A 57,671-nucleotide genomic window follows, 5' to 3' on the forward strand; every position below is an offset into this window, starting at 1 on the left:
TTTTTTGTATTGTGTGTCCAGCGAAGCTGGACCACACTTGCCGGTGAAAGTCCGGTCACGGTAATCGCCAGTGAGCCGTGTAGCTAAACTCGGTGCGTTGTAGTAATACAGGGTGCTAAGCGAGTGGATAAAGTAACCTCGACAAGAGGAGCGAGCAATCATGCAGACCGTAACATTAAGTGAATTCTGCCGTATCGTTAAAAAGGTCTCTGATAGGAGAGCAAAGAGAAGTTGAGCCCTGGGTATATGGGCGAAAACCATGGAACGTGTGAAGAAACTGGAAAGCAGCACGGAAGAATCTCTCGGTATAGAGGAAGCGGTATGTATGAAAAGTGTGGTTCGGAACTGGAGAGACCCTACCCATCACCAAAAGGTAAAAAGAAAGCGTATAAGCTTGGCGAAATCGTATTTCTGATGGGAGGGAGTCGGAGAGGAACATAGTACCGATAATGGCTGTGCAAGAAAACGCAGTTTATGGGAAGGTTCCTTACTTCATTCAAGTTTGTAGAGAGGGTAAGAGTGAGAGAATGTCATGCAGACTAATAACTCCAAAGAAAAAGTTCGACAACTTCAAAACAAACCATTTTAAATGCCTTTATATGAACACTTAAAGTGCAGAAAAACAAGCAATTTCATAAATGTTATTATTTTGAGCGCAAATGTAAAGCAATGTTGATAGAAAAAATTGTTTATTTTATTTAAAATTGCTCTTAAAGGAGGACACAAAATGGAAATTGGAAATAAAATCAACCAATTAAGGAAACTTTCGGGAATGACACAAGAACAATTAGCAGAAAAACTTAACGTATCCAGACAGACTATTTCCAAATGGGAGTCAGATAGCACTTCCCCTGATTTAGAAAGTATCGTTAAAATAAGCAGAATTTTTCATGTGTCATTAGATGATTTGCTAAAGGAAGGAGAAGCAGGTGTGGCAAACAAAACTGATGAGCAAATAACTTTAGAAGATTTGATGAAAATAAATCTTCATAACAGAAAAATGACGCTGTTGCTAATTAGTGGTCTGATTTTTATTATGGTTAGCATATTAAATTTCGCCTATGTAATTGCGCTACAAAGCACAACACTTAGTACCCAGTATATGCTATACCGATATATCGTTACAGGACAATACGAAAATGCCCCTATTGATTATATGCGGTTAATGATACCGTCTATTATTGCGGCAGCAATCGGAGTGATATTGTTCATAAGTTATACCATTGAAAGAAGAAAAAAAGGAGACTGAAAATATGTATAAGGCAAAGAAGTTTATTTCATATATGGCTTTATGTGTGTTAATCTTTTCTTTATGTGCATGTGGAGAAAAAGGTAGTGAAAACGCTGCTATTTATGGAGAAACCGTCGGAGGATTGGAAGATAATGAGCTTTTTGCAATTATTGATACAAATGCTTCTTTACCTGTTTTACTTGTTACCTCACAAGTATATAATGACGGTTTGGGAAATCAGGCAGCACTTAATTGTGATGTATATTATTTGATAGATAAAGAAGTTAAAAACATAGGAACAATAGAAAGTATGGGAACAGCATATCCTATCGCCTATGATGAAACAGGTATTTATGCTGCTTCCGGTCACGATATGCAGCGTTTTGAAATTGAAAAATCCGGTTCGCTCAGACTGGCAGAGGGGATTTATGAGCAATTTGACGAAAGTGGAAATGCTGCTTATACCATGAAAAAAGGAGAGGAAACAGATGTAATTACAGAAGAAGAATACTATGCAGCTTTTGAAAAATACAGCAATGCTACCATAGTAAATTTCTCTTATGGTGCATCGGACGCTGGCAAGGCAGAAGTGGTAACTAACAATGAGCTGGAACCCCGTCAAGGAAATATAGCAGAAGATGTCAATGTACTAGAAATTGTACAAGAGACAGCCTCGGAATTTGCAGTCAAAAAAATGGAAACTTCTTATTTTTGAAAGGCAGGACAATGAAATTTTTTATGCCGCTACTTTGGTAGAAAATGATTGTGCGCCGGAGATGATATTTTTACAAACGACTTACAGACAACACTTAAAGAATAGCAAACCCAGTCGAGCCAGTCAACGGCAAGATGAACGGCTCTTGCAGAGCCGCCGTTGACAGCCCCGCCCGGTTTTGCAGTTAGGCAGTCAAGGAGCGACAGCCTAAAGTGCTGCCGCCCCTTACTTTTATGATACAGCATCAACTTTGGAAGTATATCCTGATGCTGTATCAGAGGAACACAGTACACAAGTGAGTTATATCGTAAAGCAATCAGCAAATATGGCATTCTCCAAAGCATGAACAGTGCTGGCGGCAGATGCCACGACAATGCCAGATGCGAAAGCATGTGGGCAAGATTCAAAGAAGAATTACTTTATGGACGTTATGATACCACTTCAATGACAGTAGAACAGTTAAAAACACTCATCTGGAGATATTTCATCAGCTATTGGAATAACCGAAGAATCTGCTCTGCTAATGGTGGCTTACCTCCGATGATTAAGCGTCAACAATACTACGATTCATTACAGGAGGCAGCATAGGTCGAACATCCTTGAGAAAAAAGTGTAAACCAATATTGACAATATCACTATATCTGACAGCCAAGAAATGTGACAGCCGAAGATTTCATGCACTGTACGATAAGGTGTATCGGGATGATGTACTTTTCGAGGCATGGAAACGGGTAAAAGCTAACAAAGGTACCAGTGGTGTAGATGGAATCAGAATCGAAGATATTGAAGCGATGGGAATTGAAAAATACCTGTCAGAAATCAAATCGGAACTGATGGAAGGAAAGTACAAACCATCCCCAGTAAAGCGAGTTATGATACCAAAACCAGACGGAAGTGAAAGACCTCTTGGAATATCAACAGTCAAGGACAGAATTGTGCAAATGGCTACCAAGATAGCAATAGAGCCAGTATTCGAAGCTGACTTTAGAGATTGTTCCTATGGATTCCGACCAAAAAGAAGTGCCAAGCAAGCACTGGAAGTGGTAAGGAAAGCGTGTAACAACAAGGGCTATTATGTAGTAGACGCAGATATTGAGAAGTTCTTTGATAACGTAAACCAAGATAAGCTGATGAAACTGGTAGAGCAGAGAATATCAGACCGTAGGATATTGAAGCTGATAAGACAATGGTTAGTATCAGGAGTATTATACGGAAATGTACTGACAATCTCTGAACTGGGAACAAGCCAAGGTTCAGTTATATCTCCGTTATTGGCAAACATCTACTTAAATACACTGGACAGACTGTGGGAAAAGTATGGACTTACTCATGGTATTCTTGTAAGGTACGCAGATGATACAGTAATCATCTGCAAGAATAAGAAAAGTGCAAATCACGCACTGAACTTATTGCAGTACATCATGGCAAAACTGGATTTAAAGCTACACCCAGTAAAAACAAAGATTGTCAGCATGTGGGACGGAAAAGAGGGACTTGACTTTCTTGGAATGCACCACAGAAGAATGACAACGGAAACAAGCAAAGGACAATTGTATAAAGAAACTTATCAGTATCCGAGCAGGAAGGCTATGAGGAAAATGAAAGTAGAAATTAAAAGAAATGTAAACAGTCGAAGTCTGCTGATTGCAAAGGAAGAGGATTTAATAAAGAATCTAAATCCGAAAATCACAGGTTGGAAGAATTATTATTCCACCAAAACAAATGAGAAATGGATGCAGGCATTGGACTGGTACATTATCTGTACCTTTACAAGATGGTATAACAAGAAACACCAAAGGCGTAAACATATGTCAAGAGTGGGATTTGTTAGAAATAGCATTTACGAAAAAGGATTAAAGAAAATGGCTAGAGCATGACGTAATGCTGTAGAAAGAAGAATGTTGGAAAGCCGTGTGAGGGAGAACCTCATGCACGGTTTGATGAGGGGCGGATGAAATTTCTCATCCGCCTACTCTACCTGCTGGGGACGTGTGCGTGGATGTTTGAGAGGTTTTCTGGTGAGCTGTCGGGCAAATGTGTGACATGACGCGTTTTTTTGCGAGTTGTCAGGCGGTCGGACAATTCATAAGGCATTTGAACTGCTATTAGCTCATTTCCTGTCCGGTGACTCCATTCTATAAGGCCTTTGGATAATTCATATTGTAATTGAAGGCAGATTCTCCAAAGCAGGCGAAGATAGACATCTTCGGCTGATGAAACGGACAATTAGCGCCTGCTTGAGGCAAAAATTCTACAACAAATATGAAAAATACTGCAAATCATAAGTAAAACGGACAATTAGTACCCGCCCGACATGGAAATTCTCCAACTCACATCAGAAAAGCTTCACGCGAGGAAGTGATTGGTTAGCCAGGCGATTCTCCGCGCTTGAATTGTCCAAAGTAAAGATCATTCCTGTACTGGGTGTAAGATTGACAATGTATAGGCGGTATTAGATAATAGATTTGAAAGACGCAAGGCAATTATGGAGATATTCAGATGAAAGATGTCAGGGATGAACTTGTAAAATTAGTGTACAAAACGGTATTCATATGTATTGCTGTTTTTATTATTGCAGTGTTTGTGAAGGATTATTATCTAAATTATTTGTTTGGCTTATTATTTTATCCGTTAAACAAGTATATAAAATTTGTACTCACTTTTTTTATATGTTTCTGGCCATTCATCAGTGCGATAATGATTTTGTTAAGAGCTACTTGGTTTATCATAAAAAATATATTATTAGCAGATGTAACATTTTCAAAAGAATACTTTTTCTTTTTTGCTGTTGCGCAGATAATTATGGCGATTTTGATAATTGTGGCAACAATTTCTAGCATACTTACAAATACAAAAGATCTATTGTGTTGAAGTGGTCAAGACAAATATGGTATGAGAAGTCATATGTGGTAATGAAAATAATTGTTCAATATTTTTGTATACAAAGTTGTTTTATAGTGGAAATTTAAATACAAAAAAAGAAGTAGAATTCAATGATAAAGAAATGTCAGGGAGAACATTAAATGAAAAAATTTATAAAAAGCATATCCTATATATGCCGATAACTGAAATGATTTGGTATATACCGATGAGTCTTCTTGATTTTGAGGCATATATAGGTAGTCCTGCTTTAATAAAACAATCGCAATTTCCTTACTACGAAAATTATTATACAGTCCAAGGAAAAGTCGTCTCTTTTGAACGTAACGGTTCGGGCCATACATATAGATCTATTCTAGTATTGGATAACGGGAATACATACTATATACCACCCACTTTAGAAAGAAACTATGGATATGAAGACTGGCTTCTTAATAAAATACATTCAGACATTACTTCTGGAAAAGAAGTCATCTTGCAGGTGTTAGACTTTGACAATAGTGACTATACACCAGCGATTATGTCATTAAAGTGTAATGGAGTGGAATATTTTCCCTAGAAGAATCAATAAATATTTACCAAGAATCCGAAAGAGGAGGAGTAAAGTGGGACTTTCAATCACAATGTCTTGGTTATATTCCTATCATACTCTCTGGAACGTGTGCTGTATTACAAGTTTTATTGTTAGAGAGAAAAGCAAGAGTGATAAGAAAAAAATAAAAAGGGACTATTTAAGTGCTTTATTTGGATACATTCTGGTTTTTTAGTTGCCATTTTATTATCAGCATATGTATTGTTCGGCATTGCTTGGAATACACAGCAGACATGTTTAGAAATTTTCGATGTACCATCGGAATCTGGTTGTGAGATCTTAGATGGTAGCGTGATTAGTATTTCTAAAATTGATGATGATAATTATTTACAAGTAGAAATGGGCGGCAAAACAGCTTATCTTCTACTGAAAAATGTCCAAGAACATTTTTCAGTAGAAGATATAACTCATATAGCTACTGGTGAAAAACTAAATTTGTTGGTTTACAACTTTCCGTATTCAGGAAAAATTGTATCAGGAATACTGAAAATTTCTTCTGATAATAAAACCTATATTTCTTATTCAGAGGGGAAAAACCTTTATTATATAGCCATGAGCAAAACTCCAAAAGAGTAGTAATTGCAATGGTTTCCGGTCATGGCTGAAACCGAAAATCACTCATATGGTATAGAAAGCGGAGCCTCTTTTTGGTAAAATTGACTTGAGAGAAACCCAACTAGAAAGGGGCTGGCCGCTATCTACCGACAGGAAATCATTCAGGATGTGACGCTCTTTACATCCCAAAGCGCCGCCATGTTTTATGACAAGCTTTTCAGCAGCTTGGACTTCACGCTGCGCAGGGCGACACAACCGATGATTTGATCGCAAAAGCAAACGAGATCAATCCGCGGCCTTCCGGTCGTTTCTCTGACGGCTTGGCAGGTGGGAATTCAAACCAATAACACCTATACCGATGCGCGCATCCGAAAAATTTCCAAGGAGCGCATTCAAGCGGAACTGGACAAGAGAAATATTATTATCGTGGCAGGTTTTCAGGGGATCAATTCCTTTGGCGATGTGACCACATTGGGCCGCGGCGGCTCGGATACCAGTGCGGTAGCGCGGGCTGCGGCGTTCCATGCAGATTTTTGCCAGATCTATACGGATGTGGACGGCGTTTATACTGCCGATCCCCGCGTGGTGCCCAATGCGAAAAAATTGCCGGAAATTACCTTTGCGGATATGTTGGAGCTGGCTTCGCAGGGTGCTCAGGTGCTGCATAACCGCAGCGTGGAACTGGCGAAAAAGTACCATGTCAATATGGAAGTGGTTTCCAGTCTGAAAAATATACCTGGCACAAAAGTCAAGGAGGTAATAAAATTGGAAAAGACGAATATCGGCGGCGTTGCCAAGATGGATAATTTTGCGAGATTCTCTCTGGTGGGTCTGGAAGATTGCCCCGGTGTTGCTTTTAAGGTGTTTTCGCTGCTGAGCCGTCACAATGTAAATGTGGATATTATTTTGCAGTCTGTGGGCCGCAGCGGCAGTAAGGACATCAGCTTTACCTGCCCGCTGAGCAGCCTGGACGATGCCCGCCGGGTGCTGGAAGAGAACAAGGATGTGCTCGAATATGACAGCATTGAGGTGGACGATAATGTGGCCAAGATCAGCCTGGTGGGCGCCGGTATGATGACGCATGTGGGCGTGGCCTCCGATATGTTCGAGGCGCTGTATGATGCAGGTATCAATATCCAGATGATTGCTACATCCGAGATTCGTATTTCGGTATTGGTGAACAAGGACGATGCAAACCGCGCCATCAAAGTGGTGCACGATAAGTTCTTCGGCAACGAGGACTGACCGATCGGTCTTTCCTTTTTTGAAGCAGCGTGTTATACTATGGAAAATAGTGTAACGCGCTGCTTTTTTTCAGCAGGCGGAAGGAGTTAGAAACGATGATTTATCACTGCGAGGATCACACCTGTAATTATTGGGATGAAGGCGAAAAGCTGCCGGAGCGCTGTCCGCAGTGCGGCCGGAAATTGCTGCGCGCCAACGAGGCCGATATGACCGGAGATGATTGGACGGCTTTAGGCAACACCCTTTGGGATGCAGAGGCATCGGATAAAAAGCGCATGGTGGATTGTTTTCGGAAAGCTGCATATCTCGGCAGCGCATGGGGCGTATGCAATCTGGGCATCTGCATGGAGCAGGGAAACGGCGTGGAGGCGGATCCGGTTCAGGCTTTTTGGCTTTATCAGCAGGCGGTGGAAATGGGGAGCCTGAATGCGGTGTGCTGCTTGGGCGTGTGCTATCAATACGGCATTGGCACGGCTCCGGATGCGGAAAAGGCTGCCGAGTTATACTGCAAGGCGGCGGAATACGGTTCGCCCCGCGGACAGATGCTGCTCGCCCGAGCCTTCCACGACGGGATCGGCGTGGAAGCCGACGCTGCCGAGGCCGTGCACTGGGTGCGCGCGGCGGCGTATCAGCGTTACGGTGAAGGTATGCACCGGCTGGGCGTATGCTATGCATACGGCGACGGCGTGGAGCAAAACTGGGAGCATGCTGTGCATTGGTTCCGCGAGGCGGCAGAGAGTGGCGTGAGCGTGGCAATGACGGATCTGGGATACTGCTATGAAAAGGGCTGCGGCGTGGAGCAGAGTTGGGAGCAGGCCTTTTCCTGGTATCGCAGAGGTGCGGAGTGTGGCAATTTGCAATCCATGCATAATCTGGGATGCTGCTATGAAAAGGGCCGCGGCGTGGAGCAGAGTTGGGAGCAGGCCTTTTCCTGGTATCGCAGAAGTGCGGAGTGCGGCAATCCGGTTAGCATGAGCAATCTGGGCTTGTGCTATCAAATGGGATATGGCGTGGAGCAGAATTGGCAGGAAGCCATAAAATGGTATGAGCAGGGCGCACAGTGTGGCGATTTGCAATCCATGCATAATCTGGCATGCTGCTACGAGGGCGGCGAAGGCGTGGAACAGAACGAAGACAGGGCGTTTTACTGGTATCGCCGCAGTGCCGAAGGCGGCAACGGCAGTGCCATGTGCAATCTTGGCCGGTGCTATAAAAGGGGATATGGCGTGGAGCAGAATTGGCAGGAAGCCGTAAAATGGTATGAGCAGGGCGCACAGTGTGGCAATTTGCAATCCATGCATAATCTGGCATGCTGCTACGAGCACGGCGAAGGCGTGGAACAAAATATGACGGAAGCGATCCGTTGGTATACTGCTGCCGCCGAGGGCGGAAATGCTGATGACATGTATGAGCTCGGCTGGCAGTACGACCACGGCGAAGGCGTGGAACAGGATATGAAAAAGGCAATTTGCTGGTACGAACGAGCAGCAGAGCAGAACCATCCGGCTGCCATGAATAGCCTGGGCGAATGTTATGCGATGGGACGGGGCGTGCCGCGGGATTTGGAAACGGCCATGGAATGGTATCGCCGCGCGGCGGAGCTGGGCGAAGCCATGGCGGATTACAACATGGGATGGCATTTGGAGCAGGCAGGGAAGCTGTCTGAGGCGTATGCCCATTACCGCAAAGCTGCCGATGGGAATGACGACAGCGCCTGGTGGGCGTTGGGGCGTTTTTATGAAAACGGCGTCGTCGTTGCGCAGGACGGAAAGGAAGCGCGCCGCTGCTATGAAACTGGCGAGAAATTGGGCAGTGTGAAATGCAAAATGCGCTTGGCGCGCTGCAAGCTTTTGGGTATCGGCGGCCGCAGGGAAAAGAAAGCCGGTTTGGATCTATGCCGTCAGGCGTTGGAATTGGCAAAGGAGAGCAGCGAAAAAGAGGATTACGGCTATGAAGCCGAAATGAATCTTTTGCGGCGTACCATTGCGGAAAACGAATCATAAAGGACGAAAAAAGGGACGCTTCGGCGCAATGTCATTAAGTTAATCTAAAAACCCAGCCGTTGAGGGGTGGAAAGATGCTTTCCTCTTCTTAACGGCTGGGTGCTTTTTGGCTTTTGCATTTAATTAATCGCAAATTTTAACAAAATGTAAAGAATTACCCAATCCGCTTGCTTTTTCCGTCGCATGGAGATAGAGTAAACTAAACGCTGTGGTGAACGGTGTTCGCAAGCAGAATTTGAGACAGCCAAAGTCTGGCAATTTTCATAAAAACCTTGCTATTTTTGAAATATTTTAGTATAATTCTGACATAAGGGTTGGGGAAGATAAAAAACCTGACAGCAAAAGTGCTGCAGCTCAATGCAGAATGACTAAATGTATCGGAGGAAATAGCTATGAACGTTTACACAACTGACAGTATCCGGAATGTGGTTCTTCTTGGCCATGGGGGATGTGGCAAGACCAGTCTTGTCGAAGCTATGGCATATGTTTCCGGTCTGACCGGACGTCTGGGAAAAGTATCAGACGGAACAACGATCAGTGATTATGATAAAGAGGAGATCAAACGTAAATTCTCAATCAACACATCTGTTGTACCGCTGATCTGGAAAGATACGAAGATCAACCTGTTGGATACACCAGGCTATTTCGATTTTGTAGGAGAAGCAGAAGAAGCAGTGGCAGCAGCAGATGCAGCGATCATCGTGGTATCTGGTAAAGCCGGTGTGGAAGTTGGTACTGAGAAAGCATGGGAGCTCTGTGAAAAATACAAACTGCCCCGTATGTTCTTTGTATCTGAGATGGATGTAGACCATGCATCCTTCCGTGAAGTTGTTGAGAAGCTGACAGAGCTGTACGGCAAGAAGATTGCTCCGTTCTATCAGCCAATGCGTGAAAATGAGAAATTCGTAGGCTACATCAACGTTATGAAGATGGCAGGTCGTAGATTTACCGGCATCGGCACCAGAGAAGAGTGCGAGATCCCGGAATACAGCAAAGCAAACCTGGATATCTATCGTGAAGCCATGATGGATGCAGTAGCTGAGACCAGTGAAGAGTTCATGGAGCGTTATTTTGCAGGAGATGAGTTCTCTGTTGGCGAGATTCGTGCAGCCATGAAGACCAATGTAAACGATGGCAGCATCATTCCGGTATCCATGGGATCCAGTATTGAACTCCGCAACATTCACAACCTGATGAATGATATCGTAGAGCTGTTCCCGTCACCGGACAAGAAGAAATGCGCCGGTATCAATATGAAGACCAACGAGATCTTCGAGGGCGATTATAACTTTGCAACTTCCAAGTCTGCATATGTATTCAAGACTATCGCAGATCCATTTATCGGAAAATATTCTCTGATCAAGGTTTGTTCCGGTGTTATCAAATCTGATGATACACTGTACAATGCAACCACTGAGACCGAGGAGAAGATCAGCAAGCTGTATGTGATGAGAGCCAACAAGCCGGAAGAGGTAAGTGAGCTTCATGCAGGCGATATCGGAGCAATCGGTAAAGCTGGATGCAAGACCGGAGATACCCTTTCTACTAAGGCAGTTCCAGTTGTATATGGTAAGACCGAGATCTCAAAACCGTATACCTACATGGCATACAAGGCAAAGAATAAAGGTGATGAGGATAAGATTTCCCAGGCACTGGCAAAGATCATGGATGAGGATCTGACTGTAAAATCTGTCAATGATTCTGAAAACCGCCAGACCTTACTCTATGGTATGGGTGATCAGCATCTGGCAGTGATCGTCAGCATGCTGGCTGAAAAATATAAAGTGGATGTGGAACTGACCAAACCGAAGGTAGCTTTCCGTGAGACCCTTCGCAAGAAATCGGATGTAGAGTATAAATATAAGAAACAGTCCGGTGGACATGGACAGTATGGACATGTAAAGATGACCTTTGAACCGTCTGGTGATCTGGAGACACCGTATGTATTTGAACAGCAGGTAGTAGGTGGAGCAGTCCCGAAGAACTACTTCCCGGCAGTTGAAAAAGGTATCCAGGAATCTGTACAGAAGGGGCCACTTGCAGGATATCCGGTAGTTGGTGTGAAAGCCGTTCTCTACGATGGATCCTATCATCCGGTAGATTCTTCTGAGATGGCATTCAAGACCGCAGCGATCCAGGCATTCAAGAAAGGATTCATGGAGGCATCCCCGATCCTGCTTGAGCCGATCGAGACTCTGACAGTTCTTGTTCCGGATAAATATACCGGTGATGTCATGGGAGACCTGAATAAGAGACGTGGTCGTGTACTTGGTATGAATCCGGCAGGTGCTGGCAAGACTGAGGTAGTGGCAGATGTGCCGATGATGGAACTGTTCGGATATTCCACCGATCTTCGTTCCATGACAGGCGGAAGTGGAACGTATTCCTATGAGTTTGCACGTTATGAGCAGACCCCATCCGATGTACAGGAAAAAGAAGTTGCAGCAAGAGCAGCCGAGGTGTAAAATAGCATTAAATTCATACAAGAAGGAGACTGTGAAGAATCACAGTCTCCTTTTGCGGCTGTCAGAGAGGAATCCTCGATGGACAGTCAGTGAAGTACGGGAGAGTGGAAAAGATGGAATTTATCAGAAAATGTTATGGCCGTGTCATGTTGCTGGCTCGATGGTTATTTCTGGCAGGGATTGCCGGAGTGATTCTTGGTATCTTCGGAGGACTGTTCGGTAACAGTATCACTTATGTGACAGCATTCCGGAACGCGCATCCGTGGATGCTATATCTGCTTCCGGCAGCAGGTCTTGCAATTGTGGCATTGTATAAGCTGGATCCATATAAGACAGGTACCAACCGGGTACTGGAGGGCATTCAGTCGGATACCTATGTTCCGCTTCGGATGGCTCCGCTGATCGTAGTCTCCACGATCCTGACTCACGCTTTTGGTGGTTCAGCAGGACGTGAGGGTGCGGCACTTCAGCTGGGCGGAAGTATTGGAGGAACCCTTGGAAAATGGATGAAATTTGATGAATATGACAGGAAGATCATGATCATGTGTGGCATGAGCGCCGGATTTTCAGCGTTGTTCGGAACACCATTGACGGCAACCGTATTCGCTATGGAAGTGATCAGTGTGGGGATCATACAGTATGCAGCACTGGTTCCCTGTGCAGTTGCTTCTCTGACAGCACATCAGGTTGCAATCCTGGTTGGTTCCGGCGGGGAGACCTTTATCCTGGGTACGGTACCGGAATTTACACTGATCAATGCGGCGTTAGTGGTTATTCTTGCAGTTTTATGTGCGGCAGTCAGTATCTTTTTCTGTAAAGTGCTACATAAGACGGAGCACTGGTACAAGGAGATGATTCCGAATGAATGGATCCGCATTGTGTCAGGTGCTCTTCTGGTGATTCTGATGGCAAAGGTGCTCGGCACCACAGATTATCTGGGAGCCGGTATGGATGTGGTGGAACGCGCAGTCATGGATGGAAAGGTAGCTGCATCTGCATTTTTATTGAAAATCATATTTACTGCAGTGACATTGGGATGCGGATTCCGCGGTGGCGAGATCGTACCGACGTTGTTTGTTGGAGCAACCTTTGGATGTCTGTTCGGACAGATCACCGGCCTGTCTCCGGCGCTGGCAGCAGCCTGCGGAATGGCAGCAGTTTTCTGTGGTGTCACAAATTGTCCGATCTCATCCATGTTTTTGAGTTTTGAGTTGTTTGGATTTGAGTCCATGCCGTTTGTTCTGCTGACTGTGGCCATCAGCTATCTGGAATCTGGATATTTTGGACTGTATCACAGCCAGAAGATCCTGTATTCTAAGACAAAGCTCAAGTTTATCAATACTCATACCAAAGAATAAAAAACCCGGCAGAATTTCCGAAAAGCCTAACGCTTTCCGGAAAACATCTGCCGGGCCTTTTGCAGTGTTTCATCCATTTTCTGCTGTTCTTCCACAGATTTTCCTTCTTTCATGATCTTGAAGATCAATTCAAATTCATCCTTTGAAAACATCAGATTCTGCCGGCTGGCAGAAGCGATTGCTCCTATAAGCACGGGCATGATCTCTTTTTGACTTGTCTTCCCTTCCAGCTGTGCAGCCAGATGGAGAAGAAGATTTAATTTTTCCGGGGCAATCTGCTGCACCCGTTCATCATAAAACCAATTCGGAATATTCATTCATTGTCACCTCGTTTCTGATCCGAAGATGTGGGAGCAGAAAAGCTCTCGAACATGCTCCGGTACAGATCCATATTTTCCATCATATCTGCCAGCTGCTCCATGGAAGCCTGTTCTTCCGGTGGAAGGATCCCTTTCAGATGTCGGAATACGTGACTCATGTCGGCGGGCTCCTGTACGGGTGGATGTTGATCGTAGTAGTCGATGGTTGCTTTCAGTTCCATCCACTTGATGTAAATGGCACACATTTTCTGGAGATTGGCAGGAAGAAAGGGCAGGAAGGCTTTGAACATCTTAAGCTCTCCTGGAAGAATCGCTTCGTCAAATGGTGTCATGACAGTTAAGCCCCCTGCTTCTTTCTAAAATATATGAACGGCAGACGGAAAACATGCGTTTCCGGGGCCGGGGTTTTCAGGCAGCAGAAGGGCTGTCAGAAGATCTGACAGCCCGGGCACAGAAGAGGTCCCTGACTGCTGACACCAGATTCAGACTTAGCATCCGCAGGAATTGCCACAGCCACAGGAGTTATTGCATCCGCAACCACAGTGGTTGGAACCAAATCCGCCGCAGCAGCACAGCAGGAGAATGATCCACAGGCAGGAGTTGTCAGATCCACCACATCCGCAGCCATTGTCACATCCACAGCCGTTGTTTCCAAGGAATCCGTTGCCGTTTCCACAACAGCAGCACAGAAGAAGGATGATCCAGATCCAGCTGCAGGAACTACCGCCAAATCCACTGCATCCACAGGAATTACTGCATCCGCAGCCAGTGTTGCAGCCACAGCCGCCTCTCGAACTTAAATCACTCATGAAGATAACCTCCAAAAAACTATTTACACTTCATCATATGCAGTGCTCCAAAATTGTGTTATACTTCATATGGCAATTCCTAACGAAAGACAGGAGGTAATGGACATGCCTGCAGCATATGCACATTATGTATTTGGAAAAAAAGTATTTCAGGAACTTTCCGGAACGGAGAAGGAGATCATAAGAAAAGGAGAAGACGCGTTTCTCTTAGGCCTTCACGGACCGGATCTTTTATTTTATTATTTCCCATTATGTAAGAATCGGATCAATCAGCAGGGAGTAAAGCTCCATAAGAAGATTGCAGCAGAATTTTTTGAATTGGGAAGAAAGCGGTACAAGGAAGATCAAGATTCGGTATTGCGGGCGTATTTATATGGATTTTTGTGTCACTATATTCTGGATAGCGAGTGTCATCCATACATTTCGGAATATATGGAAGAGCATGATCTGGGACATCTGGAGATCGAGACGGAGTTTGACCGGTATCTGATGGAGGAGGATGGGCGAGATCCGCTTTATTATGTACCGATCCATCATCTGATCAGCCGGGCTCATACCCGCAGGGAGATCTCAAAGATGTTTGATCATGTGACGCCGCGGCAGATCGACTGGTGTATCCGGCTGTTCCGACGCACATTGAAGCTGTTTGTATGCAGAAGCAGGAGAAAATTAAAGATTTTCCGTATTTTCAGCCGGCTGACAGGACAGGATAAGGAGATCGGAGGCCTGATCATGGATGGACAGCTCAATGAAGCATGCCAGGAAAGTGATCTGTTTTTGGAGGATCGGCTGAACAAAGGAGTAAAGCTGGCAGCAGAGGAGATTGAAAAATACAGCCATGCACTGGATACGGATGGATTCTTATCTATGCGGCTGTATCGGAATTACGAGGAATTTTAGGAGAGTGTTACATGAAAAAGTTACTGGTTTATCTGAAAGGTTATGAGAAAGAGACCGTACTGGCGCCTTTATTCAAGATGCTGGAGGCACTGTTTGAACTGTTTGTGCCGTTGGTAATGGCTGCAGTGATCGATGTGGGAATCGGCGGACATGACAGAGGTTATGTGATCCGTATGTGTCTGGTGCTCATCGCCTTGGGAGTGATCGGTCTTGCCTGCTCCATTACTGCCCAGTATTTCGCAGCGAAAGCAGCTACCGGATTCTCTGCTGTACTCAGAAGGGAGCTGTTTGCACATATTCAGAGTCTGTCTTACACAGAGATGGATAATCTGGGCACGTCTACGCTGATTACCAGAATGACCAGTGATATCAACCAGGTGCAATCCGGCGTGAATCTGGTGCTGCGTCTGTTTCTGCGTTCTCCTTTCATTGTGTTTGGTGCGATGATTATGGCATTTACGGTGGATGTGAAGGCGGCAATGATCTTTGTTGTAGCTATCCCGATGCTTTCGGTGGTCGTATTTGGCATTATGATCTGGACCATGCCGCTGTATCGGCGGGTGCAGGGAGCACTTGACAAGGTGCTTGGGCTGACCCGTGAAAATCTTACCGGTGTCCGTGTGATCCGTGCATTTTGTCTGGAAGAACAGGAGCAGACACATTTTCGTGAGAAAAATGAGTGTCTGACCGATATGCAGAAGTTCGTGGGAAAGATTTCCGGTCTTATGAATCCGCTGACATATATCATTGTAAATGGAGCAGTTGTAGTGCTTCTGTACACAGGAGCCATCCGCGTGGATCAGGGGATCATTACCACGGGAGCAGTGGTGGCACTGGTCAACTATATGAATCAGATCCTGGTGGAGCTGGTGAAACTGGCAAATCTGATCATCAACATTACCAAATCCGTTGCCTGCGGAAATCGTATTCAGAGTGTGCTGGAGATTCCGTCCAGTATGAAAAATGGATCAGACACCAATCTTGCCAGGGCAGACGAGGTTGTCTTTGACCATGTGGGTCTGACTTATGCACAGGCTGGTACAGAATCCCTGACAGATATTGATTTTTCAGCGAAAGCAGGACAGACGATCGGTATCATTGGAGGCACAGGTTCCGGAAAATCCAGTCTTGTGAATCTGATCCCGCGTTTTTATGATGCGACGGCTGGAGCCGTGAAAATCAATGGGAAAAATGTAAAAGATTTTGATCTGGAGACGCTTCGGGAAATGGTTGGCATTGTGCCACAGAAAGCGGTGCTTTTCAAAGGAACTATTGAAGACAATCTGCGCTGGGGCAAGAAGGACGCCACGGAAGAAGAGCTGTGGGAGGCTCTGGAGACAGCACAGGCGGCAGAGTTTGTAAGAGAGCGAGCAGACGGACTGCAGGCAAAGATCGATCAGGGCGGCAAGAACCTGTCTGGCGGACAGAGACAGCGACTGACCATTGCAAGAGCACTGGTGGGCCATCCAGGAATCCTGATCCTGGATGACAGTGCGTCTGCACTGGATTTTGCAACCGATGCAGCGCTTAGAAAAGCACTGCGGGAGATGAAGGGCAATCCGATAGTCTTTATCGTATCTCAGAGGACCTCTTCCATCCGTCATGCAGATCAGATCATTGTGCTTGACGATGGAATGGTGGCCGGAATCGGAACTCACCAGGAACTTCTGGAAAACTGTCCGGTTTATCAGGAAATCCATTATTCACAGTTCGACAGAAAGGAGGAGAGAGCCCATGCGTAAGAAGATTCGTTCGGAGCAGAGTGAGACACTGAAAAAAGTACTGCGCTACCTGAAACGGTACTGGTTCTTTCTGGCTCTTTCCTTTGGACTTGCTGCAATTACGGTGGCGTCCACTTTGTATATTCCTTTGCTGACCGGGGATGCCGTTGACTGTGTGATCGGAAAAGGACAGGTGGATTTTACAGGAATCTTTGCAGTGCTCGAAAGAATGGTCATGGTTATCGGTGTGACTGCAGTGGCACAGTGGGGCATGAATATCTGCAATAACAAGATGACCTATCAGATCGTGCGTGATATCCGAAATGAAGCATTTGCAAAGCTGGAGATCCTGCCGCTGAAATATCTGGACGGACATCCGTCAGGAGAAGTAGTGAGCCGGATCATTGCGGATGTAGATCAGTTTGCAGATGGACTTCTGATGGGATTTACCCAGCTATTTACGGGTGTGCTCACGATTGTGGGAACCATCGGATTCATGCTGAGTGTCAATGCAGGGATCACGCTGGTTGTGCTTTTGATCACGCCGGTGTCTATGATCGTGGCCTCCTTTATTGCAAAGAAAACATTTACCATGTTCCGTCTGCAGTCGGAGGCGAGAGGGAAACAGACGGCACTGATCGATGAGATGATCGGTAATCAGAAGGTGGTGCAGGCTTTTGGTCATGAGAAAGACGCCATGGAGCAGTTCGGAGAGATCAATGAGCGTCTGAGAAAATATTCTCTGCGTGCCATTTTCTTTTCCTCCATCACCAACCCGTCCACCCGCTTTGTCAACAGTCTGGTGTACACAGGAGTGGGAGTCACCGGTGCTCTGGCTGCTATCAGCGGCAGAATGACCGTTGGACAGCTAACTGCATTTTTAAACTATGCAAATCAGTATACCAAGCCGTTCAATGAGATCTCAGGTGTAGTGACGGAGCTTCAGAACGCCATTGCCTGCGCAGGAAGAGTCTTTGAATTGATCGAAGAAGAGCCTCAGGTGCCGGAACCGGCAGATGCCACGGCACTGACGGATGTGGAAGGCCGCGTGGATCTTGAACATGTGGCATTTTCCTATCGCCCGGATCAGAAGCTGATCGAGGATCTTAATCTGGCTGTGAAGCCGGGAGAACGTGTGGCAATTGTAGGTCCTACAGGCTGCGGCAAGACTACAGTCATCAATCTGCTCATGAGGTTCTATGATGTGGATGCTGGTTCCATCAGCGTAGAAGGTGACGATATCCGTCAGGTGACCAGAAAGAGCCTTCGTTCTTCCTATGGTATGGTCTTACAGGATACCTGGCTCCGTTCAGGAACCGTTCGGGAAAATATTCTGATCGGAAAGCCGGATGCCACGGAAGAAGAGATGATCGAAGCGGCAAAGAGCAGCCATGCACACAGCTTTATCAAGCGTCTGCCAAAGGGCTATGATACGGTGATCGGAGAGGACGGCGGCGGACTCTCTCAGGGACAGAAACAGCTCTTATGTATTACCAGACTGATGCTGTGCCGCCCACCCATGCTGATTCTCGATGAGGCAACCTCTTCCATCGATACCCGTACAGAGATGAAGATCCAGAATGCATTTGCCAGACTGATGGAAGGCCATACCAGCTTTATTGTGGCACATCGATTATCCACGATCCGTGAGGCGGATGTGATACTGGTTATGAAAGATGGCCATATCATTGAGCAGGGCAATCATGAAAGTCTGCTGGCAAAAAAAAGATTTTATGCAAAATTATATAACAGTCAGTTCAAGGATTAAAAAAGGAGGAACAAGATGTATCAGGCAGATGGAACTCGTTATGAGACAATGAAGTACAACCGTTGTGGAAAGAGCGGACTCAAGCTCCCGGAGGTGTCACTGGGGTTATGGCACAATTTTGGAAGCACTGCTGTTTATGAAAACATGAAATCCTTGTGCTTTACCGCATTTGATCATGGAATCACGCATTTTGATCTTGCGAATAACTACGGTCCGGAGCCAGGCAGCGCAGAGACCAACTTTGGCCGGATCATGAAGGAAGAACTTCATGCCTACCGGGATGAGATCCTGGTCAGTACCAAAGCCGGTTATCTTATGTGGAATGGCCCTTACGGTGACTGGGGAAGCAAGAAATATATCATTGCCAGCCTGGATCAGAGTCTGAAACGACTGGGACTTGACTATGTGGATATTTTCTATCATCACCGGATGGATCCGGAGACACCTCTGGAGGAAACCATGGAGACCCTGGCGCAGATCGTGAGGAGCGGGAAAGCACTCTATGTGGGAATCTCCAATTATGACGGTGAGCATATGAAGCAGGCAGCAGCCATCTTAAAAGAGCTGCATTGCCCGTATATTATCAACCAGAACCGATATTCCATCTTTGACCGTACCATTGAGAAAAATGGTCTGAAGCAGGCAGCACACGAGGCTGACAAAGGCATCATCGCATTCAGCCCGCTGGCACAGGGAACTCTGACAGACCGGTATCTGAACGGTATCCCTGCAGATAGCAGGATCGCTACGGATGGAAGATTTCTTAAGGCGTCTCAGCTGACCGAAGAAAAGGTGGAGAGTATCTGTATGCTCAATGAAATTGCAAAGGAACGTGGAGAAAGTCTGGCACAGATGGCACTGAAGTGGGTGCTCAAGGATCACGTAGTTACAAGCGTGCTCATTGGTGCTTCCAAACCATCTCAGATCCTGGATAATCTGAAGGTGCTGGAGAGTGCAGACTTCACGGAAGAAGAACTGAAGCGGATCGATCAGGCATCAAAAATGGAAAATTAAAAAATAAAAAGATTTTGAAACTTTTTTGTATAATAGAGGGTCTAATATAGCAGAAATATAAAAAACAACATAATTTCAGGAGGTTCTAATATGAAGAAAAAAGTGGTAATGATGGTGGTAACGATGGCAATGGCAGCAGCTATGATGACAGGCTGTGGAGCAAAGGGAGATACAGCATCCCAGACCACACAGGAGAGTCAGACAGCAGATGCATCCACGATGAGTGGTACGCTGGATGAAGTGAAGGATTTTATGTTTGTGGTCACAGATGCCCAGGGAGCTTCTTATGCATTCACATTTGATGGTGAAAAACCAGCAGGACTGGATGATGCAAAGATCGGTGATAAAGTAACGGTAACTTACACGGGAGAAATATCTGAGGTTGATCCGTTTGAAGGGGAAGTTCTCTCAGTGGAAGTAAGCAAATAGTGGATTTCCACACCAAAAGACAGTGATCGTAATATTCTGATAGAGAGATGTTGACGAGAGGAATGATAACATGATCTGTCAGAATGCGATCCTGTCCGATGAATATATGGATTATATCTGGAAAGCGGATGTAAATCCGCCGGCTGAGATGGATCTATTGCCGTATGGTGTTTGTGCGCAATATATAAGTCCTAGCTTTTCTGTATATTATATAAGCAGGAAAGAGGTGTTTGGCAACAGAACATCACTTCCAATCGGGGATTATGCGCTGCCTTGGTGCTATACACAGCTCAATACAGAGAGCCTTGAAACGACAAAGATTCTGCAGGTGCAGAATCAGCCTGCATTGAATCTGAGAGGACAGGGAGTGATCCTTGGATTCCTGGATTCGGGGATAGAACTGAAACAGATGACATTCCGCAAAGCAGATGGGAAAACCCGGGTACTGGAGCTGTGGGATCAGACAGATCAAAGTGGACGCAGTCCCGAAGGATTTCAATATGGAAGTGTCTATACATCAGAAGACATTGATAAGTTGCTGGCGGAAGAACAGGAAGTGCTTCCTGGAAAAGATGAAAACGGACATGGAACCAAAGTGGCTTCAATAGCGGCATCCTCAGAACTTCTGGAAGAAAACTATCTGGGAGCTGCACCGGAGGCAGAACTGGCAGTGGTAAAGCTGAAACAGGCAAAGCCATTTATCCGGCAGATGCAGCGGATTCCGCTTGACAGCATTGCTTATGAGGAAGCCGACATCATGCTGGCGGTCCGTTATCTTGACCAACTGGCACAAAGAGAAGGAAAACCGCTGGTGATCTGCATGGCACTGGGAAGTAATACAGGTGGTCATACGGGAGAAAATGCACTTAGCCTTTATCTGAACTATGTGTGCCGGAAGGTGGGCAGAGCAGTGGCAGTGGCTGCCGGAAATGAAGGAAACAAAGGGCATCATTATTTTGGAGTAGTTCCTAGGGATCAGGATTATACGGAAGTAGAGCTGCGGGTAGGAGCCGGAGAAAAAGGTTTTCAGGTCAATCTCTGGGGAAATGCACCAGATCTGTTTTCGGTGGAAGTGATCGCACCCAGTGGGGAGAAAATTCCCCGGTTTGTTGCCAGAAAACTGGATCGTCAGCGCTATGATTTTGTATTTGAAAGTACGATCCTGGATATTCAATATGAATTATCGGAAATCGTCTCAGGAGACCAACGCCTTTTGCTGGCGTTCCAAAATCCTACACCGGGAATCTGGATGATCCGTGTCTATGCGGAAGGAAATCTGGAGAACACATTTCATATGTGGCTTCCAGTCACAGGGTTCATCAGTGATGAGACTTATTTTTTACGGCCGGATCCGGATACGACAGTCACGGAACCGGGAAATGCGGAAGGAGTATTGACTTTTTCCGGATATGATGCCAGAAATGGCAGTATATGGTATGATTCGGGTCGTGGATATACGAGAAATGGCCGGATCAAACCAGACTTGGCAGCTCCTGCGGTGGAGGTGGCAGCAGTGGACCTGCGGGGAAGAGTAACGACCCTGACTGGAAGCAGTGCGGCCGCAGCTTTGGGAGCCGGAGCCTGTGCACTTTTGCTGGAGTGGGGGATCGTTCGAGGAAATGTTCCTGCCATGGACAGTATCACAATACAGCGGTATCTGATCCGCGGTGCAAATCGTCTGAATATCTTTGATTATCCCAATAAAACCTGGGGCTATGGAAGCCTGGATCTGTATGACGCATTTCGTTCTGTCTAGGAATACGAGCTCTTATCACACGTACTGTTTCCTGACACTTGCATTACCGGGATTCTTGTTTTCAGAGCTTGACATCTTCCCTCAACATGGTAAAATGTATACGAATTGAAATTGTATACAATGATACAGACTGAGGAGGATTATTAACAAACGTCATGCAGGACAAACAAGGACACAAGGAGAGTCGCGATAAGTATTCTTTAAGAGGAAAAGTATTTGAAAGTATCCGCGAGGATATTTTGAGCGGCAGATATGAGCAGAATACAGAATTAAAAGAGACTGCCATCGGAGCAGAGCTGGGAGTGAGCCGGACACCGGTAAGAGAAGCACTTCGTCAGCTGGAGTTGGAAGGATTGGTATCTATCATTCCCAACCGGGGAGCATACGTGAATATGATCACGGCCAAGGATGTGCAGGATATTTACGTGATCCGTTCCATGCTGGAAGGCTTATGTGCCAGATGGGCGACTGAGCATATTACCAGAGAGCAGCTTGATAATCTGGAAGAAACGCTGTGCCTGACCGAATACCATACAGAGAAGAAGAATTATGATAAGCTCTATGAGCTTGACAGCTTATTCCATGAGCAGCTCTATGAAGCAGGAGGAAGCCGGATCCTGAATCATGTGCTGTCGGATTTTCATGATTATGTGAAAATGGTAAGAAAAGCTACCATTTCCACCAGCAGTCGTTCTGTGACATCCACAGAGGAGCACAGGGCGATCTTTGAAGCTATCCGTGATCAGGATGCAGACAGGGCAGAGGCACTGGCAAAAGAGCATGTAAAGCATACGATCGAGAGTATCCGTGCTTATGGACTGGATAAAATTTTATAATGCTGAGGAGAGGTTACCATGGAAAAGATTAGAATGATGACACCGCTGGTAGAGATGGACGGAGATGAGATGACCCGTATCCTGTGGAAGATGATCAAAGAGGAATTGCTTCTTCCGTTTGTTGATCTGAAGACGGAGTATTATGATCTTGGATTGGAAAAGAGAGACGAGACCAATGATCAGATCACCATTGATGCTGCAGAAGCAACAAAAAAATATGGAGTAGCAGTGAAATGCGCAACCATCACGCCCAATGCAGCCCGTGTGGAAGAGTATCATCTGAAAGAAATGTGGAAGAGTCCCAACGGAACCATCCGTGCGATCCTTGATGGAACCGTATTCCGGGCGCCGATCATTGTAAAAGGCATTGAGCCTTATGTAAAAACGTGGAAAAAACCGATCACGCTGGCACGTCATGCCTATGGTGATGTGTATAAAGCTTCTGAGATGCAGATTCCAGGACCTGGCAAGGTAGAACTGGTCTACACTGCGGAGGATGGCTCCAAAAGTGCTGTGACAGTTCACGAGTTTAAAGGACCTGGCGTGGTGCAGGGAATGCATAATCTGGACGCTTCCATCGAGAGCTTTGCAAGAAGCTGCTTTACTTATGCACTGGCAACAAAGCAGGATGTATGGTTTGCAACCAAGGATACCATTTCCAAGAAATACGACCATCATTTTAAGGATATTTTCCAGGAGATTTTTGAAAAAGAATATAAAGAGCAGTTTGATGCGGCAGATATTACCTATTTCTACACACTGATCGATGATGCGGTGGCCAGAGTGGTCAAATCAGAAGGCGGATTTATCTGGGCCTGCAAGAACTACGATGGTGATGTGATGAGTGACCTGGTGGCAACTGCTTTCGGATCTCTTGCCATGATGACGTCCGTACTGGTATCCCCTCATGGATACTATGAATATGAGGCTGCTCATGGAACTGTGCAGAGACATTATTACCAGCATCTGGCAGGAAAAGAGACTTCCACCAATCCTATGGCAACCATCTTTGCTTGGAGTGGAGCGTTAAGAAAGCGCGGAGAGCTGGATCAGATCCCGGAACTGATGCAGTTTGCAGATTGCCTGGAAAAGGCATCTGTGAAGACCATAGAGTCCGGTCGCATGACCAAGGATCTGGCGCTGATCACAGAACTGACGGATGTGAAAGTACTTAACTCTGCTGCATTTATCCAGGAGATCCGCAAGGAACTGGAAGCACTTATGGCATAAAATAAACACCCTTCCCATATATTTAGAACAAATATGGGAGGGGTATTTTTATGGACAATAATCAGAATCCGAAAGAATTTCATCTATACAGCGACATCAGGGAAAGAACCGGCGGTGAGATCTACATAGGTGTGGTAGGTCCGGTGCGGACAGGAAAATCTACATTTATCAAGCGGTTTATGGACTTAATGGTGCTTCCTAATATGGAAGACATCCATGAGCGGGAGCGGGCCACTGATGAACTGCCCCAGTCGGCGGCTGGCAAGACCATCATGACTACGGAGCCTAAATTTGTGCCGAAAGAAGCGGTAGAGATCAAGGTGGCGGGGGAAATCTCTGTAAAGATCCGTCTGATCGACTGTGTGGGCTACATGGTGGACGGTGCAGTGGGACATCTGGAGGGAGAGACCGAGCGGATGGTCAGAACACCCTGGTTTTCCGGCGAGATACCATTTACCAAAGCAGCGGAGCTGGGAACACATAAAGTGATCCACGATCACTCGACAATCGGAATCGTGGTGACCTGTGACGGAAGTTTTGGTGAGATTCCTGTGGAAAATTACGAGAAACCAGAAGAACGGACGGTAGAGGAATTAAAGCACCTTGGCAAACCCTTTGTGATCTTACTCAACACTACCCGGCCATACAGCGAGCAGGTTCGTAACCGGGCAGAAGATATGTATCATAAATACCAGATACCGGTTATTCCGGTTAATTGTGAGCAGCTGAAAAAGGAAGATGTAAATATGATCCTGGAGCAGGTGCTGCTGGAATTTCCGTTGGTGGAGGTGGAGTATCGCATGCCCCGCTGGGTGGAGATGCTGCCTCTGTCTCACCCGGTGAAGCAGCAGGTGGTGGAAGCTGCCAGATCCATGATGGAACAATTCCGGGTACTCAGGGATGTAGGAACCGTTCATGCTTGTGTTGAAGAGACCTGCATCAGCAAGGTGAAGCTTGATCAGGTGGCTCTGAGCAAAGGCTGTGCCCGGTATTCGGTGGAGATGGAGGAGAGCTGCTATTATCAGATGCTCAGTGAGATGACCGGTATGGAACTTAAGGATGAATATGATCTCATGGAGCAGCTTCGGGATCTGTCCCAGATGCAGAAAAAATATGGAACAGTCATGAAAGCTATGGATATGGTGCGCCAGAAAGGCTATGGTATGGTGCTGCCGGAGAAGGAGGAAATCCATATGGAAGATCCGGTTCTTATCCATCAGAGTGGAAAATTTGGTGTGAAATTAAAGGCAGAATCTCCGTCTGTCCATATGATCCGGGCAAATATTGAGACAGAGATCGCACCGATCGTAGGCAGTGAGGAACAGGCCAGAGATCTGATTCAGTATATTCAGGATGGAAAGAGACAGGAAGAAGGTATCTGGCAGATCAATATTTTCGGAAAGACCATCGAAGAGCTGGTGGAAGATGGCATCCGCAGCAAGCTTTACCAGATTGGAGAAGAGAGCCAGGTAAAGCTTCAGGAGACCATGCAGAAGATCGTCAACGATTCCAATGGTGGACTGGTGTGCATTATTATATAGGAAATATTCGGATGAGGCTTTCATTTTGATAGAGGGATATGCTATACTCTTGAACAGCATCAATGACAAGAGGGAAAAGAAATGAAAGTAACATATATATATCATAGCAGTTTTGCGGTGGAACTGGAAAAAAGTATGCTGATCTTTGATTATTATGGAAAAGGGGACCTGCCGGAACGTCCTGCGGGAAAGCAGGTCTATTTTCTGAACAGTCATAGTCATCCGGATCATTTTTCGAAGACGATCTTCAATCTGCGGGAGCAGTTTGGTGGAGCGGAATACGTGCTGGCCAGAGAGATCCGCCTGAAGCCGGAGGAAAAGAAGGACTGGATCTACAGTCTGAAGCCGGAGACAGATGTGGAGATCGGAAATCTTAAGATCAGAACCCTGAAGTCTACCGATCTTGGAGTCGCATTCATGGTGGAGACGGAAGGCAGACGGATCTATCATGCCGGAGATCTGAACTGGTGGCACTGGGAAGGGGAGGACAAGGCCTGGAACAACAATATGGCCGCCAACTATAAGCGGGAGATCAAGGAACTGGACGGCTGTGGGATGGATGTGGCATTTGTGCCACTGGATGGCCGTCTGGAGAATGCTTATTACTGGGGCATGAAATACTTTCTTGAGCATGTGCCGGTAAAGGCGGTATTTCCCATGCATTGCTGGGATCATTATGAGATCTGCCAGAAAGTACAGGACGAGCCTTCTATGCAGGGACTCCTGGAACATTTTCATCCCATTGAGTACAAAGGACAGGAGTGGACATTATGTTAGTTAAGATCTATACAGACGGAGCAGCAAGGGGAAATCCTGACGGACCGGGCGGCTACGGAACTATTTTATCCTGTGTGGATGCTCAGGGACAGGAACATATCCGGGAATTCTCTCAGGGATATAAAAAGACCACCAATAACCGGATGGAGCTGATGGCTGTCATTGTAGGTTTGGAAGCATTGAACCGGCCCTGCCAGGTGGAACTCTACTCGGATTCCAAATATGTGGTGGATGCGTTTAACCAGCATTGGATCGATTCCTGGGTGAAGAAAAACTGGATCAACAGTCAGAAAAAGCCAGTGAAGAATCCGGATCTGTGGAAACGGCTTCTGAAGGCGAAGGAACCCCATCAGGTAAAGTTTATCTGGGTTAAGGGCCATGATGGTCATCCTCAGAATGAACGGTGTGATGAACTTGCCACTACAGCTGCAGATGGGACGGATCTGATCGATGATGTGGTTCTGACGTGATATTTTTCTAAAACTGACAGAAATATATGAGAAATCAGTTGCGATAGCTGAAATCGTGTGCTAAGATAAAATTTACATGAGCCGCTGAAAGTGCGGTTTGACAGGAGGAAAAGAAAGTGAAAGAATACGGCGTTAATGAGCTCAGAAGAATGTTTCTTGATTTCTTCGAGAGCAAGGGCCATCTGAAAATGAAGAGTTTTTCGCTCGTTCCGCATAATGACAAGAGTCTTCTGCTGATCAACTCAGGTATGGCACCTTTGAAACCATACTTTACAGGAGCTGAGATCCCACCGAGAAGAAGGGTGACGACCTGCCAGAAATGTATCCGTACCGGCGATATCGAGAATGTAGGTAAGACCGCACGTCACGGTACTTTTTTCGAGATGCTGGGTAATTTCTCTTTTGGAGATTATTTCAAGGATGAAGCGATCCACTGGTCCTGGGAATTCCTGACCGAAGTGATCGGACTGGATCCGAACAGACTGTATCCGTCTGTATATCTGGAGGATGATGAGGCATTCAATATCTGGAATAAAGAGATCGGTATCCCTGCAGACAGAATTTTTAAATTTGGTAAAGAGGATAACTTCTGGGAGCATGGTGCTGGTCCGTGCGGTCCCTGCTCTGAGATTTACTATGATCGTGGAGAAAAATATGGCTGCGGAAAACCAGGCTGTACAGTAGGCTGTGACTGTGACCGTTATATGGAGATCTGGAACAACGTATTTACCCAGTTCGATAATGATGGAAATAACAACTACACAGAGCTGACCCAGAAGAATATCGATACTGGTATGGGTCTGGAGCGTCTGGCTTCTGTTGTACAGGATGTAGATTCTATTTTTGATGTAGATACTGTAAGAGCACTGAGAGACAAAGTCTGTGAGATGGCTCACTGCAAGTATCATGAGAGCGATGAGAAGGACGTATCTATCCGTCTGATCACAGACCATATCCGTTCCGCAACCTTCATGATCTCTGATGGTATTATGCCTACCAATGAGGGACGCGGTTATGTTCTCCGTCGTCTGATCCGTCGTGCCGCACGTCACGGACGTCTTCTTGGAATTGAAGGAAAATTCCTTGCAAAACTGTCTGAGACTGTGATTGAAGGCTCCAAGGATGGATATCCGGAGCTGGAAGAGAAGAGAGATTTTATCGTAAAAGTTCTCAGCCAGGAAGAGGACAAGTTCAACAAGACCATTGACCAGGGACTCGGCATCCTTGCACAGATGGAAGAAGATATGAAAGCAGCAGGAACACAGACACTGTCTGGAGCAGATGCGTTCAAGCTGTATGATACCTATGGATTCCCGATGGATCTTACCAAAGAGATCCTGGAAGAAAAGGGATATGGTATTGATGAAGATGGATTCAAGGCATGCATGGAAGAGCAGCGTACCAAGGCACGTACTGCCCGTGAGGTGACCAACTATATGGGTGCAGATGCAACCGTATATGATGAGATCGATGCAGCAGTGACCTCTGAGTTTGTAGGATATGATCATCTGACAGATCAGTCCAAAGTAACCGTACTGACCACAGATACAGATATTGTGGAAGCTTTGACCGATGGACAGATGGGAACCATCTTCGTAGAGAAGACTCCATTCTATGCAACCATGGGTGGACAGGAAGGCGACAAGGGTGAAATCACACTTGGCGATGCGGTATTCCAGGTAGAAGATACGATCAAACTGCTGGGCGGCAAGATCGGACATGTTGGTCGTATGACCAAGGGCATGATCAAGACAGGTGATGTAGTAACATTAAGTGTTTATGCCGCAGATCGTGCAGATACCTGTAAGAACCACAGTGCGACTCATCTGCTTCAGAAAGCATTGAAGACTGTTCTGGGAAGTCATGTAGAGCAGAAGGGTTCTCTGGTAACTCCGGACAGACTTCGTTTTGACTTTGCTCATTTCCAGCCGATGACTGCTGAGGAAATCGCAGAGGTCGAGGCTCTGGTAAATAAAGAGATCCGTGCAGCACTTCCGGTGACTACCGATGTGATGAACATTGAGGAGGCAAAGAAGAGCGGTGCCATGGCATTGTTTGACGAGAAATATTCTGAGAACGTTCGCGTGGTATCTATGGGTGATTTCTCCAAGGAGCTGTGTGGTGGTACTCATGTAGCCAACACCAGTGAGATCCTGGCATTCAAGATTCTGTCTGAGTCTGGTATTGCAGCAGGTGTGCGTCGTATTGAGGCACTGACCGGTGATGCAGTATTTGCATATTATAAAGAGCAGGAAGCACAGCTTGCCAATGTTGCAAAACTTCTGAAAACTAAACCAGAAGCTGTCAGCGAAAAGATTGAGCATCTGTATGCAGAGATCAAAGCACTTCAGAGTGAGAATGAGGCACTGAAGAGCAAAGCTGCCAAAGATGCACTTGGTGATGTTATGAACCAGGTACAGGAGATCAACGGCGTGAAGCTGCTGGCTGCAAGAGTTGATGATGTTGACATGAACGGCTTGAGAGATCTGGGAGACCAGCTCAAAGAGAAACTTGGCGATGGTGTGGTAGTTCTTGCATCTGTCAAAGACGGCAAAGTAAGCCTGATGGCAACTGCAACCGATGAGGCACAGAAGAAAGGTGCTCATGCAGGTAACCTGATCAAAGCAATCGCAGCGATCGTAGGCGGCGGTGGCGGCGGACGCCCGGGTATGGCACAGGCAGGCGGAAAGAATCCGGCAGCCGTGGATGATGCCATCAAAGAGGCAGCCAAAGTGGTTGAAAGCCAGATTAAATAAAAAAATGAAAAAAAGGCGAAAAAACTGTTGACAAAAACGGTTTAAGCTCATATAATTTTAGCAGTGCAATAAAATACCCATACAGTTGTATTCTGCACAATACACAACTGGAGGGAGGTTAGGTGTGATACTATGTCAAACGTGATCGTTAAAGAGAACGAGACTTTGGATAGCGCATTGCGTCGTTTCAAAAGAAACTGTGCGAAAGCTGGAATCCAGCAGGAGATTCGTAAAAGAGAGCATTACGAGAAGCCGAGCGTAAAGCGTAAGAAAAAATCCGAAGCAGCTAGAAAGCGTAAATATAATTAAGGATTGTGCGGTGATGCCTTGACTGTAATGGTCAAGGCATTTCTTTTTCCAACACAAAATGAAAAAACGGGGTAATGCATGAGCAATATAATAGCGGATATTTTAAGCAATCGGATCCTGGTCTGCGGTGTTCTAGGATGGGCAGTTGCTCAGATTTTGAAGACCTTGATCTATGCCATGCTTAATAATGAGTTCCGGTTGGAGCGGATGTTTGGAGACGGGGGGATGCCCAGTGCCCATTCGGCAACGGTCAGTTCCATGGCAACGGCTGCAGCGATTGTCTATGGATTCGGATCTTTTGAATTTGCCATTTCAGCCATGCTGGCGATCATCGTCATGCATGATGCTATGGGGGTTCGGATGGAGACTGGAAAGCAGGGAAAAGTCCTCAATGAGATGATTGACTTTCTGCGGACAGAAGGATTTGTGGAAGCATTTAAGAAAAATGACAAAATGTATGAATTCTGGGAGGCAAGCCTGAAGGAATTTGTGGGACACACACCGATCCAGGTGGCAGCAGGCTGTATCCTGGGAATCGTGCTTGCATGTGTGCTTCTGCTGTAATAGGAAGATCAGATAAGGATTGTAGCGGCAACTGGCTGCGACAGTCCTTTTTCTATGGCTTTTATGCATATTTTTTCAAAATACAACTACACATATAACAAAGGGACGTTGAGGTGATATTCTGAAGGTTCTGAAAAAGTTTATTGTGTATATGATGGTGATCAGTCTGCTGTTCCCGATGAATGTACAGGCGGATCAGGTGGTTGCAGATGTGGCGGCACCGCATGCCATTCTCATGGAAGTATCCACGGGAACAGTGCTCATGGAAAAGGCGGCAGACGAGAAGGTGCATCCGGCCAGTGTGACTAAGATTATGACCATGCTTCTTATTATGGAGGCGCTGGAACAAGGAAAAATCGCGCTGAATGATACAGTGACGGTGTCAGAGTATGCAGCATCCATGGGTGGATCGCAGGTCTATCTGGAGCCTTATGAGACCCAGACTGTGGAAACATTGCTCAAATGTGTGGCAGTTGCCAGTGCGAATGATGCTGCGGTAGCTCTTGCGGAACATATCAGCGGCAGTGAAGGTGATTTTGTAAAGAAGATGAATCAAAAGGCAGCAGAACTTGGCATGAAGAATACCCATTTTGTCAACTGCTGTGGACTGGATGATGATGCGCATCTGACGACAGCCAGAGATGTGGCGGTCATGTCCAGAGAAATCCTGAAAAATCATCCGCAGATCCATGAATACTGTACTATTTGGATGGAAAATATCGTACATACCACAGCAAGAGGTGATTTTGAATTCGGGCTTTCTAATACCAATAAGCTGATCAAACAGTATGAGTATGCGACGGGGCTCAAGACCGGTTATACCAGTGTGGCGGGATTCTGCGTCTCTGCCAGTGCAAAGAAAGACAATATTGAGCTGGTGGCAGTCATTATGGGAGGTGCAGACAGTAAGAGCCGGTTCCAGGATGCGATTACGCTGCTGAACAGTGGATTTGCCTGCTGCAGTCTTTACCAGGATACCGATCCGGTTCCTTTACCGGAATTACCGGTAAAAGGAGGCGTGGCGGATACAGTGACGCTGAAATATGCAGGAACATTTTCCTATGTCTTCACAGATGGAACCAATCTGAATCAGATCGAACGGACAATGGAATTAACGGAGGAGATACAGGCTCCGCTGGAAAAAGGATCTGAGGTGGGAAGGCTGGTCTACCGGATCGGGGGCACAGAGATCGGCAATACAAAGATCTTGACGGAACAGGCAGTGGAGCAGGCAGGATTTTCGGATCATCTGTTTCATACGGTACACAGTTTTTTGTTATAAATACGGGATTTTCTTGCGGAACAGATAAAATCTGTGTTATGATAACAGTTATGAAAACTGGAGCAAAAAGAAAACTGGAAATAAAAACCTGGGAAATAAAGACGGATCGACTGAAAAGGACGGATGGATCTCTCAGAATCGTATTCCTGGCAGATCTCCATGACCGTTTGTGGGGAGAGGGACAGGAACAGCTTCTGGAGGCTATAGACAGTCTGAAGGCTGATCTGATACTGGGAGCCGGAGATATGCTGGTGGCAAAGGAGCATGCTGTGAAGATGGAGCATGCGCTTTTGCTGTTTGAAGAACTCACAAAGAGACAGATCCCGATTATTTTGAGCAATGGAAATCATGAATCACGGATGCGCCAGCAGCCTGAGAAATATGAACATCAGTACGAAGCGTATGCTGGACGGCTGACTTCCATGGGGGTTCGGATCCTGTCAGATGAGGCGTGTGAGCTTGTACATGGAAGCAGCAGCGTGAAGATCTATGGTTATGAGATGCCGCTGGAGTATTACCACAAGCTTCGGCAGCCTGTCTATAAAGGGGAAGACCTGGAGCAGAAGTTCGGACGACCGGATGAGAAGCATTTTCATATTCTGATGGCGCACAATCCGGTGTATTTTGATACCTATGCAGCATGGGGGGCGGATCTGACGCTGGCAGGACACCTTCATGGAGGAATCATCCGCATTCCTGGGATTGGAGGCGTGATCACCCCGCAGGTGAAGCTGTTTCCTGAATATGACAGAGGTTTTTTTGAAAGAAACGGAAAATATATGGCAGTCAGTGCAGGATTGGGAGAGCATACAGTTCCCATTCGGATCTTCAATCCACCCCAGCTGATCCTGCTTACAATAGAAGGAGTTGCCTGAAGTATGGCATTATCAGTAAAGATCGAGAGCTTTGAAGGACCGCTGGATCTTCTGCTTCATCTGATCGATGTAAATAAATTCAATATTTTTGATATTCCGATCGTGGAGATCACAGCCCAGTACATGGAGTATCTGAAATCCATGGAGACGGAAGATCTGAACGTGATGAGTGAATTTCTTGTTATGGCGGCTACGCTTCTGGAGATCAAGGCTAAGATGCTGCTGCCGGCAGAAGTGGATGAAGAAGGCGAGGAGATTGATCCTCGTGAAGATCTGGTCCAGAAGCTGCTGGAATACAAGATGTACAAATATATGTCTTATGAATTGAAAGACCGCCTGTCTGTGTCTGGAAAAGTCCTTTATAAGGATCCTACGATTCCAGAGGAAGTGGCTAAATATGAGCAACCGGTGGATCTGGAAGAACTGGTGGGAGATCTGACGCTGACCCGCCTCAATGCGATTTTTCAGTCGCTGATGCGCAGGCAGAATGACAAGATCGACCCTATCCGAAGTAAATTCGGACAGATCGAACAGGAAGAAGTGAGTCTGGATGAGAAGATGATGGATCTTCGAACCTATGCACAGGAGCATGCGACATTCCGCTTTTCGGAGCTGATGCGGGAGCAGAAGGGCAAGATTCAGATGATCGTCACATTTCTGGCAGTGCTGGAACTGATGAAGACCGGTGAACTGACAGTGGTGCAGGAGCATTTGTTTGACGATATGCTGATCACATCACAATTATAGACAGGAGAGACGAGGTACAGGTGTGGAACTGGAAAAATTAGAAGCAACCATAGAAGCGGTGCTGTTTGCCATGGGGAATGCAGTGAGCGTGGAGAAGATCGCTACAGCTATCGGCCATGATACAGAGACAACGAGGAAACTGGTACATCAGATGATGGATCGTTACAATCAGAGAGAAGGCGGACTGGAGATCATCGAGCTTGATGATGCTTTCCAGCTGTGTACCAGACGGGAATATTATGATGCACTGATCCGTGTGGCAAAGCAGCCGAAAAAATATGTACTGACGGATGTACAGCTGGAGGTGTTGTCAATCGTGGCATACAAGCAGCCAGTGACCCGTCAGGAAGTGGAGAAGATCCGCGGTGTCAACTCAGACCATGCACTTAATCGTCTGGTGGAGTACGGGTTGATCGGAGAGGCAGGAAGACTGGATGCTCCGGGAAAACCGATCCTTTTTGGAACAACGGAGGAATTTCTCAGGAATTTCGGTGTGCGTTCCACGGAAGAACTTCCGTCCATTCAGCCGGATCTGGTAGAAGAGATGAAGTCGGAGGCCGAAGAAGAGGTGCAGCTGAAACTGAACCTGTAAGACTTGCAGATAGAGTGGCTGAATAGTGACAAGTTTCTGCGCATAGATTGAAACAAGGCAATGTGCAGGCGGCTTGAATATGAAGAAAAGAAAAAAATGGAAACCATATCTGGTGTGTGTTCTGACAGTGCTTCTTATGATGGAAATAAGCATAAGAGTACAGGCGGAAGGTACACCGGAAAATCTATACGCCCGGTCGGCAGTCCTGATGGATGCGGATACCGGGCGTATTCTTTTTGGAAAAAATGACAACGAAGTTATGCCCATGGCAAGTACGACCAAGATCATGACCCTTCTGGTGACACTGGAGCATGCAGATCTTGATGAGATCGTGGAAGTGTCCGCAAGGGCAGCATCCATGCCGGATGTACAGTTACATATTCGGGAAGGAGAGAGGTATCGCCTGCAGGATCTGTGTTATTCACTGATGCTGGAATCTCATAACGATTCTGCGGTGGCCATTGCAGAGCATGTGGGCGGGACTGTGGAAGGGTTTGCGGCCATGATGAATCAGAAGGCAAAGCATCTGGGGTGCTATCACACGTATTTTATTTCACCAAATGGGCTTGATGCAGAGGATGAACATGGGAAACATTCCACAACTGCAAGAGATCTGGCGCGGATCATGCGCTGTTGTATAAAAAATGAGACATTTCTTTCCATCACCAGAGAGCCTTCCTGGACATTTACAGATATGGACGGAAACAGAAGCTTTACGGTACAGAATAAAAATGCATTTTTACAGATGATGGAGGGAGCTTTGACCGGAAAGACCGGTTTTACAAATGAAGCCGGATACTGCTATGTGGGAGCACTGGAGAGGGGAGAGAAACGGCTGATCACTGTGGTGCTGGCCTGCGGCTGGCCAAACCATAAGACCTGGAAATGGATGGATACAAAGGCACTCATGAACTATGGTCTGGAGGATTATCATAAGGAGACGGTGGGAAGTGACAGGATGGCATTGGAGCCCTTATCCGTGATGGATGGCCAGAAAGAAAAGGTGGAGATCCTGACCGATGCGGCTTTGGAAGATTTCCTGCTGAAAGAGGATGATGAGTTTACCATGAAAGTGATGGTCCCGGATATCCTGAAAGCGCCTGTACAGGCAGGAGAGCTGGTGGGAAGTGTGGTCTACTATATTAATGGGCAGATCGTGGATCTGTTCCCTGTGTATACAGTGTCAGAAGTGAAGAAGATCGATCTGGAATGGAGACTCAGGCAGGTGATCGATCTATGGCAGATGGGAAATATTTTATAAAAATTTTAGTATTTTATGCAGAAAAATGCTTGGCAGATCAGAAAAAATCAAGTACACTGAATAACAGATATAATACGTTCAGGTGTCAGTTCGACACAAAGTTCCCAGAAGAGACGATATTGAGAAAAGAAAGGAAATATATGACATATGAAGAATTTTTAAGTGGGCTTGAGAAGGCTATTTTTGTGCAGAGAAGAGAAGAGGAGACGATCAAACGGGTACAGGTGCTGAAAAATAATGGAGTACAGCTGGATGGATTTTCCTGTGTGATGGAAGGACACCGGGAGCAGCCGACAGTGTACGTGAATCATTATTTCAGGGAAGATGTGACAAAGGAGGATCTGTGTACGTTGGCAGCGATGGTTTTGAAGATCCAGAGGGACAGCATGCTGCATCAGACTGGAGATTTCGAGATGCTTCTGGATTATGAGAAGATGAAAAAAAGAATCTATTGTCGCCTGATCTCCCGAAATAAGAATGAAGACCTTCTGAAGACAGTTCCATGGATTCCCTGGATGGATCTGGCAATCGTGTTTTATATGGAGATTCCGGGAAAATTGATCAAAAATGCCACTGCCCTGATCCGGACAGCACATATGGAACGTTGGAAAATAACAGAAGACCAGCTCTTTGAACGGGCAAAGAAGAATCTGCAGAGACGAGGATTCCGCATGGTCGCCATGACGGAATTCCTGGGAGATCAGGTGGAATGCCCGGACGCAGAAATGTATATTCTGAATACGAAAAAGCCGGAATTTGGTGCGGCTGTGTTTGTGGATTCTCAGGTGCGCCGCATCTGTGCCCGGCAGATCGGTGGAAGCTATTATATTCTGCCCAGCAGTATTCATGAACTGATCCTTCTGCCGGACAAGGTGGATTATGAGCGCAAAGAGCTGGACGAACTGGTAAGGCAGGTCAACAGCCAGTGTGTAGAAGCGGAAGATTTTCTCAGCGATCATGCCTATTATTATAATGCGCAGAAAGATCGGATAGAATTCTAAATAAACGGAATAACCCGGGGGGAAAAACAGCCCAGAGACAATTCGCAAAACCGCCCTGCGGGCTTACTGTTTTGCTGATGTGCGGGAACGGAACAGCCCAGAGACAATTCGCAAAACCGCCCTGCGGGCTTACTGTTTTGCTCATTATGGGGCTCTCGCCCCATAGCTTTACAAAAACAGACTTTTACAAGCAAGCTTGATCAGTCTGTTTTGTGTAAATCTATTCTTCTCTGTGCTGTTTAGAAAAATATTACAAAAATATTACAAAAAACATTTGCTTATTTCCTCAACATGGTGTATGATAGTTGAGGTAATAAGCCAAGCACCTGTAGCTCAGCTGGATAGAGCACGGGCCTCCGACGCCCGGTGTCGCAAGTTCGAATCTTGTCAGGTGCATTTTTTATATTCAAAAATAATAAAAGGAGATGTTTATGGAGTTGAAGAACCTGAAAGAATTATTGCAGATGTACAAAAAGTACACGATCACCGGTATGGCTGTTTTTGCAACAGCAGCAGTACTGACAACTGGCTGTGGAACAACGAAGACCGGAGATGCTGCAGAGGGAACAACAGGTGCAACGAATGAGACAACGGAGGAAGACGCGAATGAGCTGATTGAGAACACTCATGCTTCGATAGAGCGTCTTGTTACAAAATATCTGGACTGTATTATCAACGGAGATACAGATACACTGGCAACGATCACAGATGAGCTGACCGATGAGGACAAGGCCAAGATTGTTTCCCGTGCGACTGCATATGACTCTTATGAGAATATGGTCTGCTACACAAAGGATGGTCCGGAAGAGGATTCCTACATTGTGTTCCTGTGTTTTGATATCAAACTGAAGGATTTCCTGAAGGTGGAGACATTGGTTCCGGATATTCAGTGTCTGTATGTGACACCGAAGGATGAGGATGGCAGTCGTTATATCCGTTACAGCAATGTGGAAGAAGACGAAGAGCTTCAGGCCTATGTAAAGCAGCTTGAGGAAGATCCGGAAGTAAAGGCACTGTATGCGGATATGCAAAGCCGCTATCAGGAAGCACTGGAGAACGATGAGGCACTGAGAACCTTTATGGAAAAAGTGACTACTGGTTCTGGAAGTGATGAGGTAGAAGCAGGTGAAGAGCAGACAGAGGAAGCTGCTGCAGAAGAGACCACGGAAGAACAGCCGGAGGAGACTCAGGAGGAAAGTGTTGAGACTGGTGAGGCTCAGGCACAGAACCGTGAGACCCGTGTGAAAGAAAGCGTTAATGTTCGTTCCGATGCAACAACTGATTCTGATCGAATTGCATTGGCTTATCAGGGTGATGCAATCACTGAGATCGAGTCTTATGACAATGGCTGGAGTAAGGTTGAGTACAAAGGTCAGACTGGATATGTGAAGACAGAGTTCCTGGAATAGTAAAAAAAGAATAGAATGATAAAAAGCTCCATACCCTAGTATTGATTACGAGGGAAAGGAGCTTTTTTATGTTATCAGAAGCAGACAGAGCGGTGCTGGATGAGAGTTTCCAGAATACAAGGATGGCCGGTGAGGCGATCCATATGGTGATCGGCAAGGTAGAGGATGAGGATCTGGCACTGGATCTGAATCGTCAGGCCTGCCGTTTTCTGCAGTACGAGGAGAAACTGCAGCAGATGTATGCCAGAGAGCATGAGACGCCGCCGCGGGATCATGTGGTGGACAAGACCATGCTGTGGGGCGGTATTCAGATGAATACGCTGATGGATGACAGTACGGAAAAACTGGCAGATATGATGATCCAGGGAAATACAAAAGGCATGACAGAATTGATGAAGACGGTCAAGGAAAACCGGACTGCCGCACGGGAATATTGCGAGATTGCAAAAGAAATCGCAGACTTTGAGGAGAAAAATATCGAAAAACTGAAAGCATATCTGAAGTAAGATAGACTGGTAATCAGTGACATATTTTGGTATAATCAAGAGCGTATGGCGGCAGTGAAAAGAGATCTGCCGCCATCAAAGAAAGGATTACATATATGTTACGTTTGAATAAATATTTAAGTGAAGCGGGCGTCTGTTCCCGAAGAGAAGCAGACCGTCTGATCGAGCAGGGAAGAGTGAAGGTGGATGGCACACCGGCAACGGTAGGTATGCAGGTGGATGAACATGCCCAGATAACCGTAGATGGAAAAGCAGTGGGTGAGAAAAAGCAGAAAACCATTCTGATTGCGGTAAATAAGCCAAGAGGAATCGTCTGCTCAGAAGCGCATCAGGGAAATGACACCAATATTATTGAGTTTTTGCAGTATCCCAAGCGGATCACTTATATGGGAAGACTTGACAAGGATTCTGAGGGTCTGCTGCTTATGACCAACCGTGGTGACCTGATCAATGAGATGATGCGGGCAGCCCATTATCATGAAAAAGAGTATGAGGTGGTGGTAGACCGTCCATTTACAGATCGTTTTCTCAACGATCTGGCAGCGGGTGTCTACTTAAAAGAGCTGGATGTGACCACCAGACCATGTCAGGTACAGCGGCTTGGAAAACGTAAATTTTCTATTGTTCTGACCCAGGGACTGAACCGCCAGATTCGCAGAATGTGCGGCGAACTGGGGTATCATGTGCAGGAGCTGAAGCGGACCCGGATCATGAATATACGTCTTGGACACTTGAAGACCGGCACCTGGAGAAATGTGACCGAGGAAGAACTGCAGGAACTTCTGTATCTGCTGGAAGAGTCCGGGGCAGAAGCAGCAGAGACAGCAGAGACAGCAGAGACGGAAGGAGCAGAATAAGATGGACAAGATTGCCCGTATGAGAGAGCTGGGGGAACTTTTGAGAAATGCCTCCAGAGCGTACTATCAGCAGGATCGGGAGATCATGAGCAATCTGGAATATGATAAGCTGTATGACGAGCTGGAGGCACTGGAGAAGGAGACGGGAACCGTGCTGGCAGGTTCACCCACAGTGACTGTCGGTTATGAAGCGGTGGATGAGCTTCCCAAGGAACGCCATGAGTCACCTATGCTGTCTCTGGATAAGACAAAGGATGTAAATGAACTGGCAGCATTTGCGGGGGAGCATGAAGTATTGCTGTCCTGGAAGCTGGATGGACTGACAGTTGTGCTTACTTATGAAAATGGGGAACTCTCCAAGGCTGTCACCAGAGGAAATGGAGAGATCGGAGAGGTTATCACCAACAATGCCAGGGTATTTCGGAATATTCCACTGAACATTGCCCATAAAGGCGAGACGATTCTTCGAGGTGAGGCGGTGATCCGATATTCCGATTTTGAAAAGATCAATGCAGAGATTGCCGATGAAGCAGCGAAATACAAGAATCCCCGTAATCTCTGCAGCGGCTCAGTGCGCCAGTTGAATAATGAGATCACGGCAAAGAGAAATGTCTATTTCTACGCATTCGCACTGGTGAAAGCTGACGGTGTGGATTTCCACAATTCCAGAGAGCAGCAGTTCTTATGGATGAAAGAACAGGGCTTTGATGTGGTGGAATATAAAAAAGTGACCGGAGCGGGTATTCCGAAGGCTGTACAGGAATTTTCCGAGGCAATCGTACACAATGATTTTCCATCGGACGGTCTGGTAAGCACATATGAGGATATTGCCTATGGTCAGTCCCTGGGAAGAACAGCCAAGTTTCCAAGGGATTCCTATGCGTTCAAATGGAAGGATGAACTTCGTGAGACAGTGCTTGAGAAGATTGAATGGAGTCCGTCCCGAACAGGACTCATCAATCCGGTGGCAGTCTTTGAGCCGGTAGAACTGGAAGGCACCACAGTCAGCAGAGCATCGGTTCATAATATCAGCATTGTAAGAGCCCTGAAGCTTGGTATTGGCGATCACATTACGGTTTATAAAGCAAATATGATCATTCCACAGATCGCAGAGAATCTGACCCAGAGTGGTAACCTGATCATTCCGGATGTCTGCCCGGTGTGCGGCGGTGAGGCGAAGATCATCAAGAGTAATGATGTGGAGTCACTGTATTGCATGAATCCAGACTGTCAGGCGAAAAAGATCAAGGCATTTACTTTGTTTGTGAGCAGGGATGCTATGAATATTGATGGACTCTCCGAGATGACGCTGGAGAAGTTTATTGGCTGCGGATTTATCCGGGAGTATGCGGATATTTTTCATCTGGATCGTTACCGGGATGAAATTGTGACCCTGGAAGGATTTGGAGATAAATCTTATAATAATCTGATGAACAGTGTGGAACAGGCAAGACATACCACGCTGCCAAGAGTGATCTACAGTCTGGGAATCCCGAATATTGGGCTTTCCAATGCCAAAATGATCTGTAAGGAATATAAAAATGATCTGGAGAAGATCCGCAGGGCAACAGCGGAAGAATTAAGCGCGATTGCAGGTATCGGCGGTGTGATCGGCACCAGTGTGGAAGAATACTTCAAAGATGAAGAGCATAACCGGTGGCTCAATGATCTGATGAAAGAACTGGAACTGGAGCAGAATCAGGAGCCTGAAGGAGAACAGACGCTGGATGGAAAGATATTTGTCATCACTGGAAGTCTGGAACATTTTTCTAATCGGAATGAGCTGAAGGAACTGATCGAGTCCAAAGGAGGAAAGGTGACAGGAAGCGTTACCTCCAAGACCAGTTATCTCATCAACAATGATCTGTTGTCTGGTTCATCAAAAAATAAAAAAGCAAAAGATCTGGGAGTGGAGATCATCTCTGAGCAGGATTTTCTGGATCGATTTTCATAAAGCATAGGAGGAGCATAATCAAATGGATAATCTGGAAAATATTGACGTATCAAATATGGATGTTTCGACGATGTCAAAAGTAATTGAAAGACTGTGGCCCAAATTTCTGGACGCAGGCATGAATATTGTCTGGGCTGTGCTTATTCTGATCGTTGGATTAAAACTGATCAGTATTTTAAGAAAGTTTCTGAAGAAGACGCTTCTCCGTGGAAATGTGGATACCGGCGTGGTACAGTTTCTGGATGCGCTGGTGAAGATCTCTGCATGGACGGTTCTGATATTGTCACTGCTTGGACATTTTGGCATTCAGACTACCTCTTTTATTACGATTCTTGGATCGGCAGGAGTTGCTATCGGTCTTTCTCTGCAGGGAAGCCTCTCAAACTTCGCAGGTGGCATTCTGATTCTGATTATGAAGCCTTTTCAGGTAGGACATTATATCAATGCCTGTGGATGTGAAGGAACGGTCGCAGAGATCTCCCTGTTCTGTACGACTTTACATACGGTGGACAACCGCAATGTGGTCATTCCCAACGGTACGTTGTCCAATAGTAATATTGTGAATTTTTCTGCCAATGAGACCCGCCGTGTGGATATGAGCGTAGACGTGGCCTATGGCTCGGACCTGAAAGCGGCAAAAGCACTGATCGAGAGCATTTTATCAGAGGATGATAAGATTCTGAAAGACCCGGCATGGACCGTTGCTGTTGATAATCTGGGAGACAGTGGAATTACGATCCTGATCCGTCCATGGGTGAAAGCTGCTGATTACTGGGATGTAAAATGGCGGACACTGGAACGGGTACATGACCGTCTGACAGAAGCAAATATCGATATTCCTTTCCCGCAGATGACAGTTCATCTGGAAAAATAATGTAAAGAGGGGTATACTGGAGACAAGGCACAAAGGAGAGCGACAAACGTATGGCAAAACTGTTTAAGGTATTAAAGAGCCGAACCGTGCTGGTGGGGCTTGCAATTCTCATACAGGCAGCCTGGTATATTCTGTTTTTGAGACAGCTGACCAGCTACTCTGTATTTATCAATGGATTTTTCCGGGTCTTAAGTGTGGTGATCGTGTTATATCTGATCCGCAAGGATGAAAATTCGGCCTATAAGATCGCATGGATCATCCTGATCATGCTGATCCCGCTGTTGGGTGGTATCCTGTATGTGCTGGTCGGAAACAAGAAGCCAAGCAAAAAGATTGCCCAGAAAATGGCATTGGTCAAAGATGGCATGAAAGATACCATGAAGCAGAATGAGGAGATTCTTGCAGAAGTCAGAGCACAGGATGCGAATGTGGCAGGCTCTATGAATTATCTGGGAACCCTTGGCCGTTATCCGGTGTGGAAACATACCGCGGTGAAATATTTCCCCATCGGTGAAGAGATGTTCGCATCTATGCTGGAAGATCTGAAGAAGGCAGAACATTACATTTATCTGGAATATTTTATCATTGAGCAGGGAATCATGTGGAACTCGATCCTGGAGATCCTGGAACAGAAAGTAAAAGAAGGCGTGGAAGTGCGTCTGATCTATGATGATGTGGGGTGTGTGGACCGTCTGCCGATCCATTATACAAAGCTGATGGAGAACAAAGGCATCAAATGTATGGCATTTAACCGGTTCGTACCGTTTCTGTCACTGGCCATGAACAATCGTGATCATCGGAAAATCCTGGTGATCGATGGTTATATCGGTTATAGCGGCGGAATCAATCTGGCAGATGAATATATCAATGAAAAAGCGAGATTCGGTCACTGGAAAGATACAGGAGTGCGTCTTTTGGGAGAAGGTGTGTTCAATCTCACGATCATGTTTCTGGAGATGTGGAATGCATTTCAGAAGCCGGATTTTGATTATGAAGCCTTCCGTCCTCACAGATGGCACCCGGAGACTTTTAAGACAGATGGTTATGTGATTCCTTATGCGGACACGCCTCTTGACAACGAAGAGCTGGGAGAAAATGTATATATCAACATTCTCAATCAGGCAAAAGATTATGTATATATTGCAACACCGTATCTGCTTATCAGCGATGAGATGGAGCGTGCGTTGTGTCTGGCAGCCAAGCGGGGTGTGGATGTACGGATATTGATGCCGGGCATTCCGGATAAGCCTATGGTCTTTTATATGGCAAAATCTTATTATCCGCCGCTTCTGGAGGCTGGTGTCAAGATTTATGAATATACGCCGGGATTTGTCCATGCTAAGTCCTATGTGTGTGATGACCAGATCGGAACTGTAGGCAGCATCAATATGGATTTCAGAAGTCTTTACCTGCATTTTGAGTGCGGAACGATGCTCTATCAGTGTGAGGCAATTCATGATATTAAGACTGATATGGAGCAGTGTTTTGAACAATGTCATCAGGTGACTATGGGGGACTGCCGCCAGGGCGTGATCGGTGGATTGTTCACCAGTGTATTGAGGGTACTGGCACCCTTGATGTAACAGGAAAATACCATAAGTGAAATACAACCAATAAAATATACAGAGGCTGAATAAATTATGAACGTATTATTTTTTCTGACACCGAAAAGTGAAGTTGCATATTTGAAAGATGAATGGACCCTGCGACAGGGAATTGAGAAGCTGGAATACAGCGGATATACTGCAATTCCCATGATCGACAAGGAGGGACATTACCTTGGGGTGGTAACGGAAGGCGATTTCCTTTGGACACTGAAAAAACGTTATGATATGAACTTAAAAGAGGCAGAAAATGTCTCAATCCTCACAGTGGAGCGTCGGATGGAATTCCGCCCGGTATCCATCAATGCGTCCATGGAGGATCTGATCCAGACAGCCATGAACCAGAACTTTGTTCCGGTCATTGACGATAAAAAAATATTCATAGGCATTGTCACCAGAAAGGATATTATCAAATTCTGTTTTGACACCTATGTAAAGACAGGCAAGGAGGAAAAAACATTATGAAATTAAAAGATCTTCAGGATGCAATGATCGCAGCCATGAAAGCGAAGGATAAACCGAGAAAGGACTCTATCTCCGCACTGGTATCGGCAGTGAAAAAAGCAGGTATCGATGCAGGATGCCGTGACGATATTCCGGAGGATATGGTCAATCAGGTCGTATTAAAAGAGCTGAAAAGCGTTAAAGAGCAGATCGACACCTGCCCGGCTTCCAGAGAGGATTTGCTGGCAGAGTACAAGGCCCGTTACGATGTGATGGGTGAATTTGCTCCGAAGCTCTTAAGCGCAGAGGAAGTAAAAGAGATCCTCACCAGCAAATTTGCTGACGTGCTGGCAACCAAGAATAAAGGTATGATCATGAAGACCGTTATGGGTGAGCTGAAAGGCAAAGCAGATGGTAAAGTGATCAATCAGGTAGTGGCAGAACTGACGAAATAAAAATCTTTTTAGGGAAGACTACTAAGATGAGGCGGGGTATGAAGAAAATCCTTTCCGAGTTTCTTTTTGGGCAATTCTTGTGCAGTACGAGCCTTGGTTGCCCATTTACTTCCTTAGGGGAAGCTTTTTTTGTCAATTAGTGGACAGCCTGCACCTCTTAAGTAATCTATTGCCCAATATCATACTCACGGGAAGCTTTCCTTGTCAATTATTGGGCAGTTTGCACCTTTTCAAGTACTCTATTGCCCAATAGCTTCCTTACAGAAGTACTTTCTGGCTCTTGTTGGACAATTTCTGTAGAAGTAAAAAATCAGGAGTATATCAATGCCCTGAGTACTATGGATTGGATTCAGAAGAAAATGAAAATGACTACGTTACCAATGACAGTGACGACTCTGTGTTATCTGGAACAGAACGACAATTACCTGATGATGCACAGAGTTAAGAAAAAGCAGGATATGAATCAGGATAAATGGATTGGAGTGGGCGGTCACGCAGAGGACTATGAAAGCCCTGAGGACTGTCTGCTTCGTGAAGTACAGGAAGAGACCGGTCTGACTCTTACAGACTATCGCTTTCGGGGTATTGTGACCTTTGCTATGAAGAATGCGGAGACGCAGTATATGTGTCTCTATACAGCCACGGGCTGGACAGGCAGGATGAAGGAAGACTGCCCGGAAGGCAATCTGGAGTGGGTCAGAAAAGATCAGATCCATACCCTTGATCTGTGGGAAGGGGATAAAGTATTTTTCCGTCTGCTCACAGATGAGGTGCCGTTCTTTTCACTGAAGTTATATTATGAGTCTGATGAACTGAAAGAATGCGTGTTGAATGGGAAAAATCTGGATTGGAAAGCCTTTTTGAATATTTAAAAATTTCAAAATAATTTCAAAAAGTGGTTGACATTTCTTCAAAACAGGCATAGAATACAAACAAGTTCAAGAGAACATAACAAAATACTAAAACCGATGAGAAAGAGAAGTAAGCTTTCAGGCAAAGTTACAGAGAACTGCAGGTGGTGGGATTGCAGTATGGAGCAGATTGCTGAATGGCCTTTCGAGGGCGGCCCGAAATGTAAAGAGTAGGAACCGTCGGGAACCAAACCCGTTATCAATGAGGAGTGTATGACAGTACACCGAAAGTGGACAGCAATGTCAAGTTGAGTGGTACCGCGATTATAAGATATTTATAACCGTCTCAAGCAGAAAAAGCTTGGGACGGTTTTTTTGTATAATAAAAACGAAGGGCAGCCGTTTCAAGCCAGTGAAACAGCCCTGAATTTTTTGAATAGTGGAGGAAAAAGACATGAAAAAGAAAGTAGTGAGCGTAGTACTGGCAGCAGCAATGACAACAACTCTGGTAGCAGGATGTGGAAGCACCGGTTCTGCAGACACCGCAGCAGATACTTCCGCAGAGGCAGCTGAAGATACGGAAGCAACAGACACGGCAGACACCACCGAAGCAGCAACCGGAGATACCATTAAAGTAGCCGTTGTAAAACAGATGGATCATGCATCTCTGGATGAGATCGCCAATGCAGTTGAGGAAGAGCTGGATACTATCGCAGCAAAGAACGGAGTAACTATTGAATATGAGACTTATTCCGGACAGGGTGATCAGTCAGTTCTGAATCAGATTGGAACGCAGGTGGTCTCCGAGGATGTAGATGTGATTATTCCGATCGCAACACTGGCAGCACAGGTGATGGCAAATTGTGCAGAAGAGACACAGACACCGGTTGTATACGCAGCAATTTCTGATCCGGATGCAGCAGAGCTTACCGGAATTGACTATGTAACGGGTACTTCTGATGCACTGAACACCGATTTTATCATGGATATGATGTTCAAACAGAACCCGGATGTACAGAAAGTCGGACTTCTCTACTCTCTGTCCGAGGCAAACTCCACAAAGCCGATCGCGGATGCAAAAGCATATCTGGATGAGAAGGGAATTGCTTACGAAGAGAAGACAGCAAGCACCAATGATGAAGTTATCACTGCAGCAAGCGCACTGGTCGCAGATGGTGTGGATGCAGTATTTACTCCTACCGATAACGTGATCATGGCAGCAGAGCTGGCAATCTATGAGACCTTCGCAGATGCAGGTATTCCGCATTACACGGGAGCTGATTCCTTCGTAAGAAATGGTGCATTTGCTACCTGTGGCGTGAACTACACTGATCTTGGACATAAAACCGCTGATCTTGCATATGAGGCAGTAACCGCTGGCATGGCAGACATGGATGACTACTATCTGATGGATGGCGGCATCATCACAGTCAACACTGAGACAGCAGCAACACTTGGAATTGACTATTCCGCATTTAATGACATAGGAGAGGTTGTGGAAGTAACCACTACCGAGGAGTAAAAAATGGTTTATGTGATTCAGACAGCCCTTGAGCTGGGCTTTATGTATGCGTTGGTAGCTATGGCTCTTTTCTTAAGCTACCGGATCCTGGATATTGCGGATCTGACCACGGACAGCGGATTTGTCCTGGGAGCAGCAGTATCCGTAACGGTGGCAGCCGCAGGACATCCGTTCCTGGCAATCCTGGCAGCGATGGCTGCCGGATCCTGTGCCGGATTTGTGACAGCATTTTTGCAGACCAGACTGGGTGTTCCGTCTATTCTGGCAGGAATCGTTACAAACACAGGTCTCTATACGGTGAACCTGATGGTCATGGGATGGAGCTCCAATGTCAGTCTCTTAAAGCAGAGTACATTGTTTACCATGATGAAAGAGACCGGGATTGGAGGCACATGGTATAAGCTCATCCTGGCAGCCGGAATCACGATCCTGGCCGGACTCTTCCTGGTATGGTTTCTGGGAACCCGTATCGGACTGAGCATCCGGGCCACTGGAGATAATGCAGACATGGTCCGTGCATCCTCCGTCAATCCAGTATTTACTATTACCGTTGGTCTTTGCATTTCCAATGCACTGACCGCACTGTCCGGCGCAGTGGTCGGACAGTATCAGAAATCCGCCGATATCAACGGTGGAACCGGAATTGTTGTGATTGGTCTTGCATGCCTGATCATTGGTGAGACGCTGATCGGACGAAGATCCATGGCAAGAAATGTACTCGCAGCGCTGATCGGAAGTATTGTATATCGTTTTATCTATGCGATCATTCTGAAGACGGGAATTGTTCCCATCGAGTGCCTGAAGCTTGTGACAGCCATTGTGGTTGCACTGGCGATTGCAGGACCGGAACTGAAGAAGTGGGCCGCTTTCCAGAAACGGAAGATGAGTGCAACAGCCAGAAGAGGGGGAAAATGATATGCTAAGACTGGAAAATATCAAAAAGACCTTTAATCCTGGTACCGTCAATGAAAAATGTGCACTGCAGGGGTTGTCCCTTTATCTGAAGCCGGGAGATTTTGCAACCATCATTGGTTCCAATGGAGCAGGAAAATCTACAATGATGAATGCCATTGCAGGTGTATTTTATGTGGATGAAGGTTCTGTGATCCTGGGTGGAAAGGATATTACCTTCACTCCAGAATATAAGAGAAGCCGCGTGATTGGTCGTCTCTTTCAGGATCCCCTGAAGGGAACAGCTCCTCATATGACCATTGAGGAAAATCTGGCGCTGGCATATCTTCGTACTTCCCGAGGAAATGCGCCGTTCAGTCGTGTATCCAAAAAAGATAAGGATTTTTTCAGAGAACAGTTGTCGCAGCTTCATATGGGGTTGGAAGACCGGATGAAGAATCCAGTGGGACTCCTGTCCGGCGGACAGCGTCAGGCACTGACACTTCTGATGGCAACCATGGTTCCTCCAGATTTGTTATTGCTGGATGAACATACAGCAGCACTGGATCCGGGAACTGCGGATAAAGTGTTAAAACTGACACAGGAGATCATTGAGAAAAATCATACCACCTGTCTGATGGTGACTCACAATATGCAGCAGGCATTGAGCATGGGTAATCGGACATTGATGATGGATGATGGAAAGATCGTTCTCGATGTAGAAGGAAAAGAACGGGAAAATATGACCGTGACCGATCTTCTGGAAAAATTCCACACAAAAGCAGGAAAAGATCTGGACAATGACCGAATCCTGCTGTCGATGGGGAAATAGAAAATTTATTATGTAGTCTTTAGAACCTGGAGTGCTTCCTGAAGAAGTGCTTCAGGTTTTTTCTGTTGTGGAGATATTGAGGAATCAAAAAGAAAAAAATGCCAGCAGAACCGATGAGGATAGGGCCATTATTGGAAAAATACCCTGATATGATAGATCCATTATTTCTGTATTATAGAAGTAATAAACTTATATTATTCACGGCACAGTCGTGTAAGTGGCTGAAAGCCACATAATTTCTTTGCGACCAACTGATCAAGGCACCACTTATGAATTTGGTGAAGAAAGAGCCTTATGCGGCTTATATTACCATAAACAAAGGTGAGATCTATATTCCGGATGAGATTGCGGCAAAATCCTATGGTCTTGATGGAGATATGACAGAGATATTGGAACGACTGAAAGAGGCTTCGGAAGAAAGAAACGAAGGATGGAGGAAATGAAAATGAGCATGTATGAAAACTTGGTTATGCAGACGCAGATGAATTATTCCAGATATTACGGAACGTATGCCGCCGGAAAAACTCCGGTCAGATTAAGCGACAGAGAAGCACTGCCTTACGAAAAGCAGATTGAGAAATTGATCGAAAAAATAAAAGAAGCAGATTGCATTGTAGTTGGAGGAGCCTCTGGACTGTCCTCCGCGGGAGGCGGGGATTTTTACTATGAGGATACGCCGTCCTTTCGCCGTTATTTCGGGAAGTTTGCAGAAAAATATGGGTTTCAGGGAGCGTTTGCAGGCATGGGGTATCCATATAAGACCCGCGGGGAATTCTGGGCTTATCTGGCTACCTTCCTGCATACGACGCAGACTGCGCCCATTAGGGAACCCTATCTGGATCTGGACACCATTTTGCAGGGAAAAGATTTCTTTATTCTGACTACGAATCAGGACACACAGTTTGTCAAGATTTATCCGGAGGAGAAGGTGGCACAGATTCAGGGGGATCACCGCTTTTTCCAGTGTTCCAGACAGTGTTGCGACCGGACATGGGATGCGATAAAGCCGGTAGAAAAAATGATAGAGGCCATGGGAGATGGTACAAGCATTCCCGAAGAGTTGATACCGCGCTGTCCGGTCTGCGGCGAGGAAGCGTTTCCGTGGGTGCGTGGTTACGGTAATTTCCTGCAGGGAAGAAAATACGATGAACAATATCAGAAAATTTCGAAGTATATCATGAACAACAAAGAGAAAAAGATACTCTTCATGGAACTGGGAGTGGGGAGAATGACACCGATGTTTATACAGGAACCTTTCTGGAACCTGACGCTGAACCTTCCGGATGCCTATTATATTGCCGTAAACGCACAATATGATTTCCTGCCAAAAGACATAGAGGAAAAGGGAATGGTCATTAAGGGAGATATTGCAAAAGTGCTGAAAGATGCTGCAAAAAGGGTGTGAAAAAATGGACAGCTTTTTTAAAGATACGCTTCCGAACAACAGAGCCTTTAGCGAGATGCTTCGTCCAGCAAAGGAACAGGTAAAACATCTGTCACCGGATAACATAGCCCAAAGAAGCGGAGCAGTCTTTCACGAAAGTGATGGAGTATTGGAGTTACAAAGCCTGAACCAAACGGTTCGGATTACAGTTCCTGAATATACATTTTCTCCCAGGCTTGAGGAATGGCATCAACTGGTGATTCTTCATTATTTGGCTCTGGCAGATGGGACTGCGATTTCTGATCAGGTCATTACGTTTGGAGGATTAAAGGATGGTCTTATCAGAGGGACGAAGTTTGACCATGACATGGAAAAGGAACTTCAGAGATTTCTGAATGGAAAAACACCGGATTGCATTCGGAAGATCTGCAAAGGCCTTGGGGCAGAATTTGCAGACAGCAATGCCGATCTGTGTGCAGTATTTCACTTTCTGCCAAACTATCCGGTCTGGTTGAAGATATGGTTTGCGGATGAAGAGTTTGAAGCGTCCGGGAAACTTTATCTTAGCAGAAGCGCCGACCACTATCTGACTATGGAGGACGCGGTTACGGTTGGAGAAATTCTGCTGTCGAAATTGAAGGCACAGGAGAGTGACAAAGCTGAAACGTCCTTGGATAACAGAAAGTGATCGTTTTGGTTTTGGTATATTGCTTCTATAAATCTACAGAATCTCTTCCCGCTGGTCATGGATCAGAAAGGTTTCCAATCCTCCCTTGATAAATTGATCAATGGTCTGTTGGATTTTCGTCCAGTCGCTGCAATGATTTTTGAGCATCATGCGGTTGATCGCAAGGCATCCGTTCATCTGAAAATAAAAGACAGCTTCTGCCTGTTCAAAGGTCAGAAGGCTGTTTTTCATCAGGCGTGTAATGAAATCCTCCTTGCCGAGATCCGCCAGCTTTTCCAGCATCCGGGCGGCAGTGACATCATCAAAGAACAGCACCTGATAATGGGATGCAGAACGGATTTTTTCACAGAACGGATAAGTGCAGTTTAACTTGTAAGGACAGAGTACATGATCCAGAACGCTTAATGTATCTGAAAGAAAATCCTCTAAAATGTCGTTCAGAACATCGTCGATATCGTAATAATGAAGATAGAAGGTACCCCGATTCATTTCGGCTTTTTTGCATATTTCTGTCACAGTAATTTTACTGTAGGGTTTAGTTTTCAGCTCTTCTAGCAGGATATCTTTAATAGTTTGGCATGTGTATCTGGTGCGACGGTCGGTTTTCTGTATTTTTTCCATAGAATCTCCTTTGGTTTCTATACAATTTTTAAATTTTGTTCAGAAACATATCAATGTGAAAACATTGACGATTGAATTATCGGATAGGTTTATTATAATTAGTTTGACGTTAAAAATCAACAGTATGTTCAGAAAAAGGACATGATGTATAAAAGAAAGGAGTAAACATAATGGGACATATCATAGCAGTTGCAGGAAAAGGCGGTGTAGGGAAAACAACATTGACAGGCCTGCTGATTCAGTATTTGTGTGAAAGTGGGAAAAAACCGGTGCTGGCAGTGGATGCTGACGCAAATGCGAACCTGAATGAGGTTCTTGGTGTGGGGATCAAATGCACACTGGGAGAACTGCGGGAGGAAATTGAAAGAGCCGGTGTGGACAGCCGCTATCAGATCCCTGTTGGAATGACGAAGCAGGCATATCTGGAAGCACGGTTGGCAGATGCCATCACAGAGGAAGATGATTATGATCTGATGGTAATGGGACGCACACAGGGGCAGGGCTGTTATTGCTTTGTGAACGGTCTGGTACAAACACAGATACAGAAGCTGCAGAGCAACTATCCATATGTGGTGGTAGATAATGAGGCCGGCATGGAGCATATCAGCAGGGGACTGATTCCGACAATGGAAATTGCCATTTTAGTCAGCGACTGTTCCAGAAGAGGTGTGCAGGCAGCAGGCAGAATTGCGGCATTGATGAAAGAACTGAATTTCAAACCGAAAACGGTGGGATTGATTGTGAACCGGGCTTCGGAAGGAAAGCTTGATGCAGGAACTATGGAAGAAGTTGAAAAACAGGGATTAACACTTTTGGGCGTTGTGCCGCAGGATCAGGACGTGTATCAGTATGACTGCGATGGAAAACCGATCGTCCGGCTTCCGAAGGATTCGCCTGTACGCAGTGCGCTTCATGATATTGTGCAGAAGCTGGGCTTATAGAAGACAGGGCAGATCTGGATGCAAATCTGGGATTGGCATTAGGGTTTCCGGAGGATATGGTAGATTCTATCGAGCCTATTTCTAAAATGCGAAAAAAGATCAAGGAACGAACATATGACTGCAGCCCGGAGTTGGTAAAAGAAGTGAAAGACATTGTACAGAGAATGAGAGGAGAAAACTTATGATTGCTTTCGGATGTGAAGATAAAAACAGATCACCAATCATCGAGGACAGGATCTGCCCAAAATGCGGCAGGGACATAGAAGTATTTTTGTTGGGAGGAAGAATCATGGAGGATGCGGTCTGTGAATGTGGTTATGTGATCGAGGCGCAGGAACCGATATTGAAGGTAACAGACCGTAAGAAAGAAAACTAAAGGTCAGGAGGATGAAAAATTGCCGTTTGATTATGCGAGAGACAATATGGAGAGAAGGCCGTATGAGTTTTATATAGAGGAATACCGGCAGGCCGATCCTATAGAGATCAGTAATCGACTGGGTATTGCATATGACGTTCAGAAATCGGAGTTTACCATATTTTTTATGGGTGTTAATTACTATGTTACCTATCCGGATTTTCGGGTAAGTCATGAAGAATCGGAAATGTGTTTTTATCCGCTGGAAGAAATACAGCATATCCAGAGCGGACATATGCATAATCAGGTATTGGAAGATTTTCTTTTGATGTTGATTATCTGGAAGGTACATTGGACGGTAAGCTCTTCTGGGCGCAGCCGCTGAACACCGGCGGATACCATGTGATCTGGGACGCAGATGATTCTGATGGTAAACAAAATCGTTTATGTTCCGGATCACGGATATTACTACATCAGAGACATTCTGGATGCATACAAATCCGATTTTTAAAATTCTACTTGTATTATCCACACAGCGTGTGGTATTATCATATTTATAATCAGTAAATCATAAAATCTATCTCAATTCGAGAGAAAGATTCCTATAAAAAACAAACAAATAGTTGTATTTTGCTCAACAAAAAGTAGTGACAATTATTTGTTTATATTATAAAATATACAAAGGAAGGGACTTAAATGGGGGAAAAGGATATTGCAGAAAAAATACTACTGGCTTACAATGATGTATTTTCGGACATTGTAAATGTACTACTATTTGGAGGACAAGAGGTCATACAGGGAAATGATCTGGAGGATCAGACAACGATAAGCGCATATAAGGCGGACGGAAAGCTACATGAAATCGACCGGGATGTGGCGAAGAGATGGAAAACTGGTAATCTGCGGCTGGCATGCGTGGGATTTGAAAATCAGACAAGCTCAGATTCAGATATGCCGTTGAGGGTTATCGCTTATGATGGAATGGAGTATCGGGCGCAGTTGTTGAAGAAAACGGTGGATGAACCAGATGAGGCAAGGAAACAGGAACGATACCCAGTGATAACAATGGTGCTGTATTTTGGATATGAGCATCTGTGGAACGGACCGATTTCCTTGAAAGACCGGCTGAAAATTCTTGATGGTTTAGATGATTATGTAAATGATTACAAGTTCAATTTGTATCAGATTGCATATCTGTCGGATGAACAGATTCAGCAATTTAAAAGTGACTTTCGAGTTGTTGCAGAATTCTTTTCTCAGAAGAGAAAACAGCTTGACTATACCCCAAGTAATCAACAGCTTCAACATGCGAAAGAAGTTCTGCAATTGTTCAGTATCATGACAGATGATGCCAGGTTTGAAGATATTTATAACGAAGAACTGGAAAAAGGAGAAGGAGGAGTTAAAACAATGTGTGATGTATTAGATCGAGCAATGGAAAAAGGTAAATTGGTTGGAATTGAGGAAGGAAGAAAGTCTGGGCTTATGGAAGGCAGGAAAACTGGAAAATTGGATGGCTTTATGTTTGCATTGAAACTTGTGAGTGCCGGGCGCGAAAGTGATCTGGAACGTGCAACCAGAGATGATGTGTTCAGAAGTAAGTTAATTGAAGAGTTTGGCGAGTAAGAGATGTAGAAATTATTTTTGTCCGTAAGATTTTATTAACAATTTGTTCCGAGGCATTCGACTCAAAGTTTTTCCAAAAAGAAAAAAGAAAACTGAAAAAGAAAACCTGACAATGGGTGCAGTGGGTGTTTGCGCCTGTTTGCAGGAAGAAAAGGGGGAACCATATGCTGGAAAATGGATTTCTTGTAGATGGAAAGTACAAGATTCTGGATGTGATTGGCAGAGGCGGTATGAGTATCGTTTATCTGGCAATCAATGAAAAAGCCAATCGGTCATGGGCAGTCAAAGAATTGATCCGAACTGATCCAAGGGCTGCAGGAATCAGTAAAAAGGAGACTGATCTTCTGAAAAAGCTTCATCATCCGGGGATTGCAGGAATTGTAGATGTGATCGAGCAGAAAGAAAGTCAGCTGATCGTCATGGACTACGTGGAGGGCCATTCACTGGATCAGGTGTTAGAGGAACAGGGAGTGTGCAGTGAGCGGGAGGTACTGGATATTGGGATCCAGCTCTGCGAGGTACTGGAATATCTGCACACTCGAAAGCCGCCTGTGATCTATCGGGATCTGAAGCCATCTAATGTGATGAAAAAGCCGGATGGAAAGCTGGTGCTGATCGACTTTGGGGCAGCCAGGGAATACCGAAGATACAGCGACGGCGATACGGTCTTGTTGGGAACCAGAGGGTATGCTGCACCGGAACAGTATGAAAGTCAGGGACAGACAGATGCAAGAACGGATATTTACAGTCTTGGAGTCATGTTGTTTGAACTGGTGACAGGGGAAAGCCCACATCGATTGTGCCCAGTGCGAAAGATACGACCGGAATTATCTGCAGGTCTGGAATCAATTCTGGAAATCTGTACACAGACAGATCCGGCAGAGCGATTCTCTTCCTGTGCAGAATTAAAGTATGCGTTGGAACATTCCTGGGAGATGGACGAACGATATCAGAAGAGGCAGAAGCGGAAGCTGGCAGGATTTTTCACCCCGGTTGCAGCAAGTATTTGTCTTGGAATCGGTGGAATTGTCTTTTCCGGGCTGGAGACACAGGCGAGTCGGAATACCTATGAGGCTTATCTGACTGCTGCGGGAAATGCTGCTGTCAAGGAAGAAGAACTGGGCAATTATGAAAAGGCGATTTGCCTGAGACCAGGGGAGAAAGATGCATATCTTCAATTATTAAAGCATGGCTTCCTGGATGATGAACTGCTGACGGTGGAGGAAAGTATGCGTCTTCGTGGGATTCTTACGGAACAGACTGCATCTGGAGAGTCCTTTGAAAGTGTATTTTCAAAAAATAAAGAAGGTTATGCTGCATTTTGCTATGAAGCAGGGGTGACTTATTACTATAAATACGAAGAGACGGAAAATAAGAAGCAGGCGCAGAGTTATTTCAGGTTGGCAGCACAGTCGGGCTGTCTGACAGGAGCACATCTTGTCAGAGCAGAAAAACTTTCATTGATTGCCGGATACTATACAAGGATCGGTCTGGTGGATGCTGCGGGGGATGACCTGGTGGATTATAAGCAGTACTGGGAAGATCTGGTGGAGGTTTCAGCAGGAAATATTGTAATGACAGATAATGAGCGGACAGCGGTTGTTGTGTATGAGGAACTGATCGGACAGGTATTGTTCCATGGGGAGAGTTTCCTGGAGGCAGGAGCCAGGGCAGACATGATCCGGGAACAACTGGCACAGGTACGGACGCATCTGCAGCAGGATTTTACAGGAAAGGACCTGGGCGGAGCAGATGCATTTTCAGAAATTAAGGATCGGCTGATACAGCAGATGGAGGAAGCAGAATATTTGCTGGCAGCATTAGAGGAGAGACAGGGGGAGTAACATGGAGAACAGAATAGCGGTTTATCATCGACTGTATGTGTTGTGTATGGCAGGTATGCTGCCGGGACTTTTACTTTCAATATTTTTATATATCCGGTTGGATATGTATGAGGTGTTCGGATATTTTCGAAGAAAATGGTGTGCCGGTAGAAAATGTGTGAGGAAAAGCAAACGAAAAGTTTCTTTCCTGCTAATATTCGTGACAGCTTTTGTTTTCTGGACTGGACTGGGACTGATGGTTCATGGGGAGGAGGAACCGACAGAGGATGTATCGGGAGTGAGGATTATCTGTCAGGAAGCAGATATTCAGATTGGTGAAAAAGTTTACTACAGGGATTCCTTCTGGGTGCAGATCCAGATTGAAAAAGAAGATGAAACTATAGAAGAAATGTTGGATTTCTGTGAGTGGAAACTTTATAAAGATAGTGAAGAAATAAAGGAACCTGTTGTGGAATGGTCTGAAGAAGAAGAGTATGTGCAGGGAAAACTGTGGATCAAAGCAGACCAGGAAACGCATAAGATGGATGGAATATATGAACTGGAAGTAGTCTGGAAAGAGAAGGAGGAGACAGAGAAGCCGGAGACGGAGAAGCCGGAGACGGAGAAGCCGGAGATAAAACCGGATTTAATGGAAAGTGATGATGAGGAAGCGGATGAAAAGCCGGAAGGTTCGGGAAAAATTGTAGAGTTACACAGCCCGGAACTTGTATTGGACACATCAGCACCTGAGATAAAGATGAATATTACAACAAAATCAGGCGAACCTGTCAATTATGGAAATTATCAGGAATATGGTTACTGGTTTTCCAAAGAGCCGGTGACAGCAAGGATACAGGTTACCGATCCGCTCAGTGGAATCGGGCAGGCAGAAGTGGTGGTTCTTGATGCGGATGGAGAAGTGGTACAGAAAGAAGCGGATGTACCGAATGGTCAGACTCCTTGCTGGGAACAGAGCATTGTGCTGCCTGATAATGGAAGCGAATTTGACGGAACAATCATTGTAAATGTGAAGGACAGGCTGGAGAATACAGATGCCCAGAGTGGAAACGTGATCGTGGAAAGTGAACAGGCACATCAGGCTCAGGAACCAGTACAGATGGAGATTCTTACTGAACCGGGAAGAATCGTGGATGGAGAAGCTTATTACCGTTCAGATGTGCAGGTGAAGTTTATATTTACTGACAAGATTTCCGGTTTGGGAAAAATGTTCTTAAAAGCAGGAAGTGAATTGACAGAGGAGACTAACTATCTGGAGCAGGCAGGGACAGACCGGACAGAGTCGCCAGGACAGCCAATTACTCTCACCTGTGAATGGGAAGGAACCATTATGGCCGAACATAATAACCAGAATGATGTTCCGGTTCTGGCAACCGTCATAGATAATGCAGGATATGAGGATCAGGTAGAAAAGAAGATCCATATTGATACGACTGCACCGGAAATTACGGTGGAATATGATAAAAATGATCCTGTAAATGAACGGTTCTACCAAGAAGCAAGGACAGCTACCGTATCGATCAAGGAACGAAATTTTGCTGCAGATGACGTGGAATTTCTGGTGACTGGAACGGACGGTGTACGACCGGTGATTGGTGAATGGACAAGTGAAGGAACTGAAGATGAGACCGTACATCGCTGTCAGGTAACGTTTTCAGAGGATGGTGAATATATATTTTCGGTAAAGTTTCAGGACAAAGCAGGAAACCAGGCAGTATATGACCGAATAGATGAATTTGTGATCGATCAGACAGCACCGGTACTGATGGTACAGTGGGATACAGAACAAAGCCAGAATGGCAGTTATTATGCAAAAGGACGTCAGGCACTGATTCAGGTGGAAGAACGGAATTTTGCACCGGAAGAGATGGAAGTTCTGGTGGAACAGGAATATGGTCAGGCACAGAGTTCCGACTGGGAGACACAGGGGCAGATCCATCAGAAAAGGGTTTATTTTTCAGAAGACGGAACCTATGGTCTGACTGTCAAAGGCAGAGATCTGGCAGGAAATACA

56 protein-coding genes, 1 tRNA gene, 1 pseudogene and 1 other annotated feature (1 of these 59 running past the window's edge) are annotated in these 57,671 nt (G+C 45.6%); of the genes and pseudogenes, 54 read left to right on the forward strand and 4 right to left on the reverse strand.

All coding sequences use genetic code 11. From position 1 onward, the window contains the following. Positions 1–727 precede the first annotated feature (727 nt). From WMO62_RS02835 to WMO62_RS02885, 11 genes and pseudogenes are all read left to right on the forward strand, one after another. Complete coding sequence (locus WMO62_RS02835; protein ID WP_022154496.1) at positions 728–1,249, forward strand: helix-turn-helix domain-containing protein; 522 nt, start codon at positions 728–730, stop codon at positions 1,247–1,249. A 4-nt stretch (positions 1,250–1,253) separates the two neighbouring features. After that, positions 1,254–1,946 (forward strand): LptM family lipoprotein, encoded by a 693-nt coding sequence (locus WMO62_RS02840; RefSeq protein ID WP_044998691.1) that lies wholly within the window; start codon positions 1,254–1,256, stop codon positions 1,944–1,946. Positions 1,947–2,222: 276 nt separating this feature from the next. Further along, positions 2,223–2,534, forward strand: a pseudogene (locus WMO62_RS02845) (integrase core domain-containing protein); the annotation flags it as partial. Between the two features lie 11 nt (positions 2,535–2,545). After that, on the forward strand, positions 2,546–3,823 hold the full coding sequence (ltrA, locus tag WMO62_RS02850; protein ID WP_349143736.1) for a group II intron reverse transcriptase/maturase: 1,278 nt from the start codon (positions 2,546–2,548) through the stop codon (positions 3,821–3,823). Positions 3,824–4,445: 622 nt separating this feature from the next. Then, entirely contained in the window at positions 4,446–4,817 is a 372-nt protein-coding gene (locus tag WMO62_RS02855) for a hypothetical protein (RefSeq protein ID WP_118627400.1), read from the forward strand. Positions 4,818–4,893: 76 nt separating this feature from the next. Next, positions 4,894–5,385, forward strand: a complete 492-nt coding sequence (locus WMO62_RS02860; protein WP_349143737.1) for a hypothetical protein — start codon at positions 4,894–4,896, stop codon at positions 5,383–5,385. Positions 5,386–5,619: 234 nt separating this feature from the next. Next, positions 5,620–5,994 carry a hypothetical protein gene (locus WMO62_RS02865; RefSeq protein ID WP_349143738.1) on the forward strand — a complete coding sequence of 125 codons (375 nt, stop codon included), beginning with the start codon at positions 5,620–5,622 and terminating at the stop codon, positions 5,992–5,994. 306 nt (positions 5,995–6,300) lie between these two features. Then, the gene (locus WMO62_RS02870) at positions 6,301–7,218 is read left to right on the forward strand and encodes an aspartate kinase (protein WP_349143739.1); all 918 of its coding nucleotides are present in this window, start codon (positions 6,301–6,303) and stop codon (positions 7,216–7,218) included. Positions 7,219–7,313: 95 nt separating this feature from the next. After that, positions 7,314–9,221 carry an SEL1-like repeat protein gene (locus WMO62_RS02875; protein WP_349143740.1) on the forward strand — a complete coding sequence of 636 codons (1,908 nt, stop codon included), beginning with the start codon at positions 7,314–7,316 and terminating at the stop codon, positions 9,219–9,221. A 392-nt stretch (positions 9,222–9,613) separates the two neighbouring features. Continuing rightward, positions 9,614–11,686, forward strand: a complete 2,073-nt coding sequence (locus WMO62_RS02880; protein ID WP_117496320.1) for an elongation factor G — start codon at positions 9,614–9,616, stop codon at positions 11,684–11,686. Positions 11,687–11,799: 113 nt separating this feature from the next. Further along, on the forward strand, positions 11,800–13,044 hold the full coding sequence (locus WMO62_RS02885; RefSeq protein WP_349143741.1) for a chloride channel protein: 1,245 nt from the start codon (positions 11,800–11,802) through the stop codon (positions 13,042–13,044). Positions 13,045–13,070: 26 nt separating this feature from the next. Here the strand turns inward: WMO62_RS02885 and WMO62_RS02890 are convergent, their stop codons facing one another. The 3 genes from WMO62_RS02890 to WMO62_RS02900 all read right to left on the reverse strand — a co-directional run bounded on the left by WMO62_RS02890 (position 13,071) and on the right by WMO62_RS02900 (position 14,145). Continuing rightward, entirely contained in the window at positions 13,071–13,361 is a 291-nt protein-coding gene (locus WMO62_RS02890; protein WP_118440516.1) for a hypothetical protein, read from the reverse strand. Next, complete coding sequence (locus WMO62_RS02895; RefSeq protein WP_117496317.1) at positions 13,358–13,696, reverse strand: hypothetical protein; 339 nt, start codon at positions 13,694–13,696, stop codon at positions 13,358–13,360. Before WMO62_RS02895 ends, WMO62_RS02890 begins: the two co-directional genes overlap by 4 nt. Positions 13,697–13,791: 95 nt before the next feature. Continuing rightward, a complete protein-coding gene (locus WMO62_RS02900) occupies positions 13,792–14,145 on the reverse strand; it encodes a hypothetical protein (protein ID WP_435390459.1) in 354 nt (117 codons plus the stop codon). Between the two features lie 133 nt (positions 14,146–14,278). On the opposite strand from WMO62_RS02900, the gene WMO62_RS02905 reads away from it, so the two are divergent. The 36 genes from WMO62_RS02905 (at position 14,279) to WMO62_RS03080 (ending at position 50,273) form a co-directional block, all read left to right on the forward strand. Next, positions 14,279–15,073, forward strand: a complete 795-nt coding sequence (locus WMO62_RS02905; RefSeq protein WP_349143742.1) for a zinc dependent phospholipase C family protein — start codon at positions 14,279–14,281, stop codon at positions 15,071–15,073. Positions 15,074–15,084: 11 nt separating this feature from the next. Continuing rightward, a complete protein-coding gene (locus WMO62_RS02910) occupies positions 15,085–16,815 on the forward strand; it encodes an ABC transporter ATP-binding protein (protein ID WP_349143743.1) in 1,731 nt (576 codons plus the stop codon). Next, positions 16,808–18,562: an ABC transporter ATP-binding protein gene (locus tag WMO62_RS02915; protein WP_349143744.1), complete on the forward strand. Its 1,755-nt coding sequence runs from the start codon at positions 16,808–16,810 to the stop codon at positions 18,560–18,562. Before WMO62_RS02910 ends, WMO62_RS02915 begins: the two co-directional genes overlap by 8 nt. Positions 18,563–18,577: 15 nt before the next feature. Continuing rightward, positions 18,578–19,576, forward strand: a complete 999-nt coding sequence (locus WMO62_RS02920; RefSeq protein ID WP_349143745.1) for an aldo/keto reductase — start codon at positions 18,578–18,580, stop codon at positions 19,574–19,576. Positions 19,577–19,666: 90 nt separating this feature from the next. Then, on the forward strand, positions 19,667–20,005 hold the full coding sequence (locus tag WMO62_RS02925) for a hypothetical protein (protein ID WP_118509727.1): 339 nt from the start codon (positions 19,667–19,669) through the stop codon (positions 20,003–20,005). 70 nt (positions 20,006–20,075) lie between these two features. Continuing rightward, positions 20,076–21,761: a S8 family peptidase gene (locus WMO62_RS02930; RefSeq protein ID WP_349143746.1), complete on the forward strand. Its 1,686-nt coding sequence runs from the start codon at positions 20,076–20,078 to the stop codon at positions 21,759–21,761. Positions 21,762–21,916: 155 nt separating this feature from the next. Next, a complete protein-coding gene (locus tag WMO62_RS02935; protein ID WP_117496310.1) occupies positions 21,917–22,597 on the forward strand; it encodes a GntR family transcriptional regulator in 681 nt (226 codons plus the stop codon). Between the two features lie 18 nt (positions 22,598–22,615). Continuing rightward, positions 22,616–23,827 carry an NADP-dependent isocitrate dehydrogenase gene (locus tag WMO62_RS02940; protein WP_349143747.1) on the forward strand — a complete coding sequence of 404 codons (1,212 nt, stop codon included), beginning with the start codon at positions 22,616–22,618 and terminating at the stop codon, positions 23,825–23,827. A 50-nt stretch (positions 23,828–23,877) separates the two neighbouring features. Next, positions 23,878–25,368, forward strand: coding sequence for a stage IV sporulation protein A (spoIVA, locus tag WMO62_RS02945; protein WP_118627289.1), 1,491 nt, complete (start codon positions 23,878–23,880; stop codon positions 25,366–25,368). An 81-nt stretch (positions 25,369–25,449) separates the two neighbouring features. Then, a complete protein-coding gene (locus tag WMO62_RS02950) occupies positions 25,450–26,145 on the forward strand; it encodes an MBL fold metallo-hydrolase (protein ID WP_349143748.1) in 696 nt (231 codons plus the stop codon). Further along, complete coding sequence (rnhA, locus tag WMO62_RS02955) at positions 26,139–26,615, forward strand: ribonuclease HI (protein ID WP_349143749.1); 477 nt, start codon at positions 26,139–26,141, stop codon at positions 26,613–26,615. The genes WMO62_RS02950 and rnhA overlap by 7 nt, the downstream gene beginning before the upstream one ends. 116 nt (positions 26,616–26,731) lie before the next feature. Next, positions 26,732–29,371, forward strand: coding sequence for an alanine--tRNA ligase (alaS, locus tag WMO62_RS02960; protein ID WP_349143750.1), 2,640 nt, complete (start codon positions 26,732–26,734; stop codon positions 29,369–29,371). A gap of 132 nt (positions 29,372–29,503) precedes the next feature. Beyond that, entirely contained in the window at positions 29,504–29,680 is a 177-nt protein-coding gene (gene rpsU, locus WMO62_RS02965) for a 30S ribosomal protein S21 (protein ID WP_021737899.1), read from the forward strand. A gap of 78 nt (positions 29,681–29,758) precedes the next feature. After that, positions 29,759–30,244, forward strand: coding sequence for a divergent PAP2 family protein (locus WMO62_RS02970; protein WP_117496304.1), 486 nt, complete (start codon positions 29,759–29,761; stop codon positions 30,242–30,244). 151 nt (positions 30,245–30,395) lie between these two features. Next, a complete protein-coding gene (locus WMO62_RS02975; protein WP_349143751.1) occupies positions 30,396–31,526 on the forward strand; it encodes a D-alanyl-D-alanine carboxypeptidase family protein in 1,131 nt (376 codons plus the stop codon). A gap of 50 nt (positions 31,527–31,576) precedes the next feature. Next, complete coding sequence (locus tag WMO62_RS02980) at positions 31,577–32,401, forward strand: metallophosphoesterase (RefSeq protein ID WP_178756690.1); 825 nt, start codon at positions 31,577–31,579, stop codon at positions 32,399–32,401. Between the two features lie 3 nt (positions 32,402–32,404). Continuing rightward, positions 32,405–33,148 (forward strand): segregation and condensation protein A, encoded by a 744-nt coding sequence (locus WMO62_RS02985; RefSeq protein ID WP_118440494.1) that lies wholly within the window; start codon positions 32,405–32,407, stop codon positions 33,146–33,148. Positions 33,149–33,170: 22 nt separating this feature from the next. Further along, a complete protein-coding gene (scpB, locus tag WMO62_RS02990; RefSeq protein WP_117496300.1) occupies positions 33,171–33,740 on the forward strand; it encodes an SMC-Scp complex subunit ScpB in 570 nt (189 codons plus the stop codon). Between the two features lie 79 nt (positions 33,741–33,819). Beyond that, a complete protein-coding gene (locus WMO62_RS02995; RefSeq protein ID WP_349143752.1) occupies positions 33,820–35,001 on the forward strand; it encodes a D-alanyl-D-alanine carboxypeptidase family protein in 1,182 nt (393 codons plus the stop codon). Between the two features lie 140 nt (positions 35,002–35,141). Continuing rightward, positions 35,142–36,002, forward strand: coding sequence for a DUF5688 family protein (locus WMO62_RS03000; RefSeq protein ID WP_147357161.1), 861 nt, complete (start codon positions 35,142–35,144; stop codon positions 36,000–36,002). A 322-nt stretch (positions 36,003–36,324) separates the two neighbouring features. Next, positions 36,325–36,398 (forward strand) — tRNA-Arg (locus WMO62_RS03005). Between the two features lie 35 nt (positions 36,399–36,433). Then, positions 36,434–37,411 (forward strand): SH3 domain-containing protein, encoded by a 978-nt coding sequence (locus WMO62_RS03010; protein ID WP_349143753.1) that lies wholly within the window; start codon positions 36,434–36,436, stop codon positions 37,409–37,411. A 68-nt stretch (positions 37,412–37,479) separates the two neighbouring features. After that, on the forward strand, positions 37,480–37,917 hold the full coding sequence (locus tag WMO62_RS03015) for a hypothetical protein (RefSeq protein ID WP_349143754.1): 438 nt from the start codon (positions 37,480–37,482) through the stop codon (positions 37,915–37,917). A gap of 95 nt (positions 37,918–38,012) precedes the next feature. Next, on the forward strand, positions 38,013–38,774 hold the full coding sequence (locus tag WMO62_RS03020) for a pseudouridine synthase (RefSeq protein WP_349143755.1): 762 nt from the start codon (positions 38,013–38,015) through the stop codon (positions 38,772–38,774). 1 nt (position 38,775) lies between these two features. Then, a complete protein-coding gene (gene ligA, locus WMO62_RS03025) occupies positions 38,776–40,728 on the forward strand; it encodes an NAD-dependent DNA ligase LigA (protein ID WP_349143756.1) in 1,953 nt (650 codons plus the stop codon). A gap of 22 nt (positions 40,729–40,750) precedes the next feature. After that, on the forward strand, positions 40,751–41,602 hold the full coding sequence (locus WMO62_RS03030; protein ID WP_118509693.1) for a mechanosensitive ion channel family protein: 852 nt from the start codon (positions 40,751–40,753) through the stop codon (positions 41,600–41,602). A gap of 50 nt (positions 41,603–41,652) precedes the next feature. Further along, complete coding sequence (gene cls, locus WMO62_RS03035; RefSeq protein ID WP_349143757.1) at positions 41,653–43,185, forward strand: cardiolipin synthase; 1,533 nt, start codon at positions 41,653–41,655, stop codon at positions 43,183–43,185. A 57-nt stretch (positions 43,186–43,242) separates the two neighbouring features. Continuing rightward, complete coding sequence (locus WMO62_RS03040) at positions 43,243–43,671, forward strand: CBS domain-containing protein (protein ID WP_117496291.1); 429 nt, start codon at positions 43,243–43,245, stop codon at positions 43,669–43,671. Beyond that, on the forward strand, positions 43,668–44,105 hold the full coding sequence (locus tag WMO62_RS03045; protein ID WP_349143758.1) for a GatB/YqeY domain-containing protein: 438 nt from the start codon (positions 43,668–43,670) through the stop codon (positions 44,103–44,105). Before WMO62_RS03040 ends, WMO62_RS03045 begins: the two co-directional genes overlap by 4 nt. Positions 44,106–44,470: 365 nt before the next feature. Beyond that, positions 44,471–44,977, forward strand: coding sequence for an NUDIX hydrolase (locus WMO62_RS03050; RefSeq protein WP_349143759.1), 507 nt, complete (start codon positions 44,471–44,473; stop codon positions 44,975–44,977). Positions 44,978–45,064: 87 nt separating this feature from the next. After that, positions 45,065–45,308: a binding site (T-box leader), on the forward strand. Positions 45,309–45,410: 102 nt separating this feature from the next. Continuing rightward, positions 45,411–46,478: an ABC transporter substrate-binding protein gene (locus WMO62_RS03055; RefSeq protein ID WP_349143760.1), complete on the forward strand. Its 1,068-nt coding sequence runs from the start codon at positions 45,411–45,413 to the stop codon at positions 46,476–46,478. Between the two features lie 3 nt (positions 46,479–46,481). Continuing rightward, on the forward strand, positions 46,482–47,393 hold the full coding sequence (locus WMO62_RS03060; protein ID WP_349143761.1) for an ABC transporter permease: 912 nt from the start codon (positions 46,482–46,484) through the stop codon (positions 47,391–47,393). Between the two features lies 1 nt (position 47,394). Beyond that, positions 47,395–48,201, forward strand: a complete 807-nt coding sequence (locus WMO62_RS03065; protein ID WP_349143762.1) for an ABC transporter ATP-binding protein — start codon at positions 47,395–47,397, stop codon at positions 48,199–48,201. Positions 48,202–48,470: 269 nt separating this feature from the next. Further along, a complete protein-coding gene (locus WMO62_RS03070) occupies positions 48,471–48,644 on the forward strand; it encodes a hypothetical protein (RefSeq protein WP_349143763.1) in 174 nt (57 codons plus the stop codon). 2 nt (positions 48,645–48,646) lie between these two features. Beyond that, positions 48,647–49,606, forward strand: a complete 960-nt coding sequence (locus WMO62_RS03075; RefSeq protein ID WP_349143764.1) for an SIR2 family NAD-dependent protein deacylase — start codon at positions 48,647–48,649, stop codon at positions 49,604–49,606. 4 nt (positions 49,607–49,610) lie between these two features. Beyond that, complete coding sequence (locus WMO62_RS03080) at positions 49,611–50,273, forward strand: DUF3786 domain-containing protein (protein ID WP_349143765.1); 663 nt, start codon at positions 49,611–49,613, stop codon at positions 50,271–50,273. 33 nt (positions 50,274–50,306) lie between these two features. On the opposite strand, the gene WMO62_RS03085 is transcribed toward WMO62_RS03080, so the two are convergent. Then, positions 50,307–50,762, reverse strand: a complete 456-nt coding sequence (locus WMO62_RS03085) for a TetR/AcrR family transcriptional regulator (RefSeq protein WP_349143766.1) — start codon at positions 50,760–50,762, stop codon at positions 50,307–50,309. Between the two features lie 302 nt (positions 50,763–51,064). Between WMO62_RS03085 and WMO62_RS03090 the strand changes: the two genes are divergently transcribed. The 7 genes from WMO62_RS03090 to WMO62_RS03120 form a co-directional block, all read left to right on the forward strand. Next, positions 51,065–51,835, forward strand: a complete 771-nt coding sequence (locus WMO62_RS03090; RefSeq protein ID WP_349143767.1) for an ATP-binding protein — start codon at positions 51,065–51,067, stop codon at positions 51,833–51,835. Between the two features lie 32 nt (positions 51,836–51,867). Beyond that, complete coding sequence (locus WMO62_RS15880) at positions 51,868–52,020, forward strand: hypothetical protein (RefSeq protein WP_435390460.1); 153 nt, start codon at positions 51,868–51,870, stop codon at positions 52,018–52,020. Beyond that, positions 52,017–52,211 carry a hypothetical protein gene (locus tag WMO62_RS03100; RefSeq protein WP_349143768.1) on the forward strand — a complete coding sequence of 65 codons (195 nt, stop codon included), beginning with the start codon at positions 52,017–52,019 and terminating at the stop codon, positions 52,209–52,211. The genes WMO62_RS15880 and WMO62_RS03100 overlap by 4 nt, the downstream gene beginning before the upstream one ends. A gap of 19 nt (positions 52,212–52,230) precedes the next feature. Beyond that, positions 52,231–52,575 (forward strand): DUF3786 domain-containing protein, encoded by a 345-nt coding sequence (locus WMO62_RS03105; protein WP_349143769.1) that lies wholly within the window; start codon positions 52,231–52,233, stop codon positions 52,573–52,575. A gap of 311 nt (positions 52,576–52,886) precedes the next feature. Beyond that, positions 52,887–53,816 (forward strand): RpnC/YadD family protein, encoded by a 930-nt coding sequence (locus WMO62_RS03110; protein ID WP_349143770.1) that lies wholly within the window; start codon positions 52,887–52,889, stop codon positions 53,814–53,816. Between the two features lie 164 nt (positions 53,817–53,980). Further along, entirely contained in the window at positions 53,981–55,660 is a 1,680-nt protein-coding gene (locus tag WMO62_RS03115; RefSeq protein WP_349143771.1) for a serine/threonine protein kinase, read from the forward strand. Position 55,661: 1 nt separating this feature from the next. After that, positions 55,662–57,671: the 5' portion of a hypothetical protein gene (locus WMO62_RS03120; protein ID WP_349143772.1), read on the forward strand. Its footprint extends 1,122 nt past the window's final position; the window shows 2,010 of its 3,132 coding nt (coding positions 1–2,010); the start codon lies at positions 55,662–55,664; the stop codon falls past the right edge of the window.

Source organism: Hominiventricola aquisgranensis (assembly GCF_040096225.1).
GTDB classification, from domain to species: domain Bacteria; phylum Bacillota; class Clostridia; order Lachnospirales; family Lachnospiraceae; genus Hominiventricola; species Hominiventricola aquisgranensis.

What these genes read in the sequence shown, in the direction of transcription:
- WMO62_RS02835 (WP_022154496.1), top strand. Translation starts at nt 728, where the DNA reads ATGGAAATTGGAAATAAAATCAACCAATTAAGGAAACTTTCGGGAATG.
- WMO62_RS02840 (WP_044998691.1), top strand. Translation starts at nt 1,254, where the DNA reads ATGTATAAGGCAAAGAAGTTTATTTCATATATGGCTTTATGTGTGTTA.
- WMO62_RS02855 (WP_118627400.1), top strand. Translation starts at nt 4,446, where the DNA reads ATGAAAGATGTCAGGGATGAACTTGTAAAATTAGTGTACAAAACGGTA.
- WMO62_RS02875 (WP_349143740.1), top strand. Translation starts at nt 7,314, where the DNA reads ATGATTTATCACTGCGAGGATCACACCTGTAATTATTGGGATGAAGGC.
- WMO62_RS02880 (WP_117496320.1), top strand. Translation starts at nt 9,614, where the DNA reads ATGAACGTTTACACAACTGACAGTATCCGGAATGTGGTTCTTCTTGGC.
- WMO62_RS02885 (WP_349143741.1), top strand. Translation starts at nt 11,800, where the DNA reads ATGGAATTTATCAGAAAATGTTATGGCCGTGTCATGTTGCTGGCTCGA.
- WMO62_RS02890 (WP_118440516.1), bottom strand. Translation starts at nt 13,361, where the DNA reads ATGAATATTCCGAATTGGTTTTATGATGAACGGGTGCAGCAGATTGCC.
- WMO62_RS02895 (WP_117496317.1), bottom strand. Translation starts at nt 13,696, where the DNA reads ATGACACCATTTGACGAAGCGATTCTTCCAGGAGAGCTTAAGATGTTC.
- WMO62_RS02905 (WP_349143742.1), top strand. Translation starts at nt 14,279, where the DNA reads ATGCCTGCAGCATATGCACATTATGTATTTGGAAAAAAAGTATTTCAG.
- WMO62_RS02910 (WP_349143743.1), top strand. Translation starts at nt 15,085, where the DNA reads ATGAAAAAGTTACTGGTTTATCTGAAAGGTTATGAGAAAGAGACCGTA.
- WMO62_RS02915 (WP_349143744.1), top strand. Translation starts at nt 16,808, where the DNA reads ATGCGTAAGAAGATTCGTTCGGAGCAGAGTGAGACACTGAAAAAAGTA.
- WMO62_RS02920 (WP_349143745.1), top strand. Translation starts at nt 18,578, where the DNA reads ATGTATCAGGCAGATGGAACTCGTTATGAGACAATGAAGTACAACCGT.
- WMO62_RS02925 (WP_118509727.1), top strand. Translation starts at nt 19,667, where the DNA reads ATGAAGAAAAAAGTGGTAATGATGGTGGTAACGATGGCAATGGCAGCA.
- WMO62_RS02930 (WP_349143746.1), top strand. Translation starts at nt 20,076, where the DNA reads ATGATCTGTCAGAATGCGATCCTGTCCGATGAATATATGGATTATATC.
- WMO62_RS02935 (WP_117496310.1), top strand. Translation starts at nt 21,917, where the DNA reads ATGCAGGACAAACAAGGACACAAGGAGAGTCGCGATAAGTATTCTTTA.
- WMO62_RS02940 (WP_349143747.1), top strand. Translation starts at nt 22,616, where the DNA reads ATGGAAAAGATTAGAATGATGACACCGCTGGTAGAGATGGACGGAGAT.
- spoIVA (WP_118627289.1), top strand. Translation starts at nt 23,878, where the DNA reads ATGGACAATAATCAGAATCCGAAAGAATTTCATCTATACAGCGACATC.
- WMO62_RS02950 (WP_349143748.1), top strand. Translation starts at nt 25,450, where the DNA reads ATGAAAGTAACATATATATATCATAGCAGTTTTGCGGTGGAACTGGAA.
- rnhA (WP_349143749.1), top strand. Translation starts at nt 26,139, where the DNA reads ATGTTAGTTAAGATCTATACAGACGGAGCAGCAAGGGGAAATCCTGAC.
- rpsU (WP_021737899.1), top strand. Translation starts at nt 29,504, where the DNA reads ATGTCAAACGTGATCGTTAAAGAGAACGAGACTTTGGATAGCGCATTG.
- WMO62_RS02970 (WP_117496304.1), top strand. Translation starts at nt 29,759, where the DNA reads ATGAGCAATATAATAGCGGATATTTTAAGCAATCGGATCCTGGTCTGC.
- WMO62_RS02975 (WP_349143751.1), top strand. Translation starts at nt 30,396, where the DNA reads ATGATGGTGATCAGTCTGCTGTTCCCGATGAATGTACAGGCGGATCAG.
- WMO62_RS02980 (WP_178756690.1), top strand. Translation starts at nt 31,577, where the DNA reads ATGAAAACTGGAGCAAAAAGAAAACTGGAAATAAAAACCTGGGAAATA.
- WMO62_RS02985 (WP_118440494.1), top strand. Translation starts at nt 32,405, where the DNA reads ATGGCATTATCAGTAAAGATCGAGAGCTTTGAAGGACCGCTGGATCTT.
- WMO62_RS02995 (WP_349143752.1), top strand. Translation starts at nt 33,820, where the DNA reads ATGAAGAAAAGAAAAAAATGGAAACCATATCTGGTGTGTGTTCTGACA.
- WMO62_RS03000 (WP_147357161.1), top strand. Translation starts at nt 35,142, where the DNA reads ATGACATATGAAGAATTTTTAAGTGGGCTTGAGAAGGCTATTTTTGTG.
- WMO62_RS03010 (WP_349143753.1), top strand. Translation starts at nt 36,434, where the DNA reads ATGGAGTTGAAGAACCTGAAAGAATTATTGCAGATGTACAAAAAGTAC.
- WMO62_RS03015 (WP_349143754.1), top strand. Translation starts at nt 37,480, where the DNA reads ATGTTATCAGAAGCAGACAGAGCGGTGCTGGATGAGAGTTTCCAGAAT.
- WMO62_RS03020 (WP_349143755.1), top strand. Translation starts at nt 38,013, where the DNA reads ATGTTACGTTTGAATAAATATTTAAGTGAAGCGGGCGTCTGTTCCCGA.
- ligA (WP_349143756.1), top strand. Translation starts at nt 38,776, where the DNA reads ATGGACAAGATTGCCCGTATGAGAGAGCTGGGGGAACTTTTGAGAAAT.
- WMO62_RS03030 (WP_118509693.1), top strand. Translation starts at nt 40,751, where the DNA reads ATGGATAATCTGGAAAATATTGACGTATCAAATATGGATGTTTCGACG.
- cls (WP_349143757.1), top strand. Translation starts at nt 41,653, where the DNA reads ATGGCAAAACTGTTTAAGGTATTAAAGAGCCGAACCGTGCTGGTGGGG.
- WMO62_RS03040 (WP_117496291.1), top strand. Translation starts at nt 43,243, where the DNA reads ATGAACGTATTATTTTTTCTGACACCGAAAAGTGAAGTTGCATATTTG.
- WMO62_RS03045 (WP_349143758.1), top strand. Translation starts at nt 43,668, where the DNA reads ATGAAATTAAAAGATCTTCAGGATGCAATGATCGCAGCCATGAAAGCG.
- WMO62_RS03050 (WP_349143759.1), top strand. Translation starts at nt 44,471, where the DNA reads ATGACTACGTTACCAATGACAGTGACGACTCTGTGTTATCTGGAACAG.
- WMO62_RS03055 (WP_349143760.1), top strand. Translation starts at nt 45,411, where the DNA reads ATGAAAAAGAAAGTAGTGAGCGTAGTACTGGCAGCAGCAATGACAACA.
- WMO62_RS03060 (WP_349143761.1), top strand. Translation starts at nt 46,482, where the DNA reads ATGGTTTATGTGATTCAGACAGCCCTTGAGCTGGGCTTTATGTATGCG.
- WMO62_RS03065 (WP_349143762.1), top strand. Translation starts at nt 47,395, where the DNA reads ATGCTAAGACTGGAAAATATCAAAAAGACCTTTAATCCTGGTACCGTC.
- WMO62_RS03070 (WP_349143763.1), top strand. Translation starts at nt 48,471, where the DNA reads ATGAATTTGGTGAAGAAAGAGCCTTATGCGGCTTATATTACCATAAAC.
- WMO62_RS03075 (WP_349143764.1), top strand. Translation starts at nt 48,647, where the DNA reads ATGAGCATGTATGAAAACTTGGTTATGCAGACGCAGATGAATTATTCC.
- WMO62_RS03080 (WP_349143765.1), top strand. Translation starts at nt 49,611, where the DNA reads ATGGACAGCTTTTTTAAAGATACGCTTCCGAACAACAGAGCCTTTAGC.
- WMO62_RS03085 (WP_349143766.1), bottom strand. Translation starts at nt 50,762, where the DNA reads ATGAATCGGGGTACCTTCTATCTTCATTATTACGATATCGACGATGTT.
- WMO62_RS03090 (WP_349143767.1), top strand. Translation starts at nt 51,065, where the DNA reads ATGGGACATATCATAGCAGTTGCAGGAAAAGGCGGTGTAGGGAAAACA.
- WMO62_RS03100 (WP_349143768.1), top strand. Translation starts at nt 52,017, where the DNA reads ATGATTGCTTTCGGATGTGAAGATAAAAACAGATCACCAATCATCGAG.
- WMO62_RS03110 (WP_349143770.1), top strand. Translation starts at nt 52,887, where the DNA reads ATGGGGGAAAAGGATATTGCAGAAAAAATACTACTGGCTTACAATGAT.
- WMO62_RS03115 (WP_349143771.1), top strand. Translation starts at nt 53,981, where the DNA reads ATGCTGGAAAATGGATTTCTTGTAGATGGAAAGTACAAGATTCTGGAT.